Here is a 46292-nt window from a genome sequence, read left to right as displayed (position 1 = left end):
GGTCGGTGCGGGCGTCAGTTAAAACACCTCTTTTTCAACGAGGGGGGGGCGCGGGTTGTTCAAACTTAACCCCCTGTCAATAACCCCACGGGGCGGGGGCGGGCCGGCCCGCCCGGCGCCCGCTTTCCTTGGGTGCCATTCACGTAAGCCCGCCCAGGGCGGCATAAGTTACCGCGCCGTCACGCTCTCCCGGGCGATAGCGGGCTCCGACGCTTCAGTGTCAGCCTTGTGCGCCTCGAGGTCGTCCAGCGACTTGCCCCTGGTATCGGGGGACAGGAAGGTGGCCAGCGCTGCGATGGCGCAGATGCCGAACGTGGTCAGCCCGATGACCAGGGGGACGTTGGTGGATCCCGGGGGAGCCACAGCGGTGAAGATGCTCGGGAAGAACGAGGCGATCATCAGGCCCAGGTTCTGCGATACCGCAAACCCCGTTACGCGGATCCGCATGGGGAACTGCTCCTGGAAGAACGTGGCAAAGGTGGCGTTCCACATCTGGAAGAAGATGCCCTGGACGATCACGATGCAGACGAACACCAGTGCCAGGCTGCCCTGCTCGATGGCCCACAGGTAGCCGCCGGCCAGCACACCGCCGCCGATGCCGCCGGCCACCATCAGCATCCGCCGCCCAATTTTGTCCGAGAGTGCGCCGAAGAGCGGGATGGTCGCCACTGCGGCCACGTTGGCCACGAGGGTCACCCAGAGGAATTCGCTGCTGGTGAAGCCGTTGCCGTAGCCCTCCTGGGTGGCGTAGGAGACGCCGAAGATGAGCGTTGCCATGCCGATCACGTTGGTGAACGTCATGATGACACAGCGGACAATCACCCAGGGGTGGCTGCGGACCAGGTCAACCAGGGGGAACCGGGGCTTCACCTTGCCCGTTTCGGTCTGCGCCAGATATGCCGGTGGCTCCTGCACGCGGCGGCGGATGATGTAGCCGGCAAGGATCACGAAGGCGCTGAGCAGGAACGGAATGCGCCAGCCCCAGGACTGGAACTGGTCGGCGGGGAGGATGGCCGCGAGGGGAAGCAGCACGGCGGTGGCAAGGATGGATCCCACCTGCGTGCCCTGCAGGCTGAAGCTCGCGAAGAAGCCGCGCCTGGCGTCAGGGGAGTGCTCCACGATCATCGCGCTGGCCCCGCCCAGTTCGCCGGCGACGGCGAAGCCCTGGATCAGGCGGAGGATCACCAGGAGGATCGGTGCCAGGACGCCCACCTGTCCGTATGTGGGCAGCAGTCCGACGGCGAAGGTGGCGAAGCCCATCAGCAGCATGGCAAAGACGAGCACCTGCTTGCGGCCGTGCCGGTCACCGTAGGCGCCCAGGACCACGGCGCCGATGGGGCGGGAGACGTAGCCCACCGCGTAGGTCGCGAGGGAAGCGATGATTGCCACGGTCTTGTTCTCGGAGGGGAAGAAGATGGCGGGGAAGATCAGCGTGGCGGCCAGCGAGTACAGGGCGAAGTCGTAGTACTCAAGTGCGCTTCCGATCCAGCCGCTCATGGCGGCCTTCTTCGGATCCCGCTTGCCGGCGCTGGCTTCGGGGATGGGGCGGGTCTCCCCGGGGGTGGTGCTCATTTGATACATTCCTTCGTCGTCTTTGGCAAAGAACCGGAACTCAGTGTTCCGGATCGTCGACGTGACCTGGACGGGTTCGAGGACTTGGAAAGCCCTTTCCCTTGAATCGATTCATTAAGGATAAGAGGGTGACGGCGGTTACGTCAACGTGGGCCGCGCGGGGCACCAACGGGAGGACTACGCCATCAGTGAACCCGCCGGCTTCTTCAGCGCGAGCGCCTCCCGTTCCCTGCCGCCGGACGTAAACTGACCTTCGCATCACGTCCCGTGAGCCCTGAACCAGGAGCGCGGATGCTCTGGAAGTTGCTTGTTGAATACCTGCGGCCGCACCGGCAGCTGCTGATCGCCGTCGTGATTTTCCAGCTGGCGCAGTCCATCGCGTCCCTGTACCTGCCCACGCTGAACGCGGACATCATCGACGAGGGCGTGGCCAAGGCCAACATCGGCTACATCCTCAGCCTGGGTGCCGTGATGCTGGGGATCACCCTGGTTCAGATCGTGTGCGCGGTGATCGCCGTCTACTTCGCCGCGAAGGCCGCCATGGGCGTGGGCCGGGACCTCCGCGGCGCCGTGTTCCAGCGGGTGGGGGAGTTCTCCGAGCAGGAGGTCACCAAGTTCGGCGCGCCCAGCCTGATCACCCGCTCCACCAACGATGTCCAGCAGGTCCAGCAGCTGGTGCTGATGTCCGCCACCATGCTGGTCACCGCGCCCATGCTCAGCATCGGCGGAGTGATCATGGCAGTGCGGCAGGACGTGCAGCTGTCCTGGCTGATCGCCGTTGCCGTCCCGGTGCTGCTTCTCGCCGTCGGCCTGATCACCGCCAGGATGGTGCCGCTGTTCCGGAAGATGCAGAAGCGGATCGACACCGTGAACCGTGTCCTCCGCGAGCAGCTCACCGGCATCCGCGTGGTCCGCGCGTTCGTCCGCGAGGACATCGAGACCGCGCGCTTCGCCCAGGCGAGCGACGACGTCACGGACACTGCGCTGCGGGCCGGCCGTTTGATGGCGCTCGCGTTCCCGGTGGTGATGCTGGTGCTGAACGTCTCCAGCGTGGCGGTGATCTGGTTCGGCTCGTTCCGGATCCAGGACGGCTCCATGCAGGTGGGCACGCTCATCGCGTTCCTCAGCTACCTGCTGCAGATCCTGATGTCCGTCATGATGGCGACCTTCATGGCCGTGATGATCCCGCGCGCCGCGGTCTCGGCGGACCGGATCGGCGAGGTCCTCGCCACCGAGTCCAGCGTCCGGCCGCCGGCGAAGCCCGTCAGCAGTGCTGTGTCTGCCGACGGCCGGCGGCGCGGCGAGCTGGAAATGCGCGACGTCGGATTCGCCTACCCGGGTGCCGATCAACCCGTCCTCACCGGCATCAGCTTCACCGCCAAGGCCGGGCAGACGACGGCGATCATCGGCAGCACCGGCGCCGGCAAAACCACCCTGGTGAACCTCATGCCCCGGCTGTTCGACGCCACCTCAGGGTCGGTGCGGATCGACGGCGTGGACGTCCGCGAGCTGCACCCGGACCTGCTCTGGGGGCACATCGGCCTGGTCCCGCAGCGGCCCTACCTGTTCAGCGGCACCGTCCGCAGCAACCTGCTCTACGGCAAGCCGGACGCCACCGAGGACGAGCTCTGGGAGGCGCTGGAAATTGCACAGGCCCGGGATTTTGTGGAGCGGATGGACGAGGGGCTGGACGCGCCCATCAGCCAGGGCGGCACCAACGTCTCCGGCGGGCAGCGGCAGCGGCTGGCCATCGCCCGGGCCCTGGTGAAACGGCCCGAGCTGTACATCTTCGACGACTCGTTCTCCTCCCTGGACACCGGCACCGACGCCCGGCTCCGGCAGGCCCTGAAGCGCAGCACCGCCGGCGCCACGCTGGTGATCATCGCCCAGCGCGTGTCCAGCATCGTGGACGCGGACCAGATATTAGTGCTCGACGACGGCAGGATCGTGGGGCGCGGAACGCACAGTGAGCTACTGGAGACATCGGAGACGTACCGCGAAATTGTCTCGTCCCAGCTGGCGGCGGAGGAGACGGTATGAGCCGCCAGACCTCTCCCGGAACCGGCACCAAAGCCGCGCCCGCCTCCGCACCAGGAGGCGCCGCCGTCGTACGCATTCCCCGTCCGGCAGGCGGCCCGGGGAGGGGCGGGCCGTTCGCGGGGATGAACGTCCCGGCGGAGAAGGCGATGAATTTCTGGCCGTCGGCCAAGCGGCTGCTCGGGACGCTGCGGCCGGAGCGGGCGTGGCTGCTGCTGGTGTTCGTGACGGCGGTGGCCGGGGTGGCGCTGTCCGTGATCGGGCCGCGGCTGCTGGGGGAGGGCACCAACCTGATCTTCGCCGGCGTCGTTTCCCGGGAGCTGCCGGCCGGGGCCAGCAAGGAGCAGGTGATCGCGCAGCTGCGGGCCTCCGGGGAGGGGCAGCGCGCGGACATGCTCACCGCGATGGACCTGGTGCCGGGGGAGGGGATCGACTTTGCCGCGCTGGGCAGTGTGCTGACGTGGGCGCTGGTGCTGTATGTGTTGTCGTCGGCGTTTATGTGGGTGCAGGCGTATGTGCTGAACGGGGTGGTGCAGCGGACGGTGTTCGGGCTGCGCGGGGAGATCGAGGCGAAGATCCACCGGCTGCCGTTGCGGTATTTCGATTCGATCCAGCGCGGTGAGCTGCTGAGCCGGGTGACGAACGACGTGGACAACATTTCCCAAAGCCTGCAGCAGACCATCAGCCAGGCAGTCACGTCGGTGCTGACAGTGCTGGGCGTGCTGGTGATGATGGTGATCCTTTCGCCCACGCTGGCGCTGATCGCGCTGGTGACCATTCCGCTGACGCTGGGGATCACGGCGCTGATCGCCAAGCGCTCGCAGAAGCTGTTTGTGGCGCAGTGGAAGAACACGGGGGAGCTGAACGGGCAGATCGAGGAGACGTACACCGGGCACGCGCTGGTGAAGGTGTTCGGCCGGCAGCGCGAGGTGGAGGAGCGGTTCCGGCAGAAGAACGCGGAGCTGTATGACGCGAGTTTCGGGGCGCAGTTCATTTCGGGGCTGATCATGCCGGCCATGACGTTCATCGGGAACCTCGTGTACGTGGGGATCGCCGTGGTGGGCGGGCTGCAGGTGGCGTCCGGGGCGATGCAGCTGGGCGACGTGCAGGCGTTCATCCAGTACTCGCGGCAGTTCACCATGCCGCTGGCGCAGCTGGGGTCCATGGCCAACCTGCTGCAGTCCGGGGTGGCGTCCGCGGAGCGGGTGTTTTCTTTGCTGGACGAGGACGAGGAGTCTGCTGAGCCTGCTCCGTCTTCTGGGCCTGTGTTTGGGCGGGGGCGGCTGGTGTTCGAGGACGTGTCGTTCTCGTACTCGCCGGACAAGCCGCTGATCTCTTCGTTGTCTCTTGTGGCAGAGCCGGGGCAGACGGTGGCGATCGTGGGGCCCACCGGGGCGGGGAAGACCACGCTGGTGAACCTGATGATGCGGTTCTACGAGCTGGACGCAGGGCGGATAACGCTCGACGGCGTGGACGTCACCTCGGTGCCGCGCCGCGAGCTGCGCTCGCGGCTGGGGATGGTGCTGCAGGATACGTGGCTGTTCGGCGGGACGATCCGGGACAACATTGCGTACGGCCGGCCTTCTGCGACTGAAGCTGAAATTCTGGAGGCCGCGCGGGCGACGTATGTGGACCGGTTCGTGCGGTCACTGCCTGACGGGTACGACACGGTGCTGGACGACGAGGGCGGCAACGTGTCCGCGGGGGAGAAGCAGCTGCTGACAATTGCGCGGGCGTTCCTGGCCCGGCCTTCTGTTTTGATTTTGGATGAGGCGACGTCTTCCGTGGATACCCGGACCGAGGTGCTGGTTCAGAAGGCGATGAGTGCGCTGCGGTCGGACCGGACTTCGTTTGTGATCGCCCACCGCCTGTCCACCATCCGCGACGCCGACCTCATCCTGGTGATGGAGGCCGGCCAGATCGTGGAGCAGGGCACGCACGCTCTGCTGCTGGCTGCGGGCGGGGCTTATGCGAGGTTGTATGAGGCGCAGTTCGCGGCGCCTGCGGCGGAGGTTTAGCTCCTACTAGGACGAGCAAGTCCTAGTAGGCCAGAGACCCTTATCGATAGCAGCTCAGCTGTAGGCCGCGAGTTTTAGGGGTTCTCGAATACGGTCAAGTTCCCTAACCTCGATCCCCGGTCCAGACCTATCCCACTTCGTGAATCGGACCAGCGTCGTACGAGCGTCATCGCCTATCGGTCGGAGTTTCCGAGCCAGAAGGGATGCAAAAGAATGGTCGTGGGTAGTAACCAAAATTTGCCGGTAAGGTGCGATCTTTCTAAGAAGATCGACGAGGCCCAGTAGATGTATATCATCGAGATTCTGTAGAGGGTCATCCAGGATCAACACATCCATTTCGCTCTTTGCAAAACCTAGATTGAAGGACATGAACAGCGCCACAGCGAGCGCATTAGCCTGCGAAGTTGAGAGTGTCCGGCCTGGATCAGAAACTGAAACGTCGGATTCTTCATCGTAAACAATGGGGTCGAGACGTTGCTTACCATTGAAAACGCGGGTCAAGAGACTGATCTTACGAAATGTTGGGTGTGGGTCGATTGCGGAGTAGAACTGCTCTAAAATTGGCTGCAATGAATCGATTCTCGATTTAACAAAGCCTTCTGAATCCGTTTTAACGGCTTTGGCGAGGAGGTTCGCTCGGTCACCGATGACCTTGCGCTGTTCCACATCCAACTCCGCTTCGCGTAACTGGGAAGACAGAGTGCGGATCTCTTCGTCGAGGCGAGCGAGGCGTGCCCGAGCACTGAGGACTGATGCAGCTGACTCGAATTGAATGCCAACCTGCTCAAGGTCAATGGACTTGGTGCGTTCCCGTTCAATTAGTGCAAGTTCCGATTTAATGGCGGCAGCGGCTTGCTGAGTAAGTTCTTGGTCGGAACCGTCCGTGATGTCTAATCCCAGTATCGGCGCGGCTTCCACGACGCGTTGACGCCGTCGACTCACTGTTGCAGCAATCGCCGCTGATCTTTCGGCGTATTCCTGGAGCCTGCGTTCGGCATCAATTCGTTGTCTAGATACTTCCTTCAGTCGTTGTTCAAGGCGACTTTCCTCAAGTCGCATGAGGGCAAGGTCACCGACTTCGACACTTCGCTCTGCCTCTGCAGCCAGGCGTTGAAGGCGTGAGCGGAAACTTTCAGGATCAACATGCTGGCCACAAGCGGGGCAGTCATTTCCAACGTGATTTAGCAGGAGGTTGGCCACTGTCGCGAGGTCATCCCGCACAGATTCCAACCGATTCAGTTCCTCACCAAGCACGTCGAGACGGTTTCTGACTCGCACTAGGTCGTCCTTGATTTCCGACTCGGTCCTATTTGCCGTCATTAGGATCGCCGTCGTGCTGTCTTTTTCTGTTTTGATCAGTGGATCGGGTAGAGGGACAGCGAGTTCTGCTAACAAGGCTGACAGCGATGAGTAGCGCCGCTCTAAAGTACTTCTGGAAGAAGATAAATTCTGTCGCAGCATCTGAAGCGATTCTTCCGACAATGGAAGGACATCCATCTGGGACGAGGGGACTACTTCATTGGTGCCCTGTACGCTTTGGTTCCACTCCCGCCAACGGCGTCGGACCTCCGGGGACTCCGCTGCTGCCAGTTCGGACTGCAGGCGTGCCCTTGACGTGGTGAGCTCGTGAACGCGTTCACGCCTTGCTTCTAGATCAAAATCTGCCTTGTTGGTAGCCTTGATCCAAGCTGTTTTTGCGGAATCTAATTGGTTTACGAAATCGCGGAGGCGACCAGCACCGACCATTTCTGCAACTGCAGAAAATCGATCCGTGTCCGCGTGACCTGTAAGGAACTCACGCAAGGACTCCTGCTTCATATAAATAGCGTCAACCATGGATTGCATCGCCGCATCCAAGTTCGTTTCTTCCTCACTTTGAGCAAGGTTGGACGTCAACCATTCCAGTGCACTAGTGCCTCGAACAAGATTCGACGGGGTTTCGATGGCCAAGTTCCACTCGTACTTTGCGGGCTTAGTTTCGGCAGGATTTGAAAGCGATCTTGTAACGGTGAAGTCTTGGCCCTCACTGTCTCGCAATGTTAGCGCTACTGATGTTGTTCCGGATTTCGAATAGACGTTTCGTGGGTTGGAATCGGAGGGGTGTTTTCCAGTTAGCGCCCAAGCGATGGCATTGCAAATGGTCGTCTTGCCAAAACCGTTCGATCCAACGACGATGATTACATCAGCGCTGAGATCGATCGCGACGCGGTCGGCAATTCCACCGAAGCCGGTGATCGAAATTGAACTAAGCCTCACTGCTATCACCTTCGTTTTTGGCATCCAGACCTTCGTGCAAATGAATGGCTTCAACCATCGGTAGTCCACGGCGGTATGCACCTAAAGCCACCATCAGGTCACTTTCCATTTGATGAGAAAACTCGGATCGATCTGTAATCGCGGTCAGTGGATCGGACTGCATTAAGGATCGCTCTATCGAGACATTTAAGACAGGAGCGAGTAGGCGGCGAATTCCCTGAGTAATCTCGAGCTCAGACCCGGCGGTGCCTGGCAGATCATCGCCAGTTATTACGAGCTTTCTGATTCGACGAGTATCTGTTCGGATTTCATTAAGGCGATCAGCCATTCCTGAGGGTATGCCTTCATTGGTGACCAAAAGTAGATATCCATCCCAAGCTTTAGGGTCGCTGCTGGATATGTTTGAACTCATCAATTTAATGACTTCGTCTTGCGCGGCGATCCACTGGTCACTTATTTTGCTGAAGGATTCGTATGTCCAAATCGCTATGATTGAATACTTATCTTCATAAGCAGAAGCAGTTTCCGGCCAGCTTTCATACTGCGACCGAGAAATGAGCTTGGCGCCCGAGGAAGACAGCAAATATGCCATCTGGCTAACTAGGTACTCATTAGATCGATCAAGAGTCATTGATTCATCGCTTTCCGGAATCCGTCGGGGTCCGAGGCATACCTCGTTCGTGATGCGTCCATATGTACGGGTACCAAGAACTCAGGGCCTCGGATTAAGTCATCAATTGGCTCGTCTCTGATCAGATCATTTGGTGTGGAGAGCGATCCGTCCCGTAGACCTGCTACCAGGACATAGCGCGACTTTTGATTTGGAACTAGATCTGAAGTGCGCTCTCGGATTTTGGCCGAGACAGAAGCCTACGATTTGATGCCTTGGGCGTGAGCAACATAAAAATTTAGTTCTACTCCATGCCGGTCCACTATAGTTACGCGGCCGCTGGGGTCTATGGAGAAGTTTGCGCCACCCAGGAGGTCTTGTACCCATCCAATTCCGAGGAGAAGATCGGCGACAAACATCCGCCGCGACTCATCTCCTTCCGTCGCATAGTTTGCAGAGTGAAGCAGCCAAGAAGCTCGGACACGTCCCAACGTAACGAGATCAAGGGCAGACAACCGCGCGACGACGCTATCGATTTCGACTGGGCTGCAATCAATCTGGTCGGCAAGTTCTCGGGCGGCGTCCTCCAACCGAATCGCATGTTCGTTGACCAATCTGTTCGACAGCTTTTCCATGAAAGCAGACCAGTACATGGCAATGGGTGGTTGCATGTTGCTACCCAAAGCTTCGGCGAATTTGTTGCCTTGAGGATAGGGGTCGACCAGATAGAACTCTGACTCGGCGGCAGTGGCCAGCCTCTGGACACTATCGGTGAGGACAGCGGCCGGACTGCCGAGGCCTGCGAAAACTGTCAGGGGAGCCGACAGATTGGCGGACGCCACGACGCCCTCCCACGCGCCCTCCCATGAAGTGTCAAGTACTGACTTCCGCAACACCCACTGCTCTTCATCGTCATCCACGCTTCTATGGAGATAGATCAACGAATTGGATGCAGATCTTCCATGGTCATCAGGACCGTGAATGATCGAGATCTTATCCCCGGAACCAAGTTGGGACAGTGCAGTCTGAAGGGCGAGGTCGTAATTGAGTGTGATGATGTGCCGCAGGGCACCTTCCAACAGCAGTGCAATGGCTAGAAAGTGTCCTCTGTTTGGTCGCGCAAGCCGCCAGTCGTCTTTTGGCAATCGACTCGTGAGGTCTTTTTGCGATTGAATTCCACTTTTGCTGAATACCAGTTCAGCCAATTCTGAGAGGTCTGAGGGGTCTGAGCATTCCCCGTCCGCAAGGACCCCGTCGTTCACGAGACTGCGATGAGCCCGGCGTGAGTAGTCGGCACCGGTGCGGAGGCTTGTCGGACTCTCAAGTGAAGCGCCTGCCCCGACCACGAGTACCACGCGGCCGCTCGGGGACGCTGAGATCTGCATGAGAAGAGCGGAAGGCAGAGTTATTTGCGGCGTAATCGGTGTAGTTGACTCGTCCTCAGAGCGAGTTTCTGCCATAAGCCACTTCCCGTTGTCCCCAAGCAAGTTCGCGTCCTGGCGACACGCAACAAGCCATACTTCAAGCAGAGTCAGTGTATCGCCCGAAGACGGTGCGCAACCCGAGACCTGTCCAAGGCAAGCCTGGATTAATTGTTACTAGTAGCGAGTCGGCTGAGCGGTCTACCGGATAGCCGCGTCTCGAACTCCTTCATTTGGTTCGAATTTCAGCCGGAAATCCGCCTCAGTCATAATCTCGAGGGTTTGTCCCGATTCGACGAGTTGGAAAGCCTTGGCAAGGCTCGAACTATATTTCATGCCTGGACGAAAGGTGCGTTCGTTGAAATCCCCGGTGACCAGGATGGTCGTCTTTTGCGTCGGTTTTTTCGATATCGAGCCTCCATGGCGAACCACCATTGCTTGCGCATCTTCCCGGACCCAAGAGATTTTCCCTGTAAAACATACGACTTCCCCTGCCATGGGCCCGTGGGGATCGACCTCCATCCTGTCCAGGTCGAGCCTCGCCCGGGCAGGGTTGGATGCCCTTCGAGATCCGCTCCAAGAGTCAGGGTCGATCCTGCCCATACGGACACCCGCGCACGCGACGAGGTCATGGATGGTGACAGCGCTTTGGGAGTCAGCCAGCGCGATGGCAATTAGGGCGGCCGCGGCTGCATCGGCCACAGCCTCGTGATGGTCGAAGGACGGAATAGTTAAGGCTTCGGCTACCCATGGCAACTTGTAAGCGGGAAGATCTAGCAGCGCCCTGCTCATCACAAGGGTGCACGTGTAGTCGATTGTCGGCCACGCAAGTCCAGCAAAGTCGCAGGCTGCACGAAGCACCCCAGCATCGAAGGCGGCATTGTGGGCCACGACGACATCCCCGTCAATGAAGTCTAAGATTCTGGACAGCGACGTTGCCCAGTCAGGTGCATCCAGGACGTCGTGTGCCGTAATGCCATGGATTCCAATATTGAAGTCGTCAAAACCCCCGTCGTCTGGCGGCGCAATCAGCCACGATGTGGACTTAGTAACAACACCATCCACAACCTTTGCGAGGCCAACCGAACAGACGGATCCGCGCCGGGCGTTTGCCGTTTCGAAATCTAGGGCGGTGAAGGATAAAGACATATCAGAAGTCCCTCGGGCGGAAGTAATTTGTGCAGTTTGGTCTGCCGAAGCCGAAGCATGTCCCGAAACAATTGGGGCATGCTTCGGTGGCTCATTTGCTACCGACACTTCTTGGTAGGGGCTCGGCCAAGGTCTAATGGCGGTGGCACCGTCGTGGAAGTAGGACCTGTTTTTACGTGTCCTGTCAGATTCAATATCGAGCCAGTAGTTCAGTAGCCGGATACAACCCCTGGCCATCCGAAGTGCCTCTTCCGGTGCGGGTCTAGTACACGCAGAATCTGATTCCCACGATGAAGATGGCGGCGGAGCTGGCCAATTAATGTCTTGGAGCGGTGCAAGTCGTTTCATATCGGGAGCGAGGGCTCCCTTTGCCTTGGCCGCCTTGCGTTCTTCTGTGACTTGAAGGTTGTGAGCCAGACGCCGGTCGTTTTCATCCCAAAAGAGCTGTTGGAGTGAAGAAACCCAGGATTCACAGTCTTGCAGGAAGACCTCGGGCTTCATGCGGGCCCAATCGAGAACGCGCTGTTCGTCGCAGGCGATTAGCGCTCGTTCGGAGAGCAGTACAGGACGGTTATAAGAGACGCAGTCAAAAGCTGCGGCATCAAATCCATCAGTGATGATGGCATTAGTGGACGATGCACGCATCGGGCCGGCTGCGGAATTGACCGACACCTGCCACAAGGCCCAGCGGCCGTCGTGTATGTCCAGAACTGCAACTCCATGCGGCACGGCAATGTGAGCACTCACTGATTTCCCCCAATATTTATGTTGCGCTCATCATAGGTTATGCGGCCGACATTATGAGGAGGGTGCTGCGTCATGATGCGAAGTTGAATCGTGTTGCACGGTCAGTTACCAGCCGCAACCACCCTCAGCACCCCCACGTCCGCCACTAAAGGCGGCTGGGGTCTCCACATCCGTCCGGCGGCCCACTGCACCCGCGCCTCAAATGGTCCACCCACGAAAGCGGTATACAGATACCCCATCACGTCCTTGTCTACTAACCGAAACCCAATACGCTCACGCCCGTTTCCTCTGCAGCGCCAGCGGCTCATAGCTCCGGCTTCCCACTGATAACTTCGCTCCGATCCGCTGGGAGGGTGAAAATCTCTAGGACTGCGCCTCCCTTAATAATGTCACCGCCCTTAGGTGCCTCTTCCGCGTGGTGGTGCCGCTGGTGCTCCACGCCGGCATGGGCTCAGTGGTCAACGTCGTCTCCGAGGCTGGCCTGCGTAGGTCCGGCGTCGGTTCCGCATACACCGAGTTCGAGCACGCCGTCGTCGGCCTGACTAAGAACTGGTCCTAAATTTTTCGTGCCGAAGGGCCATCGGGAATCCCAGATTGTGGCCGAACGCCTCCCCGCTGATGCAGGCCAACGTCCCGGCGCCCGCCGCGGTACGGTTCGCCGGATTCATTACCTTGCTGCCCACACAGCGACGACGGCGCCAAGGTAAACGGCACCATCCGGGCGGCGTCCAGCGGCTGGTCGGCGCTGTAAGGGAGTCGGCGGCAAACGCAAGCGGACGACGGCCGGAGGTCCCGCCGTCGTCCTTCTCTGCGCCTCAGCAGTTACCGCTGGAAGCAGAGCAGCTCCTGCTCCTGCCTGCTCAGCGCCTGGATGGCGATTCCATCCTGCCCCGTTTACGCAGGTTGGAAACCAAGCGTAGCCACACGAATGTCCCAGGAGCCCAACCACCCCGGCGTAGTACACGGACACACAGCGCAACGTTCCAGCCCTCGCACGTAACCTGTTTAGATGCCTCGTTTTGCGCTTGATATTGAGTCCGTGCCCCGCCCTGCCCGTGCGCAGGAGCTCCTGGACGCCGTGAACCACCGCGTCGTCATCGCCGACGGCGCCATGGGCACCATGCTGCAGGGCCGGGACCTCTCGCTCGAGGAAGACTTCCTGGGCCTCGAAGGCTGCAACGAGATCCTCAATGACACGCGCCCCGACGTCCTCGCGGACATCCATGACGCCTACTTCGCCACGGGCATCGACGCCGTGGAAACCAACACCTTCGGCGCCAACTGGTCCAACCTCTCGGACTACGGCATCGACGACCGCATCGAAGAGCTCGCCCGCAAGGGCGCACGGATTGCCCGCGAGCGTGCGGAGGCCGCGGAAGAAACAGACGGCCGGATGCGCTGGGTCCTCGGCTCGATGGGACCGGGCACCAAGCTTCCCAGCCTGGGCCACACCAGCTACGACTACCTCAAGCAGACCTTCGCCCTGCAGGCCGAGGGCCTCATCGACGGCGGCGCGGACGCGTTCCTCATCGAAACCAGCCAGGACCTCCTGCAGACCAAAGCCGCGGTCAACGGCTGCAAACAGGCCATCGTCTCCCGCGGCATCCGCCTCCCCATCTTCGTCGAGGTGACCGTCGAAACCACCGGAACCATGCTGATGGGCTCCGAAATCGGCGCTGCCCTCACCGCCCTCGAGCCGCTCGGCGTCGACGCCATCGGCCTGAACTGCGCCACCGGCCCGGACGAGATGAGCGAGCACCTGCGCCACCTCTCCAAGCAGTCCTCCGTCGCCATCGCCTGCATGCCCAACGCCGGCCTGCCCGTCCTCGGCGCCAACGGCGCGCACTACCCGCTCTCACCCACCGAACTCGCCACCGCACACGAACAGTTCGTGAAGGAATTCGGCCTGGGCCTCGTGGGCGGCTGCTGCGGTACGACGCCGGAGCACATGGCCGCCGTCGTCGAACGTCTTGCGCCCTTCCGCACCCAGCAGACGAAAGCCACCAACGGAACCGGACCCGCCCGCGTCCCCACCGAGCGCGAAGCCGGCGTCGCCTCCCTCTACCAGCACGTGAATTTCGACCAGGACGCCTCCTACCTGGCCATCGGTGAGCGCACCAACGCCAACGGCTCCAAGGCGTTCCGCCAGGCGATGCTCGAAGAGCGCTGGGACGACTGCGTGGACATCGCCCGCGAGCAGATCCGCGTCGGCGCCCACCTCCTGGACGTCTGCATCGACTACGTGGGGCGCGACGGCGTGGCCGACATGAAGGAGATCGTCTCCCGTTTCGCGTCGGCCTCCACCCTCCCGCTCGTCATGGACTCCACCGAACCGGCCGTACTTCAGGCCGGGCTCGAACACATCGGCGGCCGCCCGGTGGTCAACTCCGTCAACTACGAGGACGGCGACGGCCCCAACAGCCGCTTCGCCCGCATCATGCCGCTCGTGAAGGAACACGGTACCGCCGTGATCGCCCTGACCATCAACGAAGAGGGCCAGGCCCGCACCACCGAGGGCAAGGTGGCCATCGCCTCCCGCCTCGTGGACGCCCTGGTGGGCGAGTGGGGGATGCGCGTCGAGGACATCATCGTCGACGCACTCACCTTCCCCGTCGCCACCGGCCAGGAAGAAACCCGCCGCGACGGCATCGAAACCATCGAAGCCATTCGGCAGATCACCACCAAGTACCCCGGCATCAACACCACGCTCGGCGTCTCCAACGTGTCCTTCGGCCTGAACCCGGCGGCGCGCATCGTCCTCAACTCAGTGTTCCTGCACGAGGCCGTCCAGGCGGGCCTGACCAGCGGCATCATCGACGCCGCCAAGATCGTCCCGCTCGCCTCACTGCCCGAGGAGCAGCGCAAAGTGGCCCTGGACCTCGTCTATGACCGCCGCGAATACGACGCCGACGGCAACACCACCTACGATCCGCTCGCCATCATGCTGGACATGTTCGCCGGCGTCGACACCGCAGCGCTCAAGGACCAGCGCGCCGCTGAACTCGCGGCGCTTCCAACCGGCGCACGCCTGGAACGTCGCATCATCGACGGCGAGGGCAAGGGCCTCGAAGATGACCTGGACCTGGCCCGCAGCGAGGGCATGACCCCGCTCGGCATCATCAACGACCACCTGCTCGAGGGCATGAAGGTGGTGGGTGAGCGCTTTGGTGCCGGCGAAATGCAGTTGCCGTTCGTGCTGCAGTCCGCCGAGGTGATGAAGAACGCCGTCGCCCTGCTCGAGCCGCACATGGAGAAGTCCGATTCCTCCGGCAAGGGCACCATGGTGATCGCCACCGTGCGCGGCGATGTGCACGATATCGGCAAGAACCTGGTGGACATCATCCTCACCAACAACGGCTACAAAGTGGTCAACATCGGCATCAAGCAGGGCATCGCCGAGATCATGGCCGCTGCCGAGGAGCACAACGCCGACGTCATCGGCATGTCCGGCCTGCTGGTGAAGTCCACCGTTGTGATGAAGGAGAACCTCGCGGAGCTGCAGTCCCGCGGCCTGGCGAAGAAGTGGCCGGTGGTCCTCGGCGGGGCAGCCCTGACCCGCGCCTACGTGGAGCAGGACCTGGCCGAGCAGTTTGACGGCGTGGTCCGGTACGCCAAGGACGCCTTCGAGGGCCTTGCCCTCATGGAACCGCTGGTGCGCGTCGCCCGCGGCGAGTCGCCGGACGACGTCGGCCTGCCGCCGCTGAAGAAGCGGATCCACAAGGGAGGCGCGAAGTTCACGGTGACCGAACCGGAGGCCATGCCCGGCCGTTCCGACGTCGCCGCCGACAACGCCGTGCCTGCGCCGCCGTTCTGGGGCACCCGCATCGTGCGCGGCGTCTCGCTTCACGATTACTCGGCGTTCCTCGATGAGCGTGCCACGTTTATGGGGCAGTGGGGGCTCAAGCCCGGCCGCGGCGAGGACGGCGCCTCCTACGAGGAACTGGTGGAACGCGAGGGCCGGCCGCGCCTGCGGTACTGGCTGGACCGCATCCTCGGCGAGGGCATGCTCGATGCCTCCGTCGCGTACGGCTACTTCCCGGTGGTCTCCGAAGGGGAGCAGGTAGTGGTGCTGCACCACGGCACGGACGACGACGGCGTCCTCGGCGCCGCGGGACTGCTCGCCCCCGATGGCGGTTCAGGTGGCCCGATCGGCACCGACCGCTTACGATTCGATTTCCCGCGCCAGCGCCGCGACCGGCACCTTTGCCTGGCCGACTTTGTGCGCCCGCGCGAATCGGGGCAGATCGATGTCCTGCCGGTGCAGCTCGTCACGGCCGGCTCGAAAATTGAAGAGTTCACCTCAAAGATGTTCGCCGCCAACCAGTACCGCGACTACTACGAACTCAACGGCCTGGTCATGCAGCTCACCGAGGCGCTGGCCGAGTTCTGGCATGCCCGTATCCGCAAGGAGCTGGGCTTTGCGGCCGAGGAGCCGAAGGACACGGCAGGGTATTTCAAGCTCGACTACAGGGGTGCCCGGTTCTCGCTCGGCTACCCCGCGTGCCCGGACATGGAGGACCGCCGCAAGGTGACGGAGCTGCTGAAACCCGAGCGCATGGGCGTGGTCCTCAGCGACGAGCTGATGCTGCACCCCGAACAGTCCACCGACGCGTTTGTGTTCCACCACCCGGAGGCGAAGTACTTCAAGGTGTGAGCTTGGCGGAACAATCAGCTTCCGCGTATTCGTTCCTGATTAGGTCCGCTCAGCAATCTCTTTTAACCGCTGCAAGCCAACCTGCCACATTTTTTCAAACTCAGCCGCCTGTTCTTCATCGGTATCGCTGTCGACAACGAGTTCAGTCATGCCATCTTTTTCTGTAAACGTGTAATTTTCATACGCTGGCGCCCATTTTCGTGCTTCGTCGCTCGTTGTATCTTCGACTCCATCGTTCATGATTCCGAGGTGTTCGATGGAGACAAATTCAAAGGGTCGGCATCTGGCAATCCTGCTGACCATGCCGCCAGTTACACCAGTTTCAGGATCAGGTCCAAGAAAAAGCATCTTCGAGCCCTCTTCCCAGGCGCCTTCGAAGTAGGAGCCTTCGCTGAATGCCGTTGTCCACTCACGGTACGTCTGATCGTCAAGCATCGCGTGCCAAACTTTTTCCTTTGGCGCATTGATCGTTATTGAAAAATGTTGGGTCTGCATCGTCATACTCTCTCGTTTACAGTTTTCCTTGGACCGTTCCCCTTACCGGAATTCACACAGGTGTGGACCGAGGTGGCTCTAAAAGCAAACACATCCTCGCTGTACTTCTCCAGAACCTGGCGGGGGTGAGCGCTGTCGGGGCTTGTTCATCGAGATAAGACTGGGGAAGGCTGTCCGCATGTCATGCCCCTTCGGCAGGCCGGTCCCATCTCGACTTCTGAGAGATGGCCAGCTGCACCGGCCCTTCTGATGTTCCTAGGAGCCTCAGTCCGCGTCAAGATCACCCGGAAGCGAAGTACTTCAAGGTGTGAGCTGGTGCTGGTCCCCGGCCGGGGTCGAGTGAGCCTGCGCGGCGTTGCCGCAGACGCTTCCGCCCCGGCTGGAGACCGGCTTCACGCGCCTCAGTGCGGCGAGGATGGCCCGGCCCACTAACGCGATTCCAATGATGGTGGTGATGGCGCGCAGGGTGTCCCAGCCCGCCGTCGACGTCACCAGGGAGTAGAGCAGGAAGCTGCTGAGGTTGGTGGCCAGCGGTGCGCCGGGCACGTACGAGATGCCGGTGCCGCCGCCCACCGCGAAGGGCCAGAACCACAGGTTGGTCAGCAGACCGAAGAGGTAGGACGCCAACACGCCGTAGCCGCACAGCATCCACAGTTCGGCCTTCCCCCGCACCTGCCGGGGGAGCAGGCCGGCCCCCGCGCCCACCCACGCGCAGGCGAAAATCTGGAAGGGTGTCCACGGCCCGATCCCACCCCACAAAGCACTTGAGAGCGCGATGGTGGCGGCGCCGAGGAGCATGCCGAAACGGGCGCCGAAGGCCCGGCCGGCCAGGATCAGCAGGATAAAGACCGCCTCCACGCCCCCGACGCCGGTGCTCGCCACCCTCACCGCGGAACCGACCGCGGCCAGGACGCCGAGCAGTGCCACCATGTGTGCCGAGCGGACGGAGCCATCGAGGGACACCACGACGGCGACGGCGGCGATGGGCGCCACCGCCAGCGCCGCGTAGGGGAGGGCCGCGGCGGCGTCCTGCGGGAGGGCCGCGGCGAGCAGTGGCCAGCAGAACGCGCCGAGGGCCAGGAGGTTTGCAGCGGCGAGGACGGCGGGCTCGACGCCGCGTGGCATCCGGAGGCGGCGGGATGTCTTGGCAGTTGGGATGTCCGGCGGTCGCCCGGTGAACCTTGGGCCTGCGAGAGGCTGTGCTGCAGGGAAGGTAGCGGCTGCTTCAGCCGGGGCGGATTCAGTCTCGAATGAGGGCGCGACGCCGTCACGCATCGGAAGGATCCGGGCACCGAGGCCATGGGCAAAGTTGAGGTCGTGGGTGGCGATGAGGACCGCCGCGCCCGAGTCCGCTGCCGCCCGCAGCGCTGCCGCGACTGCCGTCCGCGCCGCGGGATCGAGTCCGCGGGTGGGCTCATCGATGAGGAGTACCTGCGGGGCGTCCATGGTCTGCAGCGCGATGGCGAGGATCCTGCGTTCCCCGGCGGAGAGGTCCCGGGGATGCTCGTGTCCGATCGGGATCCCGACGTCTCCGCGGAGGCAGGCGAGGTGTGAGGCTGCGGTGCCGGGCGCGGGCCTGGCTCCGCCCTTCTTGCTGGCCTGGCGCCGCTCGGCGGCGCGGAGCTCTGCTGCGACGGTATCCCGGGTAAAGAGGTCGTCCGAGGCGTCCGGCACGAGGGCGACCCGGCCGCCGTCGTAGATCTTGACGCGGCCCGCTCCTTCGCCGATGCCTTCACCCAGGGCGAGCGCCACCAGCAGGGACGACTTTCCGGCACCGTTCGGCCCCACCAGGGCCACCACTTCACCGCTGCGCAGGGTCAGGGATGCTTCGCGCACGAGCGGTTTGCCCTTGCGGTGCAGCGCGAGGTTTGTCGCCGTCAGAACGGGCGCCTGCTCGGTGTCCGGAACGGGCGTTGCGCGGGCCTCAGCAGGGATGAAAGGCGACGGTGCGGCACCCGGTACCAGGGCGCCGCGGTCGATGGTCCACCACGAGTCGGCAACCGGTATGAGCGCTTGCGCCCGGTGCTCCGCCACGATGACGCAGACACCGGCGTCGCGGGCGAGGCTGTTGAGCACGGCGATGACGTGTCCGCGCGCTGAGGTGTCGAGGTCGGCCAGGGGCTCGTCAACGAGGAGCAGGGCCGGATGCTCCACCACCGCGGCGGCGATGGCAACCAGCGTTGCCTCACCCGCGGACAGGGTGCTGAGATTCCGGTCCAGCAGCGCCGAGACGCCGATCCGCTCCGCGACCTCCAGCACCCGGGCCTTGGTTGCCGCAGGTGCCACGCCACGCAGCTCAAGTGCGAGGGAAATTTCGTCCCGGACCCGGGCGGAGGCGAAGGCGGCGCGGGGATTCTGCAGGACGACGCCGATGTGGCGGGCGGTATCGCGCGGCGGCGTGGCGGCACGGTCCGTTCCGGCGACCCGCACCGTGCCGTCAAGATCTCCGCCGTCAACGTGCGAGAGGAGGCCGGCGATGCCCCGCAGGATGGTGGACTTACCGGAGCCTGTCGGGCCTGTGATAACCGTGATTGACCCGCTGGACGGCGCGAAGTCTGCGGCGGTCACCCTCGCGGCGCCAATGCGGAACTGGGCGTCGCGCACCAGAAGCGGGCCGCCGTCGTCGTTCCTTGGTTGGTGTGCTGCCCGGCTCCCGAAGCCGCGCAACTCCAACGCCGCGGCAACCCGGGCCGCGTGCTCCAGGGTGCGCTCGAGGACGGGCACCAGGGCGCGAGGGCCGAAACGTTCGCCGCGCAAACGGAAGGCCAGGCGGACTGAGGTCACGGCGTCGGCAAGTGCCGGAAGTGCCGCCCACGCCACCACCAGCATCCGGGCTACGCCCTGCATGGGGCCGCGGCGGGCCAGATGTACGAAGCCGCGGGCCACGTCCACCCATGCGTTGAGCAGGCCGAAAGCGAGGAACATCCCGGCAATCGGCAGCGCGGACAGGACCGCCGCCCACAGGCCGGGCGCCGTGACCGGGCCGAGGAAGACCACATGGGCGTACGGGGCCGGCAGCCGCATCGCCGGCAGGTCGAGCAGGACCGGTTCGCCGATGCCCGCGCCGTTGAAGAGGACGCGGTAGATGACCCGCGCCGCGATGAACACAATGGCGAGAACCGCCGCTGCACGCAACGGCGCGGGTCGGAAGGTCATGCTGCGGGTGCGGCCGGTTCGCCGTCGACCGTGTAGAGCAGTTCCAGGCTCTCGCCGGGGTTCACCTTCAAGGTTGCGACGCCTTCCTGGGCGTAGGCCCATTCACCGGAGGCGGGCTTGACCCACAGCGACCAGTAGGCGAAGGCAGCGGACATGTCCTTGCATTCCTCGCGGTAGGTGCCGCCCTTGTGGGTGATGTCGAAATCCGCGGCGGGCACTCCGTTCACCCGGCATACCGCGTCGGGGTACTGCGTGCTGCCCTCGGTCTTGACGCCGGCCTCCTCGAGTACCGCGGACGCGGCCATGGGTGAATCCAGGGGTACGCAGACGGACTTGTCAGCGGCAGCCTGCTTCAGGGCGCCGGAATCGACGATGACCTTCACGCCGGCGCACGGCCCGGCGTCGGCGCTGGCTGAAGCCGCTGCCGTGGAAGCCGGTGCGGAGGCAGAGGGCTGGGTGGCCGGCGCGGAACACGCGGCAAGGGTAAACAGGAGACCGGCGGCGGCGAGGGTGCTCGCGGCGGCGGTGCGAATCTTAGTCAAAGTCACCTGTCAAGAGTAGGGCGTTGCCCATCTTGAGGGGGAGGCCGCCATCTTGTATGACGTTCAGTCACACGGATACGCGGGGGCCACTGACGCAAAAGGGCCGACGACGGCGCTCAAGTGAGTGCCGCCGTCGGCCGTTCCGACTGGTGTTACTTAGCTTCCGACGCGGGCACCAGCGCATCCTCCGGCACTTCGCGCTGCGCGGCACCGGACGACGGATGGGCTGCGACTGCTGCGGCGTGCTCGGCCAGCACCCCAGTCTGGTGGCGGATCTTCAGGCGGTAGAGCAGGGTCCCGCCAATGATCACGGCGGCTACGAAGATCACGCCGCCCCACTGGAGATACCACTCGAACGGCGGCACCGAGTTGTAGATCTCCGGGCGGGGCCAGACCAGATTCAGCGTCATGGCCCCGCCCCAGAAGACCGCCATGATGTTCACCGGCAGTCCCCATTTGCCCATGCAGAAGCCGGGCTCAGAGCCGTCTGCGGCCAGTGGCCACATTTTCAGGAGCCGCTTGCGCAGCAGGGGAACCGTGACCAGGAGGTAGGACAGGTAGATCAGGACGATGCTGATGCTGGACAGGATAGTGAAGATGGCCGGCTGCATGACGTTGACCAGCAGCGGGATGACGGCCATGACGCCAATCACGATCGCCGCGATCTTGGGGGTTCTGCGGACCGGGTCCACCCTGCTGAGCTGCCGGCTGAACGGCAGGTTGTTGTCCCGGGCCATGGCGAACATCATGCGGATGGCGGCGGCGTGGACAGCCAGGGTGCAGACCACCACGGCCACCACGATGCATGCCAGGAAGGCTTTGCCGAAAGGCCCGCCGAGAACGGAGAGCACGATGTACTGAAGGCCGCCGTCGGCAGCGCCCACCCGCGGGTCGTTCAGGTCCGGTGCGGCCAGGATGCCGAAGAGCAGGATCAGCCCACCCAGCACGAACGAGGCCGTGATGGCGCGCAGAATCGCCTTGGGTGCGGTGCGCTTGGGGTCCTTCGTTTCCTCCCCGAGCGAGCTGGCGGTATCAAAGCCGTACATGACGTAGCCCGAAGCCATGGCGCCGATGAGGAAGACGCCGAAGAAGCCGAGGTCGTGGCTTTCGCCAAAGCCGGCGGTGTCAAAGAGGACCTCGGGCCCCCGCACCACGTGCCAGCCCAGTGCCAGGATCAGCAGCACAGCCGCCGTCAGCTCCACAAAAACGCCGATGCTGTTGATCCTGGTCATCAGTTTCACGCCGAACGCGTTGATGAGCGTGGAGATGGTGATCATGATGGTGGCCAGCACCACGCCGTTCATGGCGAAGTCGTACGGGCCGGTGCCGTCGCCGACGAACTGGAATCCGGACCACAGCTGCGGCAGGGTGAGCTGCAGGGCCAGTGCCACCGACCCCAGCGCCATGATGGAGGACAGCATCAGCAGCCAGCCGGCCAGCCAGGATGAAGTCCCGGACGAGAGCCGCTTGGCCCAGTTGTACACCGATCCGGCAACGGGGTACCGGCCGGCCAGTTCGGCAAAGCACAGGGCCACCATGAGCTGGCCCGCGAAGACGAGGGGCCAGGACCATGCGTAGGCGGGGCCGGCCATGGAAAAGCCAAAGTAGAACAGTTGGAAGACGCCGGTGAGGATGGAGATGTAGCTGACGCCTGCGGCGAAGCTGGCAAACTTGCCGATGCTCCGGTCCAGGGTCTGGGTGTAGCCAAATTCGTCCATGCCGCTTGAATCAATACTCTTGCTGGGTTCCAAAATGTGAACTCCTATGTCAGAAAAGTACGCGCGATGCAGCCCGTGTCCGCCATTGGACGCGGGATCGATACCTCCCGAATTTGCCTCTCAGGCGAAGGACGGGCTGAGCTCCACCTCTTCCCTTGCAGCACCAGCGGTGTTGCCGGCGCGGATGAGATCGGCGCAGCGCTCGCCGATCATCATGACGGTGATGTTGGGGTTGACGGTGATGTGCTCGGGCATCACAGACGCATCCGCCACGCGCAGCCCGGTGACGCCCTTGACCCGCAGTTCGGGGTCCAGCGGTGACATCCCGTCGTCGTCCGCGCCCATCCGGACGGTGCCCACCGGGTGGTACACAGTGTTATGGGTCTTGCGGATGTACTCCCTCAGCTCCTCGTCCGTCTGCGCCTCAACGCCGGGCGATAGCTCGCGGCCGGTCCATTCGGCCATGGCGGGCTGGGCGGCGATCTCGCGTGCTTTCCGGATGCCGGCCACCATCACGCGCATGTCGTGGCCTTCGGGATCCGTGAAGTAGCGCGGATCCACCATGGGCTTGTCGCGGAAATCGCGGCTGCGCAGCCGGACGGTGCCGCGGGAGCGGGCGTGCGTGACGTTTGGGGTGAGGCTGAAGCCGTTCTCCGTGGTGGGGTAACCGTGCCGCAGGGTGTTCATGTCGAACGGGACGGAACCGTAGTGCATCATCAGGTCCGGACGGTCCAGGCCGTCCTCGGTGGGCGTGAAGATGCCAATCTCCCACCACTGGGTAGAGGTCTGCACCATGGGCTGCCTGGCCTCGAACTGGACCACGCCTTCGGGGTGGTCCTGCAGGTTTTCGCCCACGCCGGGGGAGTCCACCAGGACCTCGATGCCGTGCTGGGCCAGGTGCGCTGCCGGGCCGATGCCGGAGAGCATCAGCAGCTTGGGGGAATCGATGGCGCCGGTGGACAGGATGACCTCGCGGTGCGCAGAGAGCCGGTGGGTCCGGCCGAACGCGGAGTCCACCACGTCCACACCGGTGCAGCGTTTGTCCGCATCGAATACCAGCTGGCGGGCGCGAAGGCCGGTCAGCAGGGTGAAGTTTTCGCGGTGGACGATCGGGTGGATGTAGGAGACCGAGCTGGAGGCCCGGGTGCCGTCCGCCCGGCGGTTGATCTGGAAGAAGTTGGCGCCGTTGATGACGGTGGTGCCGGTGTTGAATTTCGTGCGGGGGATGCCTGTCTGTTGGCAGGCGTCCAAAAGTGCGACGCCGGCAGGATCCGCCGGGGGCACGTTCATCAGGTGCACGGGGCCTGAGTCGCCGTGGTGCGGCGCGTCCGGTCCAGCATCCTCGTTGGTTTCCAGCCGCTTGTAGAGAGGCCAGGCGGCGTCGGCGTTCCAGCCGGTGGCGCCGTACTTCGATTCCCATTCGTCCAGGTCTTCGCGGGGAGCCCAGAACGCGATGCACGAGTTGTGGCTCGAGCAGCCGCCCATCACCCTGGCACGGGCGTGGCGCATGAAGGAGTTGCCGTTTTCCTGCGGCTCCACCGGGTAGTCCCAGTCGTAGCCGGATTCCAGCAGTTCCATCCAGCGGTCCAGCTGCAGGATTTCGGGCAGGTTGCGGTCATCCGGCCCGGCCTCCACGAGGGCCACGGTCACGTCCGGATCCTCGCTCAGCCGGGCGGCGACGGCGGCCCCGGCAGATCCACCGCCGATGACGACGTAGTCGAACCCCCGCTCGCTGAGGCCCTCGATGTTGTCGTAATGCATCTAGTTCTCCTTGCCGTGGTCAGCGAACCAGCCGGTTACCTGCGGGCTGGTGTTCTGGTAGATGTGCTTGGCTTCCTGGTATTCGGCCAGGCCCGTGGGGCCCAGCTCGCGGCCGACGCCGGACTGGCCGAAGCCGCCCCACTCGGCCTGGGGCAGGTAGGGGTGGTAATCGTTGATCCAGATGGTGCCGTGCCGCAGCCGGGATGCCACGCGCTGCGCCTTGCCGGCATCCTGGGTCCAGACCGCACCGGCCAGGCCGTAGATGGTGTCATTGGCGGTCGCCACAGCTTCGTCCTCGGTGCGGAACGTTTCCACCGTCACCACCGGGCCGAACGCTTCGTCCACGACCACGGACATTCCCCTTTGGACGCGGTCCAGAACGGTGGGCTGGTAGTAGAACCCGCCGTCGTACTTTTCTCCCTGCGGTGCCGCACCGCCGGTCCGCAGCCGCGCACCCTCCTGGATGCCGCGCTGGACGTACGCGTGGACCTTGTCGCGGTGGGCCGCGGAAATCAACGGCCCGGTCTCGGCGGTTTCGTCGAAGGGGCCGCCGATGCGGATCTCCTGGGCACGGCGGACCAGTTCGTCCACGAAGCGCTCGGCGATGGGTTCCTCCACCAGCAGCCGCGCCCCGGCGGAGCACACCTGCCCGGAGTGGACAAACGCAGCGTTCAGGGCGTTGTCCACGGCGGGGTGGAAGTCCGCGTCCGCGAACACCACGTTGGGGTTCTTGCCGCCAAGCTCCAGCGCCACCTTCTTGACCGTGCCGGCGGCGGCCGCGGCGATGCGCTTGCCGGTTTCCAGTCCGCCGGTAAAGGACACGAGGTCGACGGCGGGGTGTTCGGAGAGCGGTGCACCCGCCTCCGCGCCGGCGCCGGTCAGGAGGTTGGCGACGCCGTCCGGCAGGCCAAGGTCCTGCAGCAGCTGCATGGCCAGGATGGCGGTGGACGGGGTCAGCTCGGAGGGCTTGAGGACGAAGGTGCAGCCGGCGGCCAGCGCGGGTGCGATCTTCCACGCGGCCTGGAGCAGCGGGTAATTCCAGGGGGTGATCAGGCCGCAGACCCCCACCGGCTCGTAGACGATTTTGCTGACGACGGCGGGGTTCCCGGCGTCGACGATGCGTCCCGCCTGCTGACCGGCGAGCCTGCCAAAGTATTCGAAGCAAGCGGCAATGTCGTCCATGTCGATGTGGCTTTCGGCCATGCGCTTGCCGGTGTCCAGCGACTCGGCGCGCGCGAACTTATCCCGGCGTTCGCGCAGTCCGGCGGCGACCTTGAGCAGGAAGGTGCCGCGCTCCGGGGCCGGGACATTCGACCAGATTCCGGAGTCGAAGGCATTGCGGGCTGCGGCGATGGCACGTTCGGCGTCCTCCCGGCCGGCCTCTGACACTGTGGCAGCCAGCTCGCCGTCGGCGGGGTTGCGGATTTCCCGGACAGCACCGGAAACGGCGGGCTCCCAGGCACCGTTGATGAACAGGGTGGCTGCTGTCTCGGTTTTCGTGGTTGGGGCGGCATCCCTAAGGGGTGTGGCGTAAGTCATAGGAAGGACAGTAATCCAGATTGAACGAGTGTTCAATAATTTTTTGAACATTCGTTCAACGCTACGTATGGATTTCTCCCGGCACGTGGCCCGGGGTTAGGAATCGTGGAGCCTGTGTTCCTTGAGGGTGTGGTCCTGAAGCGGCGCGAAGGCGATTTCCTCTGTGCGGGCGATACTGCGCTGGATGGAGGCCTCATCAACGCCGAGAAGCGCCGTCAGCCACATGCCGTTTTGGATGACAACAATGTCGGCCGCCCGCTCTCTGCAAACCTCCCATGAAAGACCGGGCTGGGCGTTGGAAACCAGTGCCGCGAGGCCGTCGAGATAGCGGTCGAAGGCCTCGGCGTTGATCTGCGCATACCCCTCGTCCGCTTGGGCGAGGGCCCAGAGGTGCAGCCGCAGGGAAAGGTAGCGGGTGGTCAACAGATCGGCGGCCGCCACCCGGCGCAGCGCCTTGCGCAGCTGTTCCTCCGGGTCCGACGACGGGTCGGGCGCCACCAGCCGGAGGTCGTGCTCGTCCACCCGGCGCAGGGCTGCCCGTATCAGGCTCGTCTTGTCGTCGTAGTAGTAGTTCACCAGGCCAAGCGCCACGCCGGCTTCGCGGGCCACCGCCCGCATGCTCACGCCTGAAATCCCGTGGCGGGACAGCAGATCCAGCGCCGCCTCAAGAATGCGCGACTGCCTGTCCATCTGTTCGCCGGAGTTCACGGCCTTGGTCCCCATCTGGCCAGACTATTGCCTAACCCGGACGAGTGCACTTTCGATGGCTATCCACTGGGCGCGGCACACCTTGTCCTCCGTTTCAGCAGGGAATTGCTCGCCTAGAACCGGGTAGTGCCGCGCAAGGGGCGGGGGCGGCCGTCAGGGTCCACGAAGAAGCGGTTGACAGGGTCCGCCCAGCGACGCTGCAACCGCGACACGGGTTCTGTCTCGTGGTGCCGCGCATGGCCCTTGGGGCGGGGCGAACCTCGGCCGGTTGTGTGCCACTGGTCCAGGGCGTCAGCGGCGGCGTTCCACAGTTTGAGCCCGGCGGCCGCGTCGTCGAGCTGGGGGTCATTCTCGTCCACGCCCAGGTGTTCGGCCCAGAGTTGGCGCCGGAGCCCGTGGGCCAACGGCCGGGAAGCCCCCGGACCGGTGCCGGCCGCTTCCTCCTGGCCCGCTGAGGTGTCGATGACCGCGCAGGTCAGCTCGCTGTCCGTGGTCCAGGACCGACGGTTGAAATTGTCCGATCCGCACGTGAACCAGGTGTCGTCGATGATGCAGACCTTGGCGTGGACATATATCGGAGTCCCGGCTGTGTTTTCCAGGTTGAACACGCCGAACCTGCCCGGTGCAACGCGGCTGATCCTCTCGATGGCGCGCAGTTGCCCCAGCCGCTTGGGCGGCCCTCCGAGCGGACCGTCGGAGTCCGGGTAGCGGGGCACCACGGCGATGACGTTCAACCCGGGATTCTGTTCGAGGGCCGCTGCGATTCCAGCTGCGACCTCTGCCGACCACAGGTACTGGTCCTCGATGTAAATCAGCGAACGGGCCCGGGCGAAAGCTTTGGTGTAGGCCCGGGCAACGCTCCGCTCACCGCCGGGTGCGAACGGGAACGGCGGATGCTTCACACCGTAGGTTCGCAGCAGCTGGACTGCGTGCGGGCCGGCCGGTGGCGGTGGCGGCGCAGTCTCCGGCAGCGGCTCGGGATGCCGGGGCATATCGGCCAGGCGCTGCAGCAGCATCCGGTACGGTGTGCGCCGGTCCAGGGGGTGGGGGTCATTCCACCTTTCCGCGAACAACTCCAGCACGTCTGCCACCACCGGGCCGCGCAGTTCGAGGGCGGCATCGTGCCACGGGGGTTGTTTGCCGTACCGGGGATCCATGTCCACCGCCTGTGGATCTCCCGCGTGGCCGGCGTCGTCCCGGCGGCCATGCGAGAGGTCGATTCCGCCCACGAACGCGATGTCCTGCGAAGGGTCGTCGCGGCGGCGGATGACGAACAGTTTCTGGTGATGGCAGCCGAAGAGCCGCACCCGCTGGTCCAGCAGAACCTCGCCCCCGGCGTCGTTGATCTGGCGGCTGAGGAGCTCGTTGGATCGCCAGCTCATTGGGGCCGATATGCGCTCGCCGTGGGATCGCCAGATCAGGCCGCGCACTTCCACTCCGGCCCGGGCCAACCGCGCCAGCAGGTCGCCGATCGTCGGGCCGTCCGGCGTAAGCCGCTCGTCGCCGTCGCCGCGCCAGTCGGTGAACCACACACGGTCGCCGGCGTCCAGAGCCGACAGCTCCTCATGCAGCCGGGCGAAGTAGGTGGCCCCGTGAACCAGGGGCCGCACGAGGTTGCCCTCTGACCACGACGGCGATCCGCCGCCTTCCGCGTGCACGTCCGTGGCTGAGTTCCCCCGTTCACTGCCACTCAAGAACCAGTAACCAGCACTACTGTCCACTCGATGTTCCCTTCGGGACCCGAGGCCGGTCATTCGGGCTCCGGCCTACTCAGTAGCCTACGACGGCGGCGATCAATGTCATCGGGTTGTTCGACGGCGGGTGCCTCCCGCCGTCGTCGTCCTGCGGATTCCGAGGGTCTGGACACCGGTAGCCGCCGGACTTATCGTGCAGGGGTGGCGGCTGCCTGACTGGCAGGATGGCACGTGCTGCCGGTCCGTCGTTGCGGCCGTCCGTCATCACAGGAGGAAGCAGATGGAACACGTTGAAGAGACCGTTGACGTCGCAGTTCCCGTGCGGACCGCGTACAACCAGTGGACCCAGTTCGAATCCTTTCCGCAGTTCATGTCCGGCGTGGAATCCGTAACCCAGCTGACCGACACCACCAACCACTGGGTTACCAAGGTGGGCGGTATCCAGCGGGAGTTCGACACGGAAATAGTTGACCAGGAACCGGACGACCGGATCGCCTGGCGCAGCACCGATGGCAAGTCCCATGCCGGGATCATTCGGTTTACGCCGCTGGACGCCAACCACACAAAGGTCAAGGTCCACTTCGAGTGGGCACCGGAAACCCTGACGGAAAAAGCAGGCGCGGCGCTGAAGATCGATGAGATGCAGGTCAAGGCCGACATGCGGAAGTTCAAGGAGTTCATTGAATCGCGCGGGACCGAAACCGGCGGCTGGCGCGGCGACGTCAAGGACAGCGGCCCCACCGGGCAGTTCTAGAAGTTGCACGTTTGCCGAGTGCAGACAAACTGAAGCAGACGACGGCGGGCGGGAACCCGCCGTCGTCCCGCATACTCTGCGGTGGCTCAGAAGCTAAGCGGCCACTTTCGAAGGCACAACGCTGCAGTCCGCCAGGGTGCCTCCGAGCTGTGGCGCCCAGCCGTCCGTTCCCTGCAGGTAGGTCCGGACCGTGTGGTTGCCGGCCTCATTCGCGGGCAACTGTGGGCGGTCGGCGGTCACCTGCGCGCCGGGGCCACGGTTGTTGTACTCGTGGAACCGGGCCTCGCGCCAGGAGAAGCCGCTCATGTCCGTCCATGGCATGCCGGAAATGTGGGCGCCGAGCCAGGAGTCCCTGACCAGGACCTGTGCCACGGCGCGGGGGTCACCGCTGGGATGCCACGGCCTGCCCAGGTGGACAGTGTTTGCCGCCGCGTCCGAGACCAGCCGGCACCGGTCGAAGAGGTAGCCGTGCTTGATCGCCAGGTCCAGGCTTCCTGCGGTGACGTACCCGTTGTTCGTTGCCGAGCCGCGGTTCAGGGACTTGATCTCGCAGCCGCTGAAAACGGCGGTTCCGCGGCCGAAGATGAAGTCGACGTCTCCTTCCACGTAACAGTTGTCGAAGTAGAACCGTGCCTGCACACCCGCCCCGGGTGAGTTGACCAGCAGGGTGTCCTGGTTGCCGAGCACCCTGACGCCGGCGAGCACCGAGCGGTCTGCCGTGATGTGCAGCGCGACGGCCTGGCGGTCCTTCATCCCCTGGTTGGCGGCCTCGTCAAAATCATTGCTGATGGTCAGGTTCCGGGCAACGAAGTCCGGACCGTCGATCCGGACAGAGGCGCTGCCTGAGGTGCCGAAGTTCCCGTTACCGTCCGGCTTGGGCGTGCCGGATGCGTTGTTGAAGACCAGCACCACGTCCTCCGGCCGCCCGCCCTGTCCGATGAACGAGATCCGGGGCTTGTCAGCGGGCACCCGCACGGCTTCCCGGTATGTGCCGGGACTGATCCTGATGACTGTCCGCTGGGGTCTGCCCGGAGGGACGGAGTCCACGGCGGACTGTACGGTCGCGAACGCCTGGCCCGGTCCGACGTCGAGCGTTACCGGGAGATCCACGGGGCGTTCAGCGGGCCAGTACATGCCCGGCAGCGGATCGGTGCCGGCGTTAATGTTCAGGAAGTAGCCCGGCGGGACAATCTCCTTCGACTGCAGTTCGCGGGCAACGAGCCGGGCAACGGCGAGGGCGCCGGCCGCCTGGAAGTGGGTGTTGTCCTCGGAACCATGCGGATATTGCGGGTGCTCGCCGGGGGCCAGGAAAAGGAACTGCGATTTGGTGCCTTCCGGCCCCAGCCGCTGCCACAGCTCCTTTGAGGAGGCCGTCAGGTCCACCAGCGGGGTGCCGGTGGAGGCGGCAAGTTCCCGCACGGCCTGCGGATACGCACCGTGGGAACCCTGGGCGTTCCCGAAGGAGTCGAAACGCCGGCGTTCCACGGAGGTGACCAGGACGGGTTTGCCTCCGCGTGCCCTGGCGCCGTCGATGTACCGGCTCAGGTACGCCTTGTACGTGGAGCCCGGGAGCGTGCCCCGGGCAGGATCCGCCACCTTCTCGTCGTTGTGGCCGAAGGAGACCAGCAGGTAGTCGCCCGGCTGTATCAGGGCCAGCACACGGTCCAGCAGGCCGGCGTCCGCAAAACTCTTGGAGGAGGCGCCCGACCAGGCGTAGTCGAAGACAGCTGACTGCGGCCCCAGCAGGAGCGGCAGGGCCTGTCCCCAGCCGGCGCGGGGGCGTTCGGACTGCTGGTAGGCCGACGACGTCGAGTCCCCGACGACGAAGATGACCGGCCTGGTGCGGGGTTTGGCGGGGTCGGGGTCGGCTTGGGGGAAGGCGTTCGCCACGCCCTGGCCCGGGAGGGCCAACGCTCCTGCGGTCAACGCCAGGGAGCTGAGAACACGGCGCCGGCTGGGCAGGACCGCAGCCATCAGCGCCCCGCTCCTGCGGTGAAGAGGGGACCGGTGGAGTTCCGGAGCAGTGCCGGAACAGCCTGAGCCGGGTGGACCTGCGTGCGCAGGGTGGGGGTCCAGGAGGTGTCCTCGGCCAGCTGCTCGGCGGGTGCGGCGGCGGCGTTGTACACGGCGCGAAGGTCTGTGACCTTGCCGTTGACGGCGTTCCCGATGGTGGTGATTGCCGTTCCCTTGAAGCGGGTGATGATGTCTGCGGCGTCGATTTCGGCCGGCAGGGTGAAGGCGTTCGCCTCAGCGTAGAGGTGGGAATCGAATCCGGCGCCCAGCGTGTAGCCGTAGGGGACGGTGCTGTCCTCGGTCACGTTGAAGTGGTTGTTGTACACGTCCACCTGGCCGAAGCGGACCCGCGGGGCGCGCTGGCCCACGTTTTCGAAGACGTTGTGGTGGATGGTGACGCGCAGCTTGCCCGGGTCGCCGCGTCCGGGCGAATCAGTGGAACCGATCAGGAGCAGCTTGTCATGGTCCGCGAAGCGGTTGAAGGACATGGTCACCAGGTCCGAGCCGTTGGTGACGTCCACGGCGCCGTCGTGCACCTGGTAGGGGCGGCCGAAGTGGACCGGCTGGGAGCTGTCCAGGTTCGGGGCGTCGGTGAATTCGGAGTGGTCGATCCAGACGTTCGTGGCCCCGTTGATTATCTGGAGCATGTCGTATTCGCTGTTCCAGTTCCCCTCGGCGCCGTCGGTGGGATCCCAGCCCGGGAAGCAGTCGTGGGCGTCCCGTACCGTGAGGTTGCGGACGATCACGTTGCTGGCGCCGTTGATGCGGAGGGCTGCGCCGGTGATGGTGCTGTCCGGGGTGGCGCCCACGATGGTGGTGTTGCTGGGAATGTCCACGCGGATGTTCCTGGCCTGCTTGGTCGCGGCTGCTTTTCGGGCGGTTTCCTGCGCTCCTGCGGGTGCCTGGCTGCGGCCGTACGTGGCCGGGTCATAAGCCTGAAGGTAATTTTCCAGGCTATAGCCAGTTCCTTCGGCATAGTTTTCGCAGGTAAGAGCTGAACTGTCAGGTGCGGTGTTGGCATCAATGGTGCCGTGGACGCGGATGATCTTCGGGGCGGTGCCCGCGGCTGCAAAGGCTGCCAGCAGTTCAGCCTTGGTGGAGACGTCAAAGACGTGGGCATCCGCTGCCGCTGACCCTCCGGTGGTCCCCGTTCCGGCAGATGCCCAGCCGTTCCCCGCAGCCAGAACCTGGCGCTCCAAGGGCTTCTGGGCCGTCTGGGCGGCGGGACCGGCCACCGGATTCGGCGCCGCCCCCGCTGGAGCCGACATCAACAGTGCTCCCGCCACTGCCATGGCTGCGGACATGGATAAGGTGCTGCGTTTTCGCATGTTCTCTCTTCCGTCATTGGAAATGAACCGTGCCTCGGCCAGCGGCTGCTATGACGCCGGTCACGTCCGGGCACTGAGAAGGACACTACCCAGAAAGCGGTTTCTCGGCAATGGGCCATGCCGAGTGCGGACGGCCTGTCGAGTCCAGACTGCTTGCCGAGTCCAGGCAGAAGGAAGCGGACGACGGCGGGTGGCCACCCGCCGTCGTGCGCTTCAGTTAGTTGGGTCCCCGGCTTAGAGGCGGAGCTCCATAAACACGCTGTTGGGATCCAGGGTGTACTCGGCAAAAGGCGGGCATTCGGTGAAGCCGTTCCGGGCGTACAGGCGCCGCGCGGGAGCGAAGTACTCCTCGGTGCCGGTCTCAAGATAGATCCGTTCGAGGTTCCGTGCCCGGGCGTTCTCGAGGATATGCCCGAGCATCAGGGTGGCCACGCCCCGTCCCCGTGCGCTCGCCGTGGTGCGCATGGACTTGATCTCGCCGTGCAGGGGATCCCCGGGAGGGGAGTGCAGTTGCTTCAGGGCGCCGCAGCCCAGCAGGTCGCCGGCTTCACGGGCGGTCCAGAACGTGATCGACGGTGCGGCCAGTGCGGTGTGGTCCAGGGCGTGAACGCTCTCGGCAGGCGAGGTGGCGAACATGTCCGCCAGGTGCTCGTTGAGGAGCTGGTGGACATCAGCGCGAGAGGGATCGTCCCGGTCAATAGAGATCATCGCCACCAATTTAACCGCGTTGGTGCTATGGGCCAAACCGTCCGCCGGAGTCAGTGATCCAGCAGTCCGCCGCTGGCCCAGCGCCGCACCGCGAGCTTCTCTGCGGCGTCGAACTCCAGCAGCGCCACGCGGCAGAGTTCCTCCACGTTCGCCGTCCACGCTGCTGCCAGATCGGTGGTGGTCGCTTCGTCGCTGAGCTGAAAGTTGGCGTAGGCGAGGCCTTGCAGGACAAAGCTGACGGCACTGCGGGAAACCGGCTGGCCTGCGTTGACGCAGTCGTCCCTTACCTGCCGGGACAGTTCGGTGCGGTTGAGCGGCGGGTGGCTGCGGAGCCGCTCTGCCATCGCCTGGAAGATCTGCCGGAACTGGGCTGCGGACAGAGCCGGGACGTCCGTCACCCGGGTGACCTGCTCCTCGATGCCTGGCTGCTGGTCGGCCGGCACCGGGAGATCCTCCAGGGAGAACCGCTTCGCATCCCACACCCAGCCGCCCTGCGCCGCCGAATACTCGATGTCCTTGCCCACCTGCGAGATCCACGTCCCGAACTTCCCGAAGCCGCCCCAGTCCGTCTTCAACGAAGGATCTGCCGTGAGCGCCCGGTGCGCCACCATCGCGCCGACCACCGGTCCCGGCGCGGTGCGGACGAAGTCCAGGACCTCACGGATGGCCGGCGAGCTGGCTTTGGCTTTCGCCTTGGCTGCGGCAGGTGCCTGCGATTGTTTGGCGGATGCCACCGCGTGGATGGGATCAGCGGTGGTGCCGTTGAGGATCGCCACAAAGTCGTGCGACTCCACCACATGGTCCGCCATTTCCCGGTAGGCGAAGGCCACGGCACCGGCAGCGATGACCGTGGTCATCCGGTCGGCGGCCCGGAACCGCTGGATCAGGGAGGTGAAGTCGGCGTCAGCCGAGGCGATGAAGAACTCCTCGATGCCGCCACTGCCGGAGAGTGCGTCCATGGCGTCCAGCACCAGGTTGATGTCCGTGCTGCTCTTGCCGCGCTGCGTCAGCGAGGGGCAGTCGATCACGCGGAACCCGGCGCGGGTCCAGTAGGTGCGGTACTTCGAATACACCGTCGGGTTCAGGTAGCAGTTACGGATCAGGAAGCGGCGGGGCCCCTCTCCTGATCCGCTGGCTGACAATGCGTCAGCCCAATGCTTGGGGTCCTCGGCAAACCGCTTCGCCGCCAGCGGATCCAGGGCCTGCAGGCCGGTGAAGACATTGTCGAAATCAACAAACATCGCTGCACGGATGCCGGGCCGGCGGGAAGGTGAGAGTGCCTCGTTCATTGGGCCAGTGTGCCAGCAACGGGGCGCACCGGCAGCCCCTCCGGGTGCGACACGCAAGCGTACGACGGCGGGAGGTTCCGCCGTCGTACGCCCGCCCGGTCCTGCGGCAGGACCCTGCGGACAGGTTCAGGTGCTGAGGTTCCAGTGGACCCGGATGGCCTCGGCGATCTGGCTGGCGGCGACGTCCACCCGGAACGCAACGGGCGCGGTTCCCGTCTCCTCGATGACGGAATCGCGGTACACCCGGCCGCATGTGGGGCACAGGGTGTAGAGGTCCTCGTCGGCGGGCCAGGCGGCGAGCTCTGCGGGGGCCGGGGTGTCTCCGCCGGCGAAAACGGGTACGCCCTGTGCGTTGGCCTGGATCAGCCCGTCCTGGCTGACGGTGTTGCCGCACACGCAGACGATGGTGGTGACATCATGACCGGTCACATCGGCGGTTTCAGTGTCCATGATGAACTTCCCGGATGCTGGAAAGGACGTGCTGGTAATAGCTTAAGCCCGCCGAACTTCCGCAGCATCCATTGTCTGGTTGCTGCGCGGGGTTCACCATTAAGGCTGTCGGGATGGCTGGGCCTGCGGTCAGCACTCATGCCCAAGGATCAAGGATTCGAAATGAATAATGGTTCCGTTTTCCCGAACCGACGTACGGTGCTCAAGGCGGCCGGGATTGGGGCGGCCGGAGTCGCCACCATGCCGCTGCTGTCCTCTTGCACCGTCGGATCTGCGCAGCAAGCGTCAGCGACGTCGGCACCACTGCTCCCGGCCCCGCCGGGACAGATCGAACCACTGCTGGACCAGGCGAAAGTCAAGAATGCCCTGGAAAAGCTCGACGGACAAATCCAGGACGCCCTGGACAGCACCGGGCTGCCGGGTATGGCCGTGGCCGTGGTGTACCGGGATGAGGTGGTGTACTCCAAGGGGTTCGGCGTCCGTGAGGTGGGGAAGCCGGAGGAGATCACCCCTGACACGGTGTTCCAGGTGGCTTCCGTGTCCAAGCCCCTGGCGTCCACCGTGGTGGCAGGGCTGGTGGGGCGCCAGGTCTTCAGCTTTACCGACGCCGTCATTGGCTACAACCCGGACTTTGCGCTCAAGGATGACTACGTCACGCGGAATGCCACCTTTGCTGACCTGCTGTCGCACCAAAGCGGACTGAGGACAGGTTCGGGTGACCTGCTGGAGGACCTTGGATTCGATCGTGAGTACATCCTCGGCCATCTCAACCAGGAGCCGCTTGATACGTTCCGGTCCAGCTACAACTACAGCAATTTCGGCTTCACGGAGGCCGGTCAGGCAGCAGCCGACGCGATGAAGATGACGTGGGAGGATCTGGCCGACGAGGTCCTGTTCCGGCCCCTGGGGATGTCCGCGAGCAGCTACCGTCATTCGGACTACGGGAAAGCCACCAACAAGGCCATCATTCACGTGCCGCTGGGGAACAAGGAGTGGGCCGCGAAATACCAGCGCAACGCCGATGCGGAGGCCCCGGCCGGGGGCGCGAGTTCGTCGGTGCGGGACCTGGCGCAGTGGCTTCGTCTGCAGCTGGGAAACGGCAGTTACGACGGTCAGCCCGTTATTGATCCGGCGGCACTCCAGGCAACCCGCGTTCCCCATGCAATCTCCGGGGCGGCGTCGGCCCCGGCTGCCCGCTCCCGTTTCTATGGGCTCGGCTGGAACGTCTCCTACGACGACCAGGCCCGTGTCCAGTTGGGACACTCCGGCGCGTTCAATCTCGGTGCAGCCACCGCCGTCTTGATGCTTCCCGGCGAACAGCTGGGCATTGTGGCCCTGACCAACGGCCGCCCGCAGGGAATTCCGGAGGCGATCGCCGCAGGCTTCCTGGACACGGCCCAGCACGGATCGCCCACGGTTGATTGGCTGGCATTCACCGCCGGCGTCTTCAAGCAGATTGACGAGTCCGAGAAACCCAAGGTGGACTACACCATCGTTCCACCCAACCCTGCCCCGGCTCGGGCGAACAACGCCTACACAGGCATTTTCGAGAACCCCTACTTTGGCCCGCTGGTGGTCCTTGAGGAAGGCGGGAAACTGACCATGAGACTCGGGCCGAGCGGCAGTCCCACCACGTTCCCGCTCACGCACTTTGACGGCGACACCTTCAGCTTCGAATCCATCGGCGAGAACAGCAACGGCCTGGCCGGTGCATTGTTCGCCGGAGCCAGCGGCGGCTTCCCGCAAAGCGTCACCCTGGACTTCTACGACAGGACCGGGCTGGGGACCTTCACTCGGGCCTCCTAAGGCGGGGATTCGGACGACGGCGGGACGTCCCGCCGTCGTCCGGGAAAATTTCGTTGTGGTGGCCTTGTGACGGGCGCACCATGGTCCTATGGATGCTGCAACACCTTCAGCGGTGGAGCTGAGCCTTCCCCAGGCTTTCCTCCTTCTGGCAACGAATGACACGAACGGCAAACCTGAGGTGCCGCTGTTTGCACTCAGGACCACGGTGGCCGGGGCGATCCTGGCCGAGCTGCACCTCCTCGGCGCGCTCGAGCTGCAGGGGCATCGCGTCAGGGTCACGGGAACAACTCCGGAAACCGAGTTCGAACGTGAACTGGAACTCATCCGCAGCAAGTCGCGGCCCCACACCCCCAAGTGGTGGGTCTCGGTGCTGGAGAGCCGCGCAGAAGTGCTGCGTGTCTACGACGGGCTCGTGTCGCTGGGCATCGTGGAACATGTGGGTGAAAAGCACCTGGGCCGGTTCCGGGCGGTGCGGTTCCCGGAGAAGGACCATGCTCCGGAGGCGGCGCTCATGCAGAAGATCCAGGCCGCACTCAGCGGTCCGTCGTCCAACCTCGAGGCACCTGATACCTCCTCAACGGATGACGTGGCATCCGGCGCCGGGACCGCGGACGCCACCCCGGGCGGATACGCTGGACCTGGTGCCAACGCACCCGGGGCCAAGTCCAAGGCGCCCGACCCCAGGACGATCGTGCTGATCGCCCTGCTTCAGGCGGCCGGCCTGCTCGGCAAGCTCTTCCCGGATGCGGATCGAATCCGGGCAAGCGAGCTGTCCAAGGACTACTGGCCGTCCCGCGCCGTGGAGGACGAGCTTCGGATGATCAGGCTGGCGGAGGAGGAAGCCGCCACCTTGTGATGCTGCCTCCGGAACTACCAGGAACTGGATGCTTCGAGGATCGCTCGGTTCGTTTGGACGAAGTCCCGGACATAGTCCTCGTGTTTCCCCATGTGGACTGAGGCCCCAACAATCACAGCATCGAAGCCCGAAAAAGCAGGAGAGCTGGAATTGGCGCGTAACCACTGACAATCGCGAAAAACAAATCCGCGGCATTCTGAATTGTGTTGTGGGAATTGACTGAAAAATACAGGCAACGGACCGCAGGTCAGGATTGGGAAAGTGGCGTAACGGAACTGGTCATGCTCCGCACCCCTCGCTGACGCAGCCGCTGCGGCAGAAGTTGGGCTTTCTTTGCAGACTGGCATTAAAAATAAAAGCCGGTATGGTATCGGGTAACGCAAAGCATGGAAAGGCGTGATTCCGATGTCAGGAAAATCCCCGAAAAGCGGTGCCGCTAAAAAAGTCGGCAAGTCGATCCTCGAAAAAAGAGCCGACAAAAGAGCTAAAAGCGAAAACAGCGAAATCAATTTCGTAAAGCCGCGCAAAAACCAGCGCTAACTGGCCCGCGGGCAGCCGGTTGCGGGACTCCTAGCCCGCCCGGCTGCCCGCGTCACCCCGGCGGCGCACAGGCGCCGCGCCAAGCACTGAGTTCCAAGGACACCACCATGAACACATCCTTTAACGCCTTGATAATCCCTGCCCGCCTGGTTCAGCCGGTCCACATCAGATCCGTGGAGTTGGACCTGGCAGCACTGCAGCGAGTGGCAGCAGGGGGCATCGGGCAGATCGCCGGCACGGACTGGCATGCCTACCTGGACAGCGATGGGATCAAGCACACGGAGAATCTTCGGGCCGAAGTCCTCATCCGCGAGGCAGGCATCGACCTCGACGAAACCGTTCACGGAACCGCCCTGTTCCTGGGCCACGGTCACCCCGGCGAAGAGGGCGACGCTCCCCGCCACTTGATCATTCTTGCCGAGCAACTCTTCGATATGCCGCTAGCCGCCTAGCCGCGGCATCGGGCAAGGGGCGCAATGGAGGGCCCTGCCAAGGCAGCGGACGACGGCGGGAAGTTCCGTCGTCGTCCGCTGACCGCCTTCTGTGCCTCGATGGCGACGCCGCGAAACTACCGCGGGCTCTTGTCGATGACGCAGAACCGGTTTCCGTCGGGATCGGCGAGGACGACGAAATCCGGGTCCTCCGGGTACAGGTCCCAGTCAACGCGCCGGGCGCCGAGCCCGATCAGCCGTTCCACCTCAGCGTCCTGATTGTCCGCGTACAGATCCAGGTGGATGCGCGGGTGGTCCTGGACGGGCGTCTCGCTCACCATGAGAGCCAGCTGTGCTCCCGGGCCCGACGCCGGCACCAGGGTCACCCACGTATCGTCACCCGGTTCCCGCGGGACATAGCCGAGGGCGGCGTGCCAGAAGTCGGTGGCGCGGGCGACGTCGTTGACGCCGAGGACGGTGCTGCCGATGGTCAACATCCGGCCAGCCTAAACCCGTGCGGTGAGTGCCCGCTAGACTCGCCTGCATGGGGGAAATCAGCACATCCGGGGAACGCGAGCCGTCCCAACCCGCCAAGCGCGTCACCGCCGTCCTGCCTTTCGCGGGCGCCGCTGCCGTGCTGGTTGGCGGCCTGATCGCATATCTGAACCGTGACTTTGTCGGCTGGTTCGCCTACGCGCCCTTGAGCAACGAGCCTTTCAGCGGGAGCGGCATGGCCTTCGTAACCCAGGGGACCCAGATCGGCCTGGCAGTCGCCGTCGTAGGCCTGCTCGTCCTGGCGTTCTGGGCAGGGTTCCGAACCGGCAGGAAAGCCAGCCCCAAAAAGCACTAGTTTTCGCCCGCCACCTTCACAGCCAGTCCGATCCGCTGATTCGGAGCGTCCGCGCGAGGCTGTTGGCGAATTCCCACAGCGCAACCACCTCAGCATCCCCGTAACCGGCTTCGCGATGCGCCAGGGCCACCTCCAGCTGCGCCGCCAGGTGCCTCCGGTCGCGGGCGGACACGGCCACCACATCGGCGGCGGTCTTCACCCGGCGGACGTTAAGCGTTTCCGCGCCGCCCCAGCGCTGCCCGCCCAGCATGAATTCGGCCCGCGTGACCTCCTTGAAGCGGGACGACAACTCAGCGAGCAATTCGGAGACCGCTGCGGGGTGGGACTGATCGTCCACCGTGATGTGGACGGCAATGGTGTGGCTGGTCATCGTGACTCATCCCGTCTTCAAGGGTCTTCAATTATCCCGTATCGCGTTCCGCGTGTCAGCTTCCCGGTGCCCCTAACCGGCCCCACGTTTTGCATCCCGCACAGTAACCGGATAGCCTGTGAGCCGTGTCACCCACCAGTGGCACGTGCTGATGATCTGCGGCGGGAGAGTCCTGCCGGTACGTTCTGCAGGCGCCGTAGGAGCAAATCCTCCCCAGGAATCTCTCAGGCCCCCGTACCGCCGCGGCAAGGCAACTCTGGAAAGCAGTCCGGGCAACCGGGCTCACCGACGGTGCAAGCGGCGCCCTGCGAAACGGCAGGGCAACGCAAAACTCTCAGGTCCAATACAGAGCGGGGAGGAACCCGAATCAACGTGGTGCTGAGGCGCCACCTGAATTATGGAGTTCCTCTCATGACGGTTCAATCGTCCCCAACCACCTTCGCGGACCGCCATATCGGCGCGCGCAGCCAGTCCGACGTCGACACCATGCTCAAGGCTGTCGGCTACGACAGCATCGATGGGCTCGTTGACAGCGCGGTGCCCGATTCCATCCGCCAGGACACGCCGCTCACCCTTGAGAGCGCCCTCAGCGAAGTCCAGGTCCTCGCCGAACTCCGCAAGCTGGCCGGCAAAAACAAGATGGCCGTGCAGATGATCGGCCAGGGCTACTACGGCACCGTGACCCCGCCGGTGATCCGCCGCAACATCCTCGAAGCCCCCGCCTGGTACACCGCCTACACCCCGTACCAGCCCGAGATTTCCCAGGGCCGGCTCGAGGCACTGCTGAACTTCCAGACCATGGTCCAGGACCTCACCGCGCTCCCGGTGGCGAACGCGTCCCTCCTCGACGAAGCCACCGCCGTGGCCGAAGCCGTGCTGCTGATGCGCCGCGCCAACAAGAACAAGACGGCGAAGGACGGCAAGACCGTCCTGGACGCCGACCTCCTGCCGCAGACCATCGCCATCGTGCTGGGCCGCGCCGAGGCCCTGGGCTTCGAGGTGGAAATCGCCGACCTCACCGCAGGCCTGCCCGAAGGTGAGATCAACGGCGTGGTCCTCCAGCAGCCCGGCGTCTCCGGCCGCGTCTGGGACCAGTCCGCCGTCATCGCCGAAGCCAAGGAGCGCGGCGCCCTGGTCACCGTTGCCGCCGACCTCCTGGCCCTCACCCTGATCACCCCGCCGGGCGAGCAGGGCGCGGACATCGCCGTCGGCTCCACCCAGCGCCTCGGCGTCCCGCTGTTCTTCGGCGGTCCGCACGCCGCCTACATGGCTGTCCGCCAGGGCATGGAACGCACCCTCCCGGGCCGCATCGTCGGCGTTTCCAAGGACGACGCCGGTGTCCCCGCCTACCGCCTGGCCCTTCAGACCCGCGAGCAGCACATCCGCCGCGAGAAGGCCACCTCCAACATCTGCACCGCGCAGGCGCTGCTCGCCATCGTCTCGTCCTTCTACGCCGTTTACCACGGCCCCGACGGCCTGAAGGCGATCGCCCAAGCCGTCCACAACAACGCCCGCGCCCTCGCCGCCACGCTGAAGATCGCCGGCCGCGAACTGGTGTCCGAGACCTTCTTCGACACCCTCACCGTCCGCGTACCCGGCAAGGCCGCGAAGGTGATCACTGCCGCCGAAGCCCGCGGCATCAACCTGCGCCTCATCGATGCGGACACAGTTGGCGTGTCAGTCGATGAAACCACGACGCCGGAGGTCCTCTCCGCGGTGGTGGTCGCCTTTGGCGCGGGGCCGGTGGTGTCCGCCGAGGGCTTCGAACTGCCAGAAGCGGTCCTGCGCACCTCCACCTACCTGCAGCACCCGGTGTTCAACACCCACCGCTCCGAGACCCAGCTGCTGCGCTACATCCGCCGCCTCTCGGACCGGGACCTGGCGCTGGACCGCACCATGATCCCGCTGGGCTCCTGCACCATGAAGCTGAACGCCACCGCCGAGATGGAAGCCATCTCCTGGCCCGAGTTCGCCTCCATCCACCCGTTTGCCCCGGACTCCCAGACCGCCGGCTGGCGTGAACTCATCGCCGGCCTGGAAGCCGACCTCGCTGAAATCACCGGGTACGACCAGGTATCCATCCAGCCCAACGCCGGGTCCCAGGGCGAGCTCGCCGGGCTGCTCGCGATCCGCGGCTACCACCACTCCCGCGGCGAGGCGCAGCGCAACGTCTGCCTGATCCCGGCCTCCGCGCACGGCACCAACGCTGCCTCGGCAGTACTCGCCGGCATGAAGGTTGTTGTGGTGGCCACCGCAGCCGACGGCACGATTGACCACGCCGACCTGCAGGCCAAGATCGAGGCCCACAAGGACGTCCTTTCGGCCATCATGATCACGTACCCGTCCACCCACGGCGTCTACGACGCCGACGTCCGCGAAGTCTGCGACGCCATCCACGCGGCCGGCGGCCAGGTGTACGTCGACGGCGCCAACCTGAACGCTCTTGTGGGGCTGGCTCAGCCGGGCAAGTTCGGTGGCGATGTGTCGCACCTGAACCTGCACAAGACGTTCTGCATACCGCACGGCGGCGGCGGACCCGGCGTCGGGCCGGTCGCTGCCAAGGCGCACCTGGCACCGTTTATGCCGGGGGACGCCAACAAGGCCGCTCATGAAGAGGGCCACGGTGTTGCGATTTCCGCTTCGCGCTTCGGCTCAGCCGGCGTGCTCCCGATTTCCTGGGCCTACGTAAAGCTCATGGGCGGCCATGGCCTGACCGAGGCCACCAAGTCCGCACTGCTCGCGGCCAACTATGTAGCCGCCCGCCTGGATGAGCACTTCCCGGTCCTCTACACCGGCGAGAGCGGCCTGGTGGCGCACGAGTGCATCCTGGACCTCCGCGAACTGACGGCTCGTACCGGGGTCACGGCTGAGGACGTGGCCAAGCGCCTCATCGACTTCGGCTTCCACGCGCCCACGCTCTCCTTCCCGGTGGCCGGCACGCTCATGGTGGAGCCCACCGAGTCCGAGGACCTCGCGGAGATCGACCGCTTCATCGAAGCCATGATCACCATCCGCAAGGAGATCGAGCAGGTGGCCGCCGGCGACTTCACTGTTGAGGAGTCCCCACTGCGCAACGCACCCCACACGGCAGCCGCCGTCGTCTCCTCCGACTGGAACCGGACGTACCCGCGCGAGCAGGCCGCCTTCCCGGTGGCCTCGCTCCGGCAGGACAAGTACTTCCCCCCGGTGGGCCGCATCGACGGCGCAGCAGGGGACCGCAACCTGGTCTGCTCCTGCCCGCCGCTCGAGGCGTTCGAGGACAACACCGCATTTGAGAACTAAGGAATTTTCGATGACTGAGAACTACACAGCGCTCTACGAGCAGCACAAGATTGCGGGCGCTTCCTTCACCGACTTCGGCGGCTGGCAGATGCCCCTCAAGTACAGCTCCGAACTGGCCGAGCACCACGCCGTGCGGAAGGCGGCCGGCCTGTTCGACCTCTCCCACATGGGCGAGGTCTGGGTCACCGGCCCCGACGCCGGAGCCTTCCTCGACTACGCCCTGGCCGGCAAGCTGTCCGCCGTGGCCGTGGGCAAGGCCAAGTACTCGCTGATCTGCCATGAAGACGGCGGCATCATCGACGACCTCATCACGTACCGCCTTCCCGCGGCTGCGGACGGAACAGCCAAGTACCTGGTGGTCCCCAACGCCGGCAACGCCAAAATAGTGGCGGCTGAGCTGGCCAAGCGGGCCGCCGGCTTCGACGTCACTGTTGAGGACGTGTCCGCCGAGACTTCGCTGATTGCCGTGCAGGGACCGAACGCCGAGGCCATCCTGCTGACGCTGGTCCCGGCCGAGCAGCAGTCGCTGGTGACGGAGCTGAAGTACTACGCCGCCGTCGAGGTAGGCATCGCCGTCAACGGTACGGTCCAGAAGCTGCTACTGGCCCGCACGGGCTACACCGGCGAGGACGGCTTCGAAATCTACGTCCCCAACGAGGACGCCGCCGGCCTTTGGGAGGCTCTGCTGGAAGCTGGCGCCGGCCAGGGCCTCATCCCGGCCGGTCTGGCCTGCCGTGACTCGCTGCGCCTCGAGGCCGGCATGCCTCTCTACGGCAACGAGCTCTCCCGCGACGGCAACCCCTACGCCGCCGGTTTGGGCCCGGTGGTTTCGCTGGCCAAGGAATCGGACTTCATCGGCAAGGCCGTGCTGGCCGAACTCAAGGCACTCGGCGCCGGTTCCACCTCCGGCCGCAAGCTCGTGGGGCTCAAGGGCCTGGGCCGCCGCGCCGGCCGCAGCCACTACCCGGTCCTCAAGGACGGCAACGTTGTGGGTGAGGTGACCTCCGGCCAGCCAAGCCCTACCCTCGGCTACCCGATCGCCCTGGCCTACGTCGACGTCGAACACTCCGAACCCGGCACCGCCCTCAACATCGACCTCCGCGGTAAGCCGGAGCCCTTCGAAGTAGTCCAACTCCCGTTCTACAAGCGCCCGAAGTAACCCTCGTGGGTGACGCCGGGGCTGACATCCTCTGCGTGCTGCTCCTTCGTCGCTTTGACGCACGCTGCCGGATGCCAGCCCCATCGTCACCGTTTGTACCTTCGACGCTCTCTCACTTAATGCGAGTTTTAGCCAAACGCTCTCGCACTAAATGTGGGTTTTAGCCAAACGCTCTCTCACTTTTCGCACACCAGATAGAAGGATTGATACATATGGCAAAAGTTGTTGCTGAACTGAAGTACTCCGCCGAGCACGAGTGGGTTGCTGCGGACGGATCAGGGCCTACCAACATTGGTATCTCGGCTGTTGCTGCGGAAGCGCTGGGCGACATTGTGTACGTGGACCTGCCCGAGGTTGGTTCCACGGTGACTGCGGGGGAGACCTGCGGCGAGGTGGAATCCACCAAGTCCGTCTCCGACCTCTACGCACCGGTCACCGGCGAAGTTGTGGAAATCAATGACGAGGTGGTCTCCGATCCGGCCCTGATCAACAACGATCCCTACGGCGCCGGCTGGCTTTTCAAGGTGGCCGTCACCGAAGAAGGCCCGCTCATGTCGGCGGAAGAGTACGCAGCAGCAAACGGCGGCGAGCTGTGAGCGCCGCGGCCGCGGGCACAAGCACCGCCTTCGAACAGGTCGTTTCCCCGTCGCTGGACGCGGACCTGTCCGCCCTGGATCCTGAGATCGCCGCAAAGATCGACGACGAACTCACCCGCCAGCGCGACGGCCTGGAGATGATCGCCTCGGAGAACCACACCGCCGTCGCGGTCATGCAGGCGCAGGGCTCCGTGCTGACCAACAAATACGCCGAGGGCTACCCGGGCAAGCGCTACTACGGCGGCTGCGAGCACGTGGACGTGATTGAACAGCTCGCCATCGACCGGATCAAGGCACTGTTCGGCGCGGACTTCGCGAACGTGCAGCCGCACTCCGGCGCCCAGGCCAACGCCTCGGTGATGCACGCGCTGATCAAGCCGGGCGACACCATCATGGGCCTGAACCTGGCCCACGGCGGCCACCTCACGCACGGCATGAAGATCAACTTCTCCGGCAAGCTCTATAACGTGGTCCCGTACGGCGTCCGCGAGGACACCCACACCGTGGACATGGCCGAGGTGGAGCGCCTGGCGCAGGAGACCAAGCCCGCGCTGATCGTGGCTGGTTGGTCCGCCTACGCCCGGCAGCTGCACTTCGCGGAGTTCCGCCGGATCGCCGACTCGGTGGGCGCCTACCTGATGGTGGACATGGCCCACTTCGCCGGGCTGGTGGCCGCGGGACTGCACCCCTCGCCGGTGCCGCACGCGCACGTCACCACCTCCACCACGCACAAAACCCTTGCCGGTCCCCGCGGTGGCATCATCCTGACCAACGACGCCGACATTGCCAAGAAGATTAACTCGGCTGTGTTCCCGGGCCAGCAGGGCGGCCCGCTGGAGCACGTGATTGCGGGCAAGGCCGTGGCGTTCAAGATCGCCGCGTCCGCCGAGTTCAAGGAGCGCCAGGAGCGCGTCCTGGCCGGCGCCCGGATCCTGGCCGAGCGCCTGGTCCAGCCGGATGTCACTGCCAAGGGCATCAGCGTGGTCTCCGGCGGCACGGACGTGCACCTGGTCCTGGTGGACCTCCGCGACTGCGAACTGAACGGACAGCAGGCCGAGGACCGCCTCGCGGCCATCGACATCACGGTCAACCGCAACGCCGTTCCGTTCGACCCGCGTCCGCCGATGGTCACCTCGGGCCTGCGCATCGGCACCCCGGCGCTCGCCACCCGCGGATTCGGCGAGGACGCTTTCCGCGAGGTTGCGGACATCATCGCCGAGGCATTAACGGCCGACGCCGACGCAGACCTTTCGTCCCTGCGTCACCGCGTCGAAGCCCTCGCCGCCGCCCACCCGCTGTACCCGGGCGTCACGAACCTCGCCTAAGTGCCTTGTCCCGGTTGCGTCCGCGACGGCGGACCGGACTTTTCACGCGTGCTCCCCACCGGCACCCTAGCCTCGCAAGCTCGGCCAGGGAACCCTGCCGGTGTGGGCCCACTTCGTCGCTTTGACGCACGCTTTCGAAAAGCCCGGCTCCGCCGCCCCCTTGTGTGCATCTGCCCAGGCGACGTGCCTCCGGAGTGGGCGGGGCATCCGGCAGCATGCGTCTAAGGGAGCGTCACGTCCGCGCAGCGGGCGTCTACGCGACCGAGCATGCAGAGGATGTCCTGGCCGCTCCACCCCGACCGCAATCTTTAGTTAGGAACTACAATGGCTGTTGGAGTCTTTGACCTTTTCTCGATCGGGATCGGGCCCTCTAGTTCTCATACTGTGGGGCCGATGCGGGCTGCTGCCGTATTCGCTGAGGAGCTGAAATCCTCCGGCGCCCTGGACCGTGTGTCATC

General features: G+C 64.6%; 35 protein-coding genes, 1 pseudogene and 1 riboswitch. Of the genes and pseudogenes, 15 read left to right on the top strand and 21 right to left on the bottom strand.

What is annotated here, in order from left to right; all coding sequences use genetic code 11:
- Positions 1–168 precede the first annotated feature (168 nt).
- Positions 169–1572, bottom strand: a complete 1404-nt coding sequence (locus ACFVYC_RS04660) for an MFS transporter (protein WP_387547246.1) — start codon at positions 1570–1572, stop codon at positions 169–171.
- A gap of 291 nt (positions 1573–1863) precedes the next feature.
- On the opposite strand from ACFVYC_RS04660, the gene ACFVYC_RS04655 reads away from it, so the two are divergent.
- Both ACFVYC_RS04655 and ACFVYC_RS04650 read left to right on the top strand, forming a co-directional pair.
- Entirely contained in the window at positions 1864–3612 is a 1749-nt protein-coding gene (locus ACFVYC_RS04655) for an ABC transporter ATP-binding protein (protein WP_387547244.1), read from the top strand.
- Entirely contained in the window at positions 3609–5627 is a 2019-nt protein-coding gene (locus ACFVYC_RS04650) for an ABC transporter ATP-binding protein (protein ID WP_387547241.1), read from the top strand. Before ACFVYC_RS04655 ends, ACFVYC_RS04650 begins: the two co-directional genes overlap by 4 nt.
- A gap of 54 nt (positions 5628–5681) precedes the next feature.
- Here ACFVYC_RS04650 and ACFVYC_RS04645 read toward each other — a convergent pair whose 3' ends face one another.
- The 4 genes from ACFVYC_RS04645 to ACFVYC_RS04630 form a co-directional block, all read right to left on the bottom strand.
- The gene (locus tag ACFVYC_RS04645) at positions 5682–7883 is read right to left on the bottom strand and encodes an AAA family ATPase (protein ID WP_387547240.1); all 2202 of its coding nucleotides are present in this window, start codon (positions 7881–7883) and stop codon (positions 5682–5684) included.
- A complete protein-coding gene (locus ACFVYC_RS04640; protein ID WP_387547238.1) occupies positions 7873–8514 on the bottom strand; it encodes a hypothetical protein in 642 nt (213 codons plus the stop codon). The genes ACFVYC_RS04645 and ACFVYC_RS04640 overlap by 11 nt, the downstream gene beginning before the upstream one ends.
- Positions 8515–8753: 239 nt before the next feature.
- On the bottom strand, positions 8754–9698 hold the full coding sequence (locus tag ACFVYC_RS04635; protein ID WP_387547932.1) for a hypothetical protein: 945 nt from the start codon (positions 9696–9698) through the stop codon (positions 8754–8756).
- A 417-nt stretch (positions 9699–10115) separates the two neighbouring features.
- On the bottom strand, positions 10116–11810 hold the full coding sequence (locus ACFVYC_RS04630) for an exonuclease domain-containing protein (RefSeq protein WP_387547235.1): 1695 nt from the start codon (positions 11808–11810) through the stop codon (positions 10116–10118).
- 397 nt (positions 11811–12207) lie between these two features.
- On the opposite strand from ACFVYC_RS04630, the pseudogene ACFVYC_RS04625 reads away from it, so the two are divergent.
- A pseudogene (locus ACFVYC_RS04625) lies at positions 12208–12369 on the top strand (short-chain dehydrogenase); the annotation flags it as partial.
- Positions 12370–12819: 450 nt separating this feature from the next.
- A complete protein-coding gene (gene metH, locus ACFVYC_RS04620) occupies positions 12820–16464 on the top strand; it encodes a methionine synthase (RefSeq protein ID WP_387547232.1) in 3645 nt (1214 codons plus the stop codon).
- Positions 16465–16503: 39 nt separating this feature from the next.
- Here metH and ACFVYC_RS04615 read toward each other — a convergent pair whose 3' ends face one another.
- The 8 genes from ACFVYC_RS04615 to ACFVYC_RS04580 all read right to left on the bottom strand — a co-directional run bounded on the left by ACFVYC_RS04615 (position 16504) and on the right by ACFVYC_RS04580 (position 28104).
- A complete protein-coding gene (locus tag ACFVYC_RS04615) occupies positions 16504–16965 on the bottom strand; it encodes an SRPBCC domain-containing protein (protein WP_387547230.1) in 462 nt (153 codons plus the stop codon).
- A 294-nt stretch (positions 16966–17259) separates the two neighbouring features.
- Positions 17260–20115: an ATP-binding cassette domain-containing protein gene (locus tag ACFVYC_RS04610; RefSeq protein WP_387547227.1), complete on the bottom strand. Its 2856-nt coding sequence runs from the start codon at positions 20113–20115 to the stop codon at positions 17260–17262.
- Positions 20112–20663 (bottom strand): hypothetical protein, encoded by a 552-nt coding sequence (locus tag ACFVYC_RS04605; RefSeq protein WP_387547224.1) that lies wholly within the window; start codon positions 20661–20663, stop codon positions 20112–20114. The genes ACFVYC_RS04610 and ACFVYC_RS04605 overlap by 4 nt, the downstream gene beginning before the upstream one ends.
- 146 nt (positions 20664–20809) lie before the next feature.
- On the bottom strand, positions 20810–22375 hold the full coding sequence (locus tag ACFVYC_RS04600; RefSeq protein ID WP_387547221.1) for an APC family permease: 1566 nt from the start codon (positions 22373–22375) through the stop codon (positions 20810–20812).
- A 120-nt stretch (positions 22376–22495) separates the two neighbouring features.
- Entirely contained in the window at positions 22496–24136 is a 1641-nt protein-coding gene (locus tag ACFVYC_RS04595; protein ID WP_387547219.1) for a GMC family oxidoreductase, read from the bottom strand.
- Positions 24137–25675: an aldehyde dehydrogenase family protein gene (locus ACFVYC_RS04590; protein WP_387547217.1), complete on the bottom strand. Its 1539-nt coding sequence runs from the start codon at positions 25673–25675 to the stop codon at positions 24137–24139.
- A 96-nt stretch (positions 25676–25771) separates the two neighbouring features.
- Positions 25772–26398: a TetR/AcrR family transcriptional regulator gene (locus ACFVYC_RS04585; protein WP_387547214.1), complete on the bottom strand. Its 627-nt coding sequence runs from the start codon at positions 26396–26398 to the stop codon at positions 25772–25774.
- A gap of 98 nt (positions 26399–26496) precedes the next feature.
- Positions 26497–28104, bottom strand: coding sequence for a phospholipase D family protein (locus ACFVYC_RS04580; protein ID WP_387547213.1), 1608 nt, complete (start codon positions 28102–28104; stop codon positions 26497–26499).
- 253 nt (positions 28105–28357) lie between these two features.
- Here ACFVYC_RS04580 and ACFVYC_RS04575 point away from each other — a divergent pair, with 253 nt between their 5' ends.
- The gene (locus ACFVYC_RS04575; RefSeq protein ID WP_387547210.1) at positions 28358–28831 is read left to right on the top strand and encodes an SRPBCC family protein; all 474 of its coding nucleotides are present in this window, start codon (positions 28358–28360) and stop codon (positions 28829–28831) included.
- Between the two features lie 93 nt (positions 28832–28924).
- Here ACFVYC_RS04575 and ACFVYC_RS04570 read toward each other — a convergent pair whose 3' ends face one another.
- The 5 genes from ACFVYC_RS04570 to ACFVYC_RS04550 form a co-directional block, all read right to left on the bottom strand.
- Positions 28925–30805, bottom strand: a complete 1881-nt coding sequence (locus tag ACFVYC_RS04570) for a pectinesterase family protein (protein WP_387547207.1) — start codon at positions 30803–30805, stop codon at positions 28925–28927.
- Entirely contained in the window at positions 30805–32172 is a 1368-nt protein-coding gene (locus ACFVYC_RS04565; protein WP_387547204.1) for a polysaccharide lyase family 1 protein, read from the bottom strand. Before ACFVYC_RS04565 ends, ACFVYC_RS04570 begins: the two co-directional genes overlap by 1 nt.
- A 234-nt stretch (positions 32173–32406) precedes the next feature.
- Positions 32407–32880 (bottom strand): GNAT family N-acetyltransferase, encoded by a 474-nt coding sequence (locus ACFVYC_RS04560; RefSeq protein WP_387547201.1) that lies wholly within the window; start codon positions 32878–32880, stop codon positions 32407–32409.
- Between the two features lie 50 nt (positions 32881–32930).
- Positions 32931–34169: an NYN domain-containing protein gene (locus ACFVYC_RS04555; protein ID WP_387547198.1), complete on the bottom strand. Its 1239-nt coding sequence runs from the start codon at positions 34167–34169 to the stop codon at positions 32931–32933.
- A 126-nt stretch (positions 34170–34295) separates the two neighbouring features.
- A complete protein-coding gene (locus tag ACFVYC_RS04550; RefSeq protein ID WP_387547195.1) occupies positions 34296–34619 on the bottom strand; it encodes a hypothetical protein in 324 nt (107 codons plus the stop codon).
- Positions 34620–34781: 162 nt separating this feature from the next.
- Between ACFVYC_RS04550 and ACFVYC_RS04545 the strand changes: the two genes are divergently transcribed.
- Both ACFVYC_RS04545 and ACFVYC_RS04540 read left to right on the top strand, forming a co-directional pair.
- Positions 34782–36425 (top strand): serine hydrolase, encoded by a 1644-nt coding sequence (locus ACFVYC_RS04545; RefSeq protein WP_387547192.1) that lies wholly within the window; start codon positions 34782–34784, stop codon positions 36423–36425.
- 88 nt (positions 36426–36513) lie between these two features.
- Positions 36514–37281 carry a GPP34 family phosphoprotein gene (locus ACFVYC_RS04540; protein ID WP_387547190.1) on the top strand — a complete coding sequence of 256 codons (768 nt, stop codon included), beginning with the start codon at positions 36514–36516 and terminating at the stop codon, positions 37279–37281.
- A 14-nt stretch (positions 37282–37295) separates the two neighbouring features.
- Here the strand turns inward: ACFVYC_RS04540 and ACFVYC_RS04535 are convergent, their stop codons facing one another.
- Positions 37296–37628 carry a flavodoxin domain-containing protein gene (locus ACFVYC_RS04535; RefSeq protein WP_387547188.1) on the bottom strand — a complete coding sequence of 111 codons (333 nt, stop codon included), beginning with the start codon at positions 37626–37628 and terminating at the stop codon, positions 37296–37298.
- A gap of 58 nt (positions 37629–37686) precedes the next feature.
- On the opposite strand from ACFVYC_RS04535, the gene ACFVYC_RS04530 reads away from it, so the two are divergent.
- The gene (locus ACFVYC_RS04530) at positions 37687–37821 is read left to right on the top strand and encodes a hypothetical protein (RefSeq protein ID WP_387547185.1); all 135 of its coding nucleotides are present in this window, start codon (positions 37687–37689) and stop codon (positions 37819–37821) included.
- Between the two features lie 107 nt (positions 37822–37928).
- Positions 37929–38273: a hypothetical protein gene (locus tag ACFVYC_RS04525; RefSeq protein ID WP_387547183.1), complete on the top strand. Its 345-nt coding sequence runs from the start codon at positions 37929–37931 to the stop codon at positions 38271–38273.
- 116 nt (positions 38274–38389) lie between these two features.
- Here the strand turns inward: ACFVYC_RS04525 and ACFVYC_RS04520 are convergent, their stop codons facing one another.
- Positions 38390–38749 (bottom strand): VOC family protein, encoded by a 360-nt coding sequence (locus ACFVYC_RS04520; RefSeq protein ID WP_387547181.1) that lies wholly within the window; start codon positions 38747–38749, stop codon positions 38390–38392.
- A gap of 47 nt (positions 38750–38796) precedes the next feature.
- On the opposite strand from ACFVYC_RS04520, the gene ACFVYC_RS04515 reads away from it, so the two are divergent.
- The gene (locus ACFVYC_RS04515) at positions 38797–39102 is read left to right on the top strand and encodes a hypothetical protein (protein WP_387547178.1); all 306 of its coding nucleotides are present in this window, start codon (positions 38797–38799) and stop codon (positions 39100–39102) included.
- Between the two features lie 16 nt (positions 39103–39118).
- Here ACFVYC_RS04515 and ACFVYC_RS04510 read toward each other — a convergent pair whose 3' ends face one another.
- Complete coding sequence (locus ACFVYC_RS04510; RefSeq protein WP_387547176.1) at positions 39119–39472, bottom strand: hypothetical protein; 354 nt, start codon at positions 39470–39472, stop codon at positions 39119–39121.
- Positions 39473–39624: 152 nt separating this feature from the next.
- Positions 39625–39722, top strand: a riboswitch (glycine riboswitch).
- A gap of 161 nt (positions 39723–39883) precedes the next feature.
- Here ACFVYC_RS04510 and gcvP point away from each other — a divergent pair.
- The 5 genes from gcvP to ACFVYC_RS04485 all read left to right on the top strand — a co-directional run.
- On the top strand, positions 39884–42754 hold the full coding sequence (gene gcvP, locus ACFVYC_RS04505) for an aminomethyl-transferring glycine dehydrogenase (RefSeq protein WP_387547173.1): 2871 nt from the start codon (positions 39884–39886) through the stop codon (positions 42752–42754).
- Positions 42755–42764: 10 nt separating this feature from the next.
- The gene (gene gcvT / locus ACFVYC_RS04500) at positions 42765–43913 is read left to right on the top strand and encodes a glycine cleavage system aminomethyltransferase GcvT (RefSeq protein WP_387547170.1); all 1149 of its coding nucleotides are present in this window, start codon (positions 42765–42767) and stop codon (positions 43911–43913) included.
- Positions 43914–44125: 212 nt separating this feature from the next.
- Positions 44126–44509, top strand: coding sequence for a glycine cleavage system protein GcvH (gcvH, locus tag ACFVYC_RS04495; RefSeq protein WP_387547167.1), 384 nt, complete (start codon positions 44126–44128; stop codon positions 44507–44509).
- Positions 44506–45834: a serine hydroxymethyltransferase gene (gene glyA, locus ACFVYC_RS04490; protein WP_387547165.1), complete on the top strand. Its 1329-nt coding sequence runs from the start codon at positions 44506–44508 to the stop codon at positions 45832–45834. Before gcvH ends, glyA begins: the two co-directional genes overlap by 4 nt.
- Before the next feature lie 324 nt (positions 45835–46158).
- On the top strand, positions 46159–46292 hold a 134-nt coding region (locus ACFVYC_RS04485), incomplete at its 3' end, for a serine dehydratase beta chain (protein ID WP_387547899.1).

Origin of the sequence: Pseudarthrobacter sp. NPDC058329 (assembly GCF_042879835.1) — a bacterium.
Lineage (GTDB): Bacteria > Actinomycetota > Actinomycetes > Actinomycetales > Micrococcaceae > Arthrobacter.
Note: the sequence above shows the minus strand (reverse complement) of the source record. Positions and strands in the feature narration are given on the sequence as shown.

Coding starts and splice junctions, on each gene's coding strand:
- ACFVYC_RS04660 (WP_387547246.1), bottom strand. CDS start 1,572: ATGAGCACCACCCCCGGGGAGACCCGCCCCATCCCCGAAGCCAGCGCC.
- ACFVYC_RS04655 (WP_387547244.1), top strand. CDS start 1,864: ATGCTCTGGAAGTTGCTTGTTGAATACCTGCGGCCGCACCGGCAGCTG.
- ACFVYC_RS04650 (WP_387547241.1), top strand. CDS start 3,609: ATGAGCCGCCAGACCTCTCCCGGAACCGGCACCAAAGCCGCGCCCGCC.
- ACFVYC_RS04640 (WP_387547238.1), bottom strand. CDS start 8,514: ATGACTCTTGATCGATCTAATGAGTACCTAGTTAGCCAGATGGCATAT.
- metH (WP_387547232.1), top strand. CDS start 12,820: ATGCCTCGTTTTGCGCTTGATATTGAGTCCGTGCCCCGCCCTGCCCGT.
- ACFVYC_RS04615 (WP_387547230.1), bottom strand. CDS start 16,965: ATGACGATGCAGACCCAACATTTTTCAATAACGATCAATGCGCCAAAG.
- ACFVYC_RS04610 (WP_387547227.1), bottom strand. CDS start 20,115: ATGACCTTCCGACCCGCGCCGTTGCGTGCAGCGGCGGTTCTCGCCATT.
- ACFVYC_RS04600 (WP_387547221.1), bottom strand. CDS start 22,375: ATGGACGAATTTGGCTACACCCAGACCCTGGACCGGAGCATCGGCAAG.
- ACFVYC_RS04595 (WP_387547219.1), bottom strand. CDS start 24,136: ATGCATTACGACAACATCGAGGGCCTCAGCGAGCGGGGGTTCGACTAC.
- ACFVYC_RS04590 (WP_387547217.1), bottom strand. CDS start 25,675: ATGACTTACGCCACACCCCTTAGGGATGCCGCCCCAACCACGAAAACC.
- ACFVYC_RS04585 (WP_387547214.1), bottom strand. CDS start 26,398: ATGGGGACCAAGGCCGTGAACTCCGGCGAACAGATGGACAGGCAGTCG.
- ACFVYC_RS04575 (WP_387547210.1), top strand. CDS start 28,358: ATGGAACACGTTGAAGAGACCGTTGACGTCGCAGTTCCCGTGCGGACC.
- ACFVYC_RS04570 (WP_387547207.1), bottom strand. CDS start 30,805: ATGGCTGCGGTCCTGCCCAGCCGGCGCCGTGTTCTCAGCTCCCTGGCG.
- ACFVYC_RS04565 (WP_387547204.1), bottom strand. CDS start 32,172: ATGCGAAAACGCAGCACCTTATCCATGTCCGCAGCCATGGCAGTGGCG.
- ACFVYC_RS04560 (WP_387547201.1), bottom strand. CDS start 32,880: ATGATCTCTATTGACCGGGACGATCCCTCTCGCGCTGATGTCCACCAG.
- ACFVYC_RS04555 (WP_387547198.1), bottom strand. CDS start 34,169: ATGAACGAGGCACTCTCACCTTCCCGCCGGCCCGGCATCCGTGCAGCG.
- ACFVYC_RS04550 (WP_387547195.1), bottom strand. CDS start 34,619: ATGGACACTGAAACCGCCGATGTGACCGGTCATGATGTCACCACCATC.
- ACFVYC_RS04545 (WP_387547192.1), top strand. CDS start 34,782: ATGAATAATGGTTCCGTTTTCCCGAACCGACGTACGGTGCTCAAGGCG.
- ACFVYC_RS04540 (WP_387547190.1), top strand. CDS start 36,514: ATGGATGCTGCAACACCTTCAGCGGTGGAGCTGAGCCTTCCCCAGGCT.
- ACFVYC_RS04535 (WP_387547188.1), bottom strand. CDS start 37,628: ATGCCAGTCTGCAAAGAAAGCCCAACTTCTGCCGCAGCGGCTGCGTCA.
- ACFVYC_RS04530 (WP_387547185.1), top strand. CDS start 37,687: ATGTCAGGAAAATCCCCGAAAAGCGGTGCCGCTAAAAAAGTCGGCAAG.
- ACFVYC_RS04525 (WP_387547183.1), top strand. CDS start 37,929: ATGAACACATCCTTTAACGCCTTGATAATCCCTGCCCGCCTGGTTCAG.
- ACFVYC_RS04520 (WP_387547181.1), bottom strand. CDS start 38,749: ATGTTGACCATCGGCAGCACCGTCCTCGGCGTCAACGACGTCGCCCGC.
- ACFVYC_RS04515 (WP_387547178.1), top strand. CDS start 38,797: ATGGGGGAAATCAGCACATCCGGGGAACGCGAGCCGTCCCAACCCGCC.
- ACFVYC_RS04510 (WP_387547176.1), bottom strand. CDS start 39,472: ATGACCAGCCACACCATTGCCGTCCACATCACGGTGGACGATCAGTCC.
- gcvP (WP_387547173.1), top strand. CDS start 39,884: ATGACGGTTCAATCGTCCCCAACCACCTTCGCGGACCGCCATATCGGC.
- gcvT (WP_387547170.1), top strand. CDS start 42,765: ATGACTGAGAACTACACAGCGCTCTACGAGCAGCACAAGATTGCGGGC.
- gcvH (WP_387547167.1), top strand. CDS start 44,126: ATGGCAAAAGTTGTTGCTGAACTGAAGTACTCCGCCGAGCACGAGTGG.